We start from the raw sequence: 56,489 nt of genomic DNA on the forward strand, positions 1-56,489 counted from the left end.
ACGCTTTCATCAGAGCGCGGGCGCGCCGTGAAGTTCTGCTTTAAGGCTGTGGAATTGCAGCTTGAAACAAACAACCCGGACCACGGCCAGGCACAGGATAGCATCAACATTGCCGGCAGTGCGCCGGATGACTTCCAAATCGGGTTTAACGGCCGCTACTGCCTCGACATTCTCGAGGCGGTCGATTCCAAGGAACTGACCTTTGAACTCAGTGATCCTGGTTCCCCCTGCAAAATCACGCCAACTGAAACCCCAGGCAGCGGCGAAAAGCCTCTTTTCGTGCTGATGCCAATGCGGGTGTGAGGTGAATTATGAAAAGGCCTGTTCCGTTCAAGCAAGCCGATGTGACACGAGCCATTAAGGGTGCCATTGCAGCTGGAATGAAAGTAGCAAGAGCAGAGATAGATCAGACCGGCAAGATCATCGTATTTTCACCGAGTGAAGATGCGTTGAAGCCCACAAATGAACTAGACAAGTGGTTGGCAGAGAATGCGCGTGCGTCTTAAAGGCGCTAATCCATGCGAGAAGGGCGGTCGCGTTTATCGCGGCACTCGCGCTGATAAAGTTTGGACGTTTGATGATGAACAGCTATTTTTGGAGAAGGCCCCACCTCATTTACATCTGGCTTTGATTTTAGCTCTGTGGACAGGGCAACGGCAAGGCGACTTACTAAGCCTGACGTGGCAGGCTTATGACGGGCAGCGTATTCGTTTGAGACAATCCAAAACCGGTTCACGTGTAATAATTCCCGTTGGCGCGCCTCTGAAGGCTGCGCTCGATTCAATCGCTGATAAATCAGGTCTAATATTGAAAACAATTGAAGGAGCCGCATGGACTGCCGATGGCTTCAGGTCATCGTGGAGGAAAGCATGCATAAAGGCCGGCATCACCGGAGTGACCTTCAACGACTTGCGCGGAACAGCTGTGACGCGGCTTGCACTGGCAGAATGTACAGAGGCGGAGATCGCAACAATCAGCGGACATAGCCTGCGTGATGTGGGTTCAATTCTTGATGCGCACTATTTGAACCGCGATCCGAAACTGGCCGAATCTGCAATCAGAAAGCTCGAAAGTAGAACAAACTTTGCAAACTGATGTGCAAACCGCTCGAAACTGTTCTAGTTTTATACTGGAGATTATCTAATGAAATCAAATGGCTGGGGAACCTGGATTCGAACCAGGACTAACGGAGTCAGAGTCCGTGGGTCTACCGTTAACCTATTCCCCAGCAGGGTTTGCTTGTCAGTCTTAATGATCTGAACAGCACTTTCGACAGAAGCGTGAAGCTTTGTTTGTCGACGGCCTTCATCTAGCGAACTCAAACGATGAGTGCAAGCCCTTCTTTTAAAAAAATGTGGTAAATTCAGTTATTTCTTTGTTGCTCCGGGGAGGCCTTGGTATTGCATCGGTAGCTGAAACGGATGGTAATAAAAAAAGCCCGGCAGCAAAGATGCAAGCCGGGCAAAGGGGCAGGCTGGCCGAGAGGGGACCCGGCTGTGAAGGTGGCGCCTGCCAGATGTTCATTCAGCAGATATTGCGGGTTGCCTCCACGCGTAAGCGCGCATCTGCAAGCTTGGACAGAACGCGCGTCGGATCTTCTGCGCTGCGCGTATGAATCACTGTATAAATGTCTCCGCTCTGAAGCCCGATATCCTTGAGCAGATAATTATCGAGTTCGTTGAGGCGCATGACATGGCGCCGATTTCGGAAAAGCGTCCAGCGACGCAGAACCGACACAAACACGGACTTTACCATTTGCTTGAGCGCGGAGGCGTTTGCACTCGTTGCCGGTAACTGTGTCATCGTGGTCTTGCTGATCGCTGTCATTGCCGCTCTCCTTTAAGCGCGCGTCTTTAAAATGTTGGTATCGTCAGGTCATTCGCTTTCGCGTCTCCATTCTCTGCGACGTCGGCTTTATCCAACAAGCCAATTGATTATTCCAACGAATGTTTTTAATGTAACAGTTCAATAATTATGATGGATGGTTCTGATGAGTGCGCCTTTGGATCTGGACCAGTTGCAGACCTTCATTGCCATTGCCGACACAGGCAGTTTTACCAAGGCAGCAGATGCTGTCTTCAAAACGCAATCGGCTGTTTCCATGCAGATGCGCCGTCTTGAGGAGCGCATTGGAAAACCGCTTTTTGAGCGGGATGGCCGCATTAACAGGCTGACTGAAGATGGCGAGCGATTGCTGATCTATGCGCGCCGGATGTTGTTGCTCAATGGCGAAACCATTGCAGCTTTTGACGATACGCAACTCGAAGGCCATGTGCGTATCGGGACGCCGGATGATTATGCTGATCGGTTTTTGCCCGAAATCATGGCGCGCTTTGCGCGTTCAAATCCACGTGTCGAGCTTTCGGTGGTTTGTGAGCCGACCGTTAATCTCGATGAGATGATCCGCCGGGGAACGCTGGATATTGCGCTTGTGACGCAGTGTGATGACAAGCGCCGCTCTGAAGTTGTGCGAACAGAACCGCTTTTATGGGTAGCGTCGGCCAATCATGCCGTTCACGAAGAAGCGATGCTTCCACTGGCTGTGGGGCGCCCAACATGTATCTGGCGTCATGCGGCAATCAGTCTTCTAGAGCAGGCAGAGCGCGATTATCGGATTATTATCACAAGCTGGTCTGCAACAGTTCTGGCTGCGGCGGTTTTATCAGGCCTGGCGGTTTCGGTTTTGCCGGAATGTGCACTGCGCCCGGGCATGCGTGTTCTGGGTGAAGCGGACGGTTTTGGCGCGCTGCCCGAATTTGGTATTGGCATTATGCGTGGTCATACCAAACAAAATGCGATTGTGGATGCGCTGGCGCAGCATATCATTGAAAGCCTTGATAATATTTCATCGCCTGCGCCGGTTGCGATGGCGTCTGCAGAAATAGCATCCTTTCCTTCTGTCCGGACACGCCGTGTGCGCAGCAATGAATTATTGCCGGGTTGGTGATGGTGCATAAGATGACGGGGTGGCGTCTTGCCCCGTTGACCAATGCACGTCCGCTGTTACCTATTGCAGAATGAGTATGGGTTCAGATTCGATACCGGGTGGCACCGCCTCCAATGTAGCGGAATATAGCGTTTCCGAGATTTCCGGCGCTTTGAAGCGCACGGTCGAGGATACGTTTTCGCATGTGCGTGTGCGCGGCGAAATTTCCGGCTATCGTGGACCGCATTCGTCAGGACACGCATATTTTGCACTTAAAGATGATCGCGCGCGGCTTGAGGCTGTGATCTGGCGCGGGTCCATGGGCCGTTTGCGCTTCCGCCCCGAAGAGGGGATGGAAGTCATTGCTACGGGTAAACTGACGACCTATCCTGGTTCTTCTAAATATCAGATCGTCATTGAACAGATGGAACCGGCGGGTGCAGGCGCGCTGATGGCGCTGCTTGAAGAACGCAAGCGCAGGCTGGCTGCGGAAGGCCTGTTTGATCCCGCAGCAAAGCAGCTTCTTCCATTCATGCCGCGGGTGATTGGTGTTGTCACATCGCCAACAGGTGCGGTTATCCGCGATATTATTCACCGCATTTCGGATCGTTATCCACTGCATGTGATTGTCTGGCCTGTGCGCGTGCAGGGTGAAACCAGTGGCGCGGAAGTGGCCGCAGCGGTGGAAGGTTTCAATGCACTGACCGAAGATGGCGCGATTGTGCGCCCTGATGTTCTGATTGTGGCGCGTGGCGGCGGCAGTCTTGAAGACCTCTGGGGCTTCAATGATGAAATCGTCGTTCGCGCAGTTGCCGCATCGCATATTCCTGTAATTTCGGCCGTTGGCCATGAAACGGACTGGACGCTGATCGATCTGTCTGCTGATGTGCGTGCGCCAACGCCGACAGGCGCTGCTGAAATGGCAGTGCCGGTCAAAGCCGATCTGGTTGCAACAGTTGCAACACAGTCTGCGCGGCTGGCGTCGGCCATGTCGCGTTTCATTGACCTGAAGCGTCAGGCCTATCGTGCGGCCGGTCGCGCGCTGCCATCTGCCGATCAGTTGCTGGCCTTGCCGCGGCGGCGGTTTGATGAGGCGGCGTCACGTCTGACACGCGGGCTTTTTGTGAACACGCAACAGAAACGCGTTCAGTTCGAGGGCCGTGCGCGTCAGTTGTCGCCACGTTTGCTGCAACGCGGGTTTGATGAGCAAAAGCGTCATTTGAAATTGCTTGCCCAGCGCTTGCCGCGTGCGTTGGAAGTCTTCCTGCGCGAAAGACGTGTTGCTTTTGCGCGGCGTGCCGAAAGACTGACGCCGGCGCCGCTGTTGCGCCGCGCAACGCTTGCAAAAAACACTGTCGAGCAGCTTGATCGCCGTCGAGATCAGGCGATCAGCCTGTTGATTGAGCGCACAAAACGCCGTGGGCAGGAACTGGAACGCCTGATGCGGACACTCTCTTATGAAAGCGTTCTGGATCGCGGTTTTGCGGTTGTTTTTAATGCGGATGGCAAGCCGGTCAAACAAGCGGCAAGTATTTCGGAAGGGGATGCTTTGTCGATCCGCTTCCGTGATGGCGATGTCTGTGCAACAGCGGGACATGGCCCTGAGATACCATCACCGAAAGGCGCGGCGCGAAAAACGTCTTCGTCTGGTTCTGGCGGGCAGGGCACGCTCTTTTAGCAACACATAGAGCGCAATTTCGCTGAGGTTGCAGATAAATGAGCACTCTTAAGGCTGACTTAAGTTTGGTTTTCTCTTTCGTTCGTTTAGCGAGCCAAATGGCTTAATTGGATGAAGCGAAAGAGTTTTTGAATGTCGCGTAACTTTCCCCATGGCCGTATAGTGACGAGCCGCCGCGCGTTTCTCATCGGTGCGAGTGCTGTTGCATTATCGGGCTGTGTTTCGACCGCGCAGCAGGCAAGCCAGGTCAAACCTGAACTTGCTCCGATACGCGCTGTGCCGCCCATGTATGAAGCGATGCCCTATGAGCAGTTTCCAATCCCTGCGGTGAATGTTGCCAAAGTCGATCCGAAATTCTGGCGGCAGGAAGTCGATTATCCGACCACTGAAAAGGTTGGCACCGTTATCGTCGATACGCCCAACAAATATCTTTATCATGTGCGCAGCAATGGCCGCGCCATGCGCTATGGCATAGGCGTTGGACGTGATGGGTTTTCATGGGCTGGCCGTGCGATTATCGCTTATAAGCGGCAGTGGCCGCGCTGGACACCACCAGATGAAATGGTAGCGCGCCAGCCTGCGCTGGAACCTTACAGCATCGCCAATGGTGGTATGCCGCCCGGTTTGAAAAATCCGCTCGGCGCACGCGCTCTCTATATTCATAAAGACGGACGTGACACGATCTATCGTATTCATGGATCGCCTGAAGAATGGAGCATTGGTAAGGCAGTGTCGTCTGGCTGTATCCGCTTGCTCAATCAGGATGTCATCGATCTCTATAACAATGTGCGCGATGGCAGTACGATTGTGGTCATTCCTGATCCGAGTAAGGGAACGCAGGTTTCGGCTTAACGAGCAAAAGGCGCGGACTTCCGCGCCTTTTGCTTATTTGAAGTGAGGCTAGCGCATTCCGAAAAGTGCGAAGCGGTTTTCGGAATGCGCTTTAAATACCTGTTTCCTTACAGACGACCACACGCCAGCCATCGGGATCTTCATAGGTGAAACTGCGGTTGAGCCAGTATGGATTTTCTGGCTCCACAGGCGCATAGCCTCCGCCCTGCATCCGTTTGTTCAAACGGTCATAAGCCGCCTCGTCGGTTATATAGATCACCAGCAGATTATCTTCCGACGGAGCCCGGCAAGGACTGCCTGCTTCATGTTCTGTGAATTCAAGATGTACACTCTTTCCGGGCAGGCCCAGCATGATACCGTTATATCCGTCGTGGGCTTCAAAGGCACCAAGTTGCGGCAGCCCAAGGCCATCACGATAGAAAGCGATGACTTCATTAAATTTATCCGTTGGCCGGGCAAAGCGAACTTGAACAGGGGTAGCCCCTTCGCCAAGAGTGAGTGATTGTTGGGTGGATTGAGTATTCATTTTGCGTTCCTTTGGTTTTAGTTCTGTCCGGATGCGGCCAGTGCCTGCATTCCGCGCCATAGGGATGGCGCCTGCATGACGATGACACCAATGGCGACGAGCAGGACGCCGATCAGACGGGATGGCGTGATTTCTTTTGATACAAATCCCATGATGCCGAAATAATCGATCAGCACAGAGGCGATGAGTTGTCCGGCGATAACTGCAGTCATGAAACCGGCTGCACCAAGTTTTGGGGCAAATAGAATGGCGGCGGTAATGTAGAGCACACCGGCAATGCCGCCGATCCATATCCACTTCGGTTGTCCTACAAGACCACTGAAAGTGGGGAGTGACACTTTCATCGCCAGTAAGACGGGCAACACACAGATGATGCTGACAATCAATGAAACAATCGTTGCCCAAAGCGGATGACCGAGCGCACGTCCCAAAGCTGCGTTGGCACCTGCCTGAAACGGTACAACCGCACCTGCGATAAGAGCGGCGATTAAAAATGTGAGTGATCCCTGAGCCTGCATGAAGATAGCCTTTTCTGTATTCATCTGGCTCAAATCTAGATATAAACGAACTGAATTTGAAATTCAGATTGCAGAGTTTATTATGCACAAGATGAATAATCTGCGCGGTGTCGATTTGAACCTGCTTGTGGTTCTGGATGCACTTCTGACAGAGCGCCATGTCTCGCGCGCAGCGGTACGGTTGAATATGAGTCAGCCAGCCGTCAGCCATGCGCTGGCCCGTTTGCGAGAGCTGTTCGATGATCCGCTTCTCATTCGCCAGGGGGCAGGTTTTTCTCCGACCATCAAGGCAATGGAGATAACGAAGCCGCTCGCGCAGGTTCTGTCAGGGATACGCAGTGTTCTTGGTCCGCAGGGTTTTGATCCTATAACCACGCAGCATCGTTTTCATCTAGCCATGTCCGATTATGGCGGTAGCATTTTGCTGCCTGAACTGGTGAGGGATTTACGCCGGACAGCATCGGGGGTTGATCTGGTGGTCAGCCAGTTTAGCCGTGAAAGCATGGTCGCGCGCATTCTGGATGGTGAGATTGATCTGGGGTTCGGTGTGTTCCCACATTTGCCGGCTCAGATTGCGGCAGATGTCATCATGCAGGACGAATATGTCTGTTTGCTTGACCGCCGAAGCATCGAGGGGCGGGTATTGGATGTTGAAACATATTTGGAGCGACCGCATGCGCTTGTTGCGGTGCGCGGTGATGCGTCGACGGAAATTGAGGAAAGCTTGAAAAGTGCCGGATATACGCGGCATGTCGCAGTGGTTGTTCCGCATTGGGGCGTTGCGCCACAGCTGATTTCCGGTACAGACCTCATTTTGACCATTGCGCGTGGCGGGTTGAAGAATCTTCCGAAGGATAGCAATCTGGCCGTCCTGCCTGTGCCCGTGGCGTTGCCACCGATACCGTTTGTGCAGATATGGCATAAGCGCCGGGAAAGTGACCCGGCGCACCGCTGGCTACGGTCGAAGATAAGCGCGAGCGTCTTTAGCGTTTAATAAGCGTATTCGAGGAAGATCGGCTCGACCGATCCTGCCCAGACACTGTTATAGGCTTTGAGCATCCGCTCCGCATCGGTGATGCCTGCGGCAACGATTTCTTCGAGTGGTGCGAGGAAATGCGTCTCATCAAAGCCGTCGCCATTAAGCTGCTTGCGGTTGAGCAGGCCGAGGCGCGAGATTTCCAGCGTCTTGCGTGCAATCTGCGCAACAGGCTTGCCGCGGAACGAAGCATTGAGTGCCCTTGCAGGTACATCATTGCGCAGCGCCAGCACCTCTTCATAGGTCCAGTCTTTGGTCAGATATTCTGCGGCACTGAGCGCTTCCTCATCATAAAGCAGACCAACCCAATAAGCGGGCAGGGCGCAGATGCGGCGCCATGGGCCACCATCGGCTCCGCGCATTTCGAGGAAGCGCTTCAGACGCACTTCCGGGAACAGGGTCGAGAGATGGTTGGTCCAGTCGCCCATATTCGGCACCGGATCGCTGACTTCACCCTTTAATGCACCATTCATGAACTGGCGGAAGGTGACGTGCGTGCAGTCGTGATAATGGCCATCACGCAGGATAAAATACATCGGGATATCGAGCGCCCATTCGACATAGTCGATGAAACCGAAGTTTTGGGAGAAGACAAACGGCAACACGCCCGAGCGCTGATTGTCGGTATCGCGCCAGATGTTGGAGCGCCACGACAGAAGGCCATTTGGCTTGCCTTCCGTGAAGGGCGAGCTTGCAAACAGGGCCGTTGCAATCGATTGGAGCTTCATCGAAACCTGCATCTTGCGACGCATGTCGGACTCGGAACTGAAATCGAGATTCACCTGAATGGTCGACGTGCGATACATCATGTCCAGCCCTTCATGGCCGACCTTCGGCATGTAGTTGGTCATGATGTTATAACGTGACTTTGGCATGACAGGCGTTTCGGCCAATGTCCATTTTGGGCTGCCGCCGAGGCCAAGGAATCGAATGCCAAGTGGTTCCGCAATCTCGCGCACCTGCGAAAGATGAGCGTTCACTTCACGGCACGTCTGGTGGATAGAGGAAAGCGGCGCGCCAGACAGTTCAAACTGGCCACCCGGTTCGAGCGAAATAGCACCCTGTCCGGTTGGCTCAACGAGACCGATAATATTGCCTTCGTCGATAATCGGCTCCCAGCCAAGCTTGGCTTTCATGCCTTCGAGAATGGCTTTAATGCCACTTGGCCCTTCATAAGGAACGGGGCTGTTGTTCGCGACGTAGAAAGGAAATTTCTCGTGCTCGGTGCCGATGCGCCATGCATCCTTGGGCTTGGCTCCCTCAGCAAGATAGGCTGCGAGTTCTTCAACACCGGTTAGTGCTGTTTCATCGGTCGTGTCGCGCGCCATTCATATTATCCCTAGACGAATTTTTCTTTGTCAGCGTGATTGGACAAATTTGTCAAATCGCGCAAGTCAATTTCATTGATGATTGGATTTTCTTGCATTCATATTCATGTTTTCCAGTCACCCAGCACTGCCTGCACAAGGGTAAGCGCTGCGACAGCCGCTGTATCGGCACGCAAAATGCGCGGTCCCAATGGTATCGCTGTCACAAAAGGCAGGCTGCGCAATTGCTGACGTTCAATTTCCGAAAATCCCCCTTCAGGCCCGATCAGTACCGCATAGGCGCCTGGCTCAAGACTGCTTAGAATGTTCAGAGGGTCGTCCGTTTCATAGCCTTCATCGCAAAAAATAAGCCGGCGCGATGCATCCCACTGCTCAAGAAAGCGGTCAAAGCGGATCGCATCGCGGCATTCGGGTATCGCGAGAACGCCGCACTGTTCGGCAGCCTCAATGGCATTGGCCCTGATGCGGTCCGTGCCCAGCTTAGGCACCTGCGTATGCTGTGTAATCACAGGCTGCAAAACGCCTGCTCCCATCTCCACGGCCTTCTGCACCATATAGTCGAGCCGCCCTTGTTTCAGCGGTGCGAAACAATAGACGAGGTCACAAGGCGCGGGCTGTGGGCGAGTCTGCTCGACCGCTTCAAGAAACAACCGCTTCTTGCCTTCTGGGCGCAGGCGCATTTTCCACTCGCCGTCCTGCCCGTTAAAGGCGAGAATTTCGTCGCCGTCCTTTAATCGCAAAACATGAGTCAGATAATGGGCGGCCTGCGTTGGAGCTTCCATGTGAGCACCATCGCCAAGGCTGGCTTCGAGATAAAGTCTTTGCATTTTATAATTCGCGCGCATGATCGCATCGATGACAGAGGGCAGGGGCAATGGTCAAGCGATTTGGTTGCCGCACAGCACGGCCAACAGTTGCGTACACAATGAGTTGATCCTAACAAAAAACCATTGGAATTGAATAAGATTGCATCCATATAGATATGAACCTATCGATTTGAATGGAATGTAAGTTATGAAACAGGCCTGGGTCGAATTCGCACCATTGCTGTCAGCAAATGCGCGCGCATGGCGAAAAGCTTTTGACGGGGCGATGTCAGAGCACGGTCTGTCGGATGCAAAAGCCATCCCGCTTATGACGCTCCTGCGCCATGGCGATTGCGTTCCGCAAGGCGTGCTTGCCGAGCGTGTCGGCATTGAAGGCGCCACAATCGTTCGTGTTGTCGATGAGTTGGAAAAAGAAAATCTGATCCGTCGTATTGCCGATGAGAATGACCGCCGCGTCAAGCTCATTGAGTTAACGGATGAAGGTCGAGCACTTGCTGCAAAGGTTGAAAAAGCGGCAACGAGATTGCGCACGGCATTTCTTGGTGATCTCGACCCCGATGCCGTGGATGTTGCGTTGAATGTGCTGCGCAAGCTTCACGATAAATTCCAGAGCCAGCCGTCCTGAGCAAACTTAATGAACAAGCATTTGTAAAACTGATGATCAAGCCCGCTGAAACATTGCCACGATTTTGGGACGTTGTCTTCTCGCTGAAGACCTTTGCTGCGGCCATGCTCGCGCTGTGGATTGCGCTGCTGGCCGATTTGCCAAATCCTTATTGGTCGGTGGCTGCCGTCTATATTGTTGCGCATCCGCTTTCAGGTGCAACGACATCCAAGGGCTTTTATCGCCTGATCGGCACGATCATCGGTGGTGCGGTTACCATCCTGTTTGTCCCGCATCTGGTCAACTCTCCAGAACTCCTCACTTTAGCCATCGGTCTTTGGATGGGGCTTTGTCTGGCAATCAGCCTGCTTGACGGCACGCCGCGCAGCTATCTGTTTATGCTGGCGGGGTATACCGTCGCCATTGCAAGCTTTGCCGTCGTATCGGCCCCTGAAACCACTTTCAATTATGCGGTGGGTCGTGTTGAAGAAATTGCCATCGGCATCATATGCGCTGCGGTGGTCAATCGTCTGGTGTTTCCACGTCATAGCGGCCCGGTTCTTGTTGCGCGTATTGATAACTGGCTGCGCGATGGTTCAAAGCTTGCCGTTGCAGCGTTGCGGGGCAATGGCGATAGTCCCGAATTTCTTCGTGACCGTCAGCGGTTAGCGGCAGATGCTTTGGAGCTGCGCAATCTGACCACGCATGTGGCTTATGACACATCGTCTATCCGCGATGTTGCAAGGCTTCTGCATGTGCTGCAGCAGCGTATGGTCGCCGTTCTGCCGATCATTTCGAGCTTGCACGATGTGCTGCTTTTCAAGCCTGGTGAAGGACAAAAGCCTTGGCATCCGGCAGTGCAGAAATTGCTCGATGAAACCTGCAGCTGGATTGAAAGCGGAGAGAATTTAACCGAGCAGCGCCGTGCGGTTTTGTTGGGCTATATCGATGAAATTGAACGCTTTGGTAAGGACGCCTGCACATGGAATGAGCTCTTGCCATTTAATGTTGCAGCACGCGTGAGAGATCTGGTTCAGATATGGAGCGACTGTATTACACTGCGTCAGGATATTTTTTCCGGTTCCCGACATGCGCTTCGGTGGCGTCGTTATGATGCACATCTGAAAACCCGCCCGCAGCACAGAGATTATGGGATAGCCTTTCTTTCGGGCTTTGGTGCTTTCGTCTCGACCTGTGTTGCAACCGCATTTTGGATTGCAACGGGTTGGTCGCAGGGCAGTGCGGCTGCGATGATGGCGGGTATCTTCTGCTGTATTTTTGCAGCGATGGATGATCCCGTCCCGGTTATGCGCAAGTTTGGCCAATTGTTGATGATCGTAATTGTTGCGGCCTTTGTTTTTGAGTTCGCGTTGCTGCCATTGGTCGATAGTTTCTTGCCGCTTATGCTCGTTCTGGGCCTATTTCTGATCCCTGCCGGATTGCTTCTGGCAATACCGTCGCAATTCATGCTCGGCATGGTGCTGTGCATAAATCTGCCGATGCTGCTGATGCTGCAAGGCCGTCTCACGCATGATTTCGTAAGCTTTGCCAACGCAAACCTGGCAACGGTCGTTGGTATTGTCATTGCAGCGGTCGTTACCTCAATTGTTCGTTCGGTGGGGGCTGAATGGACAGTGCAGCGCCTCGTCAAGGCAGGCTGGAATGATCTTGTTCTTGCAAGTGAACGTAAGCCGGGTCGCCATCGCCGTCAGCGCATGAACGGCTTGCTGCTCAGAATGATTGATCGCATCGGCATGATGACGCCAAGGCTCGCACTGATCCCGTCAGCCGACATCGCCAAGGTCGATCTGCTGCGCGATCTGCGTAACGGCATGAATACGATCGATCTTCAGCAATATCGGGCGAAGATGCCTGAAGCTTGCCGTGAAGCGGTCGACAGGGTGCTCGACGGCGTCGGTGCTCACTATCGCGCGCTTCTGCGCAACAGGAAAGCTGAAACGCGTCTCGATATTGACGAGCGGCTTCTTGCGGCTATCGACGACGCTATCGCCGTGATCATCGATCATGGATCGCCTGCAATCGCCAAACGGCCACGTCTGGCGCTGGTCGCCCTGCGCTTCAACCTCTTTCCCAAGGCACCGCCTTTCCAATTGCCACCACAGCCGCAACTGGAACTGCCGGATGCTGCATGAGACATGTTCAGAGAATGGAAATTTTAGAGTCATGAGACCGGAATTCGACATCTATGGCATCTATCTGCCGAGCCTCGCGGTTCTGGCACTGGGTGCCTATTTTGCCAATTCGCTGATGCAGCGCTTGCTGGCGCGCGTCCGCTTTTATCGTTTTGTGTGGCACAGGCCCCTGTTTGATGCCGCCATGTACTTCTGCATTCTCGGCGTGAGCGCCGTTGTTCTGAATGGAATACCGCTATGAAACAGCTTTTTGCACATTCCGGTCGGGTCTTTCTTACCCTCGTCATGGTCACAATAGCAGGGCTGCTTGGCTGGCATCTTTGGGATTATTACATGAATGCACCATGGACCCGCGACGGTAAAATTCGCGCTGATGTTGTGCGCATTGCGCCCGATGTTGCGGGTCTTGTGAGCGAAGTTCTGGTGCATGACAATCAGAACGTCAAAAAGGGTGATGTGATTTTCCGTATTGATCAGGCTCGCTACAAGCTGGCGCTGCAATTGGCAGACGCAAAGCTTGCCAGCAGCAAGGCAGCGCTTGATATGGCCAATCGGGATCTCTCCCGGTATAGCAAGCTTAACGACACCACCGTCACGCAGCAAAAGATGGAGCAGATCGAGACGGCGACACAGCAGGCCGAAGCCGCTTATCGTCAGGCCGAGCTTGATCGGGATCTTGCTTCTCTCAATCTGGAACGGTCGTCTGTCCGGGCACCGGTGAATGGCGTGATCACCAATTTTTCGCTCCAGCCGGGTGATTACGTCACCACCGGTTCCGCCGTCACAGCACTGGTCGACACGGACTCATATTATGTGTCGGGTTATTTTGAAGAAAACAAGCTTGAGCGTATCAAGGTTGGGGACCCGGTTGTGATCGATGTGATGGGTAGCCAAGTGCAGCTTAAGGGCAAGGTTGAAGGCATTGCTGGCGGTATCGAAGATCGTGAGCGTACCGATTCCACAAGTTTGCTTGCCAATGTTTCGCCGACATTCAACTGGGTTCGTCTGGCACAGCGCGTGCCCGTGCGGGTGAAGATTGAGGATGTGCCGCAGAACGTTCATCTGGTTGCGGGCCGCACGGTCAGCGTTTCGGTAATTAACTGAAAACGCCTATTGCGAGAAAGAAAGCCCGGCTGTTGTCCGGGCTTTTTTCATGTTAGCAACTGACTTGTGAGATTGGCAGCGGAGCTTGGCAATGAGCGTATTGGTCATTCAGAATTATCTTGATTCAGGTCTTGGCCAGATTGAGCCTCTATTGATCGAGGCGGGGTTCTCGATTGATCTGCGCCACGCCTATCAGGGGGAGGCCCTGCCACGCGATGACAGCGATTACCAGGCGATGATCGTGCTCGGCGGCGAGCAGAATGCACTTGCTGACGGCGCATGTCCGTATTTCCCTCATTTGCTCAATCTCATTCGTGCCTTTGGCGATAAAGATAAGGCTGTGCTTGGTATCTGCCTTGGCAGCCAGCTTGTCGCACGCGCCTATGGTGGCGAGAACATTCTGGATCGCCCTATGGAATTTGGTTGGCATGAGGTCCGGCTGACTGACGATGGCAAAAGCGATCCAGTGCTTGCGGAAGCTGGATTATCCTTTCCCATTTTTCACTGGCACCGCGATACATTCTCGCTGCCCGAAGGCGCCACTCATTTGGCGGTTAGCGATATGACAGTGCATCAGGCCTATCGGATTGGGCGTGCTGTCTATGGCACACAGTTCCATTTTGAAGCGAATAGTGAACTCGTCGTTGAATGGAGTGAATCGCTGGGCGATTCAATAACTGCCTTCGCGCCCGAGTGGCCGGCGCAATTGCCTGCAAATTTACAGCGCTCCGGCATTGCTGCGGATAAAGCCGGCGCTGCTCTGGCAAAGGCTTGGATCGATTTGATCTAAACCGCGACCGCTTTAGCTTTAGCTTTTACGTCTGTTTTAACGACGGGTTTCCGCTTTTGTGAGACATACGTGATCAATGCGTTGCGACTTTGCCACAGCGGCCATTCATTTGGACTTTTCCATTGGAAAGAGACAATTGTAGTTCCGGTGTTCAGTTGCGGGTAACTTTTTTCAGGTGTAACTGGTGCCTCGTTCCGGGTGGCAAATGGTCGGTCAAGGTGCAAGCTTTGGCCCTGTCGAAACTCGGTTTCCAGATCCCCCGGTAACCCTCGAAAGAGTTTTCGATCATGACCGCTAAGCATGCCGCCCTTCTGACCGTCCTGATGGTTTCTGCGATCGTGTTCATGGCAGTTGGCATTTTTACCGTCGATGCCGGTAATAGCATGACCTCCACGGACGGTTACGGCATTTCCAGCGCGCGTTAGAGCGCGTTTCGATCTGATTGGATTAGCGCGGCGCTCTAATCATTACCCGTTGTTTCCAGAAAACGCTTTTCCACGCCGTCAATGACGATGGCCGAAAGCTTTCCATTTTTCCAGGCATAGGTATCGAGATTGACCCGGTTGGGCTGAACGTCGATAGCGTTCTGCGGCGTGTGCCCGTGGATGATGACTTTTTCCAGTGGATCGGTCCACTTCAGAAACACCGTTCTGATCCACATCAGATCATCTCGGTCCTGAGCATCGAGCGAAACCACCGGGTTCACACCCGCATGACAGAAAAAGAAATCACCGAAACTCACCGATGATGGCATTGAGCGGATATAGTCGATATGGGCTTGGGGAACTTTGTCCCTAAGCTGCTTATAGCCTGCCGCAGCCGACGCAGAGTTCGTGTAGTCGACGTCCACGCCGTAGGATCGAGCGGTGTCGCTGCCGCCATGAAGCGCAAAAATCCCGTTCGTGTCGCCAGTTGCAAGATAATGCAGGAAACCATCATCATGATTTCCGATCAGAGAGAGAATGCGCGGATCATGCGTTGAAGCATGGATGAGAAAATCCAGCACGCCTTTGGAGTCTGGCCCCCTGTCAATGTAGTCGCCCAGATGAACGATGCGCCAGTCATGGGTTGGACGATGGTCGAGATCGGCGCGGATAAGGCCATGCATGTCCTGCAAAAGATCAAGCCGACCATGTATGTCGCCGATTGCATAAAGCCGGACACCCTCCGGCCCTTTTGCATCTTGGAGTTTCACGCCGCTCATAAATCGCTGCTTTCTTTCGCGTCTTTTCCAGCCCGCTGACGATAGCGCAATCGCGACACGCGCTCACGCTCGTCATTGAGTTCGCGATCATTGGTTGCCTGTTCGACGAAGCGGATATGTTTTTGAACCGCATCGCGCGCGGCTTTCGGGTTGCTTGCGATCACGGCATCGTAAATGGCGCGATGCTGTGACAGCAGCATGTCGGCCACGCCAGGATAGCTGTAAATCAGACCGCGATTGTAAAAAACGCCATCTTTCAGAAGCTGATAGCAAGAGCGCAATGTGTGAAGAAGCACGATATTGTGCGCCGCTTCGCCGATTGCATTATGAAACTCGACATCAAGCTGCGCGCTCTGTTCGAGATCTTTTGCAGTGTTTGCGGCTTCCATTGCGCTCAAAATTTCGGTGAGAAGGGCCTTGTCCGCCGATGTTGCGCGCAGGGCTGCATATTCGGCGGCAATGCTTTCGATCTCGCGGCGATATTCGAGATAGTCGGTTGTCGCTTTACGGTGCTCAGCGAAAAGTTTAGCAACGGGGGCGCTGAACACCACCCCGATAACGTCGGCCACAAATGTGCCGCCACCGTGCCGTGATGTCAGAAGCCCCGCATTTTCAAGGCGCTTGAGCGCATCGCGCAGAATAGGGCGCGAAATGTCGAGCTGGCGCGCAAGCTCACGCTCGCCCGGAAGCCGGTCGCCACCGCGAAGTACGCCTTCAAGAATCAGGCTCTCGATTTGATGCACAACATCATCTGCCGTGCGGCTTGCCTGAATGCGGGAAAAAACTGTCTCGGCCATGCCGTTTTCTGCTTCTGTCATGGCTACAAATTATCCTTAAGCCATCGAGCGGGCAACGGGTTATAGAATTTATAAAAAAAGCCCCGGAAATGATGTGTTCTGTTGCAAAAAAAACGAATGGTGAACGATTGTCGTTTGTAAATTGTTTTTTGCGGATCATATGCACGACTTAAATGCCACAATCGGCGCTCTCAACCCTTTTACCTGATGCATAATCTTATCGGTCCTTATTTCGATCCGACAGGCATCATGCTTTAAAATATGACTTTATCTATCTTGTTTTTAAGCAGGCATAGGGATTATAGGGAGAATTATATAACAGGCCTTTCTAATCGCCTCCATCGATCAACCCAGAGGTTTCTCTCCGTGCTCTCATTGAAGTCCTTCTTTTCCGCTTCTGGCCTAGTTGCCATTTTGGCGCTGCAAATCAGCCCGGCTGGTGCTGCAACGACACAATATCCGCTGACCATTGATAATTGCGGCGCAAAGATTACCATCAAAAAAGCGCCGGAACGTGCAATTGGTCTTGGACAGAACAGTGCTGAAATCATGCTGCTTCTGGGCCTTGAAGATAAGATGGCCGGAACAGCATTTTGGCCGAGTAAAGTTCTTCCGCAGCTTGAGGAAGCAAATGCCAAGGTCAAGCTTCTGACCGTCGAGTTTCCAACCTTCGAATCGATTCTTGCAGAAAATCCGGATTTCGTGGCCGCTGCATTGCCGACCTTGATCGGGCCGAGCAGCAAGGTCGCCAAGCGCGAAGATTTTGATAAGCTTGATATTCCAGCCTATCTGTCACCCAGCACCTGCCTGAGCACAACGCGGGTCAAGGACCAATATGGCAGCCGCGACGAGCTCTGGAACATGGATCTGCTTTATAAGGAAATTGACGAGCTTTCTCAGATTTTCGATGTGGCCGATCGTGGTCAGGCGCTGATTGCTGATTTCAAGGCGCGTGAAGCGGCATTGCGTGCGAGCGTACCCGCTGGCGATAAAAAGCTTTCCTATGTGTTCTGGTTCTCCAGCCAGTCACCGTCTGCTGATGCCTATCTGGGCGGTGGAAATGGTGCTTCGACCTTTATCGCGGATGTTCTGGGTGGCGAAAACGCCATCAAAGCAGAAGCTGAATGGCCAACACTTGGCTGGGAAAGCATCATTGCAGCCAACCCGGATGTTATCGTTGTTGCCAATCTTGACCGCAACCGGTGGGAACTCGACAAGCCGGAAGCAAAGATTAAGTTCCTCAACACCGATCCGGCTGTCAGCCAGATGCCCGCAGTGAAGAACAAAGCCATTGTTGTCATGGACGGCCAGGCGATGAACCCGACCATTCGCACGATTTATGGTGCTGAACAGGTTGCAAGCCAGTTGAAAGAACTTGGTATTCTAAAGTGAATGTCGCAAGCCATTCTCTGAGGCACTGGGGGGCTTTCGGCCTTTTGCTGTTGGCGTCCCTTGCCTGTATTGGAACAGTTGTCGGTATCAGCGTCGGGATTGGAGATCTTCCAATCCCGTTGTCAACCACATTGGCGGCTATAACCAATCGTCTGGGATGGACGAACATCGAGCTTAGCCGCATTCATGAGACGGTGATCTGGGACTATCGTCTCAGCCGCGCTTTGGTTGCAGCTTTCTGCGGTGCGGGCCTCGCCCTCTCGGGTGCGATCATGCAATCACTTTTGCGCAATCCACTGGCCGAGCCTTATGTGCTTGGTATTTCGGCTGGCGCCTCCACCGGTGCCGTGGTTGTGGTGATTTTAGGTGTTGGCGCGGGCGCGGTCTCGCTCTCAGCGGGTGCTTTTGTTGGCGCCTTCGCAGCATTTTTCTTTGTCGCCCTTTTGTCCAACGGCACAAGGGGTGGTGCGGATAGAACCATTCTTGCGGGTGTCGCCGCGTCGCAGCTTTTCAACGCCATAACCTCTTATATTGTCACGACCTCGGGAAATGCGCAGCAGGCGCGCGATGTGATGTTCTGGTTGCTTGGTAGCTTTGGTGGTGTGCGCTGGCCTGAATTTGTGCTGGTGTCGATCATTATTACGCTTGGTCTGTTGGCCTGTCTGCTCTATGCCCATGTTCTCGATGCCTTTGCCTTTGGTGATGAAGCCGCGTCCTCACTTGGGGTCAATGTCGGCCGCGCGCGCATTGTTCTTTTTGCACTGACGGCAATGATGACTGCCACAATCGTCAGTATGGTGGGTTCAATCGGATTTGTCGGACTGGTTGTCCCGCATGCAGCACGTTTTATCGTCGGGCCGCTGCATATACGATTGCTGCCAGCCTGTGCGGTGATAGGCGCGATTTTCATGATTCTGGCTGATATTGCTTCGCGTGCCCTCATACCGCAGCAGGTTTTGCCCATTGGCGTTGTGACGGCACTCGTCGGTGTGCCGGTCTTTTCCATCATTCTTTATCGGTTTCAGCGCGCGTCATGACGATTAAGGTAGAAAACCTAACCTGGAAAATTGGTAAGAAGACCATTCTGGATGATGTTTCCTTTGAAGCGAAATCCGGCAAAATGCTTGGTCTTCTCGGACCAAACGGTTCTGGAAAAACATCGCTTCTGCGGCTGATCGCTGGATTGAAGCGACCAAATTCGGGCAGCGTTTTGCTGGATAATACGAATATTACAACAATAGCGCGCCGTGCTGTTGCTCAACGCGTTGCTTTTGTCCAACAGCATGCGACCACCAATGCCAATTTGAAGGTCATAGACGTTATCAAGCTTGGGCGCTTTCCTCACAGGTCCATGTTTTCGGGCTGGGCGAGTAGCGATGATGCGGCCGTTGAGTATGCGATTGAGCGCACCGGCATGAAAGCCAAACGTAACGAAAGCTGGCAAAGCCTGTCGGGTGGTGAAAAGCAGCGCGCGCATATTGCAAGGGCGCTTGCACAGACACCCAAAGAGCTGATCCTTGATGAACCGACCAACCATCTTGATATTCAACATCAAATGGCCTTGCTGCGGCTTGTCTCAGAACTGCCGATTACCAGCATCATTGCACTACATGATCTCAATCATGCGGCTATGTTCTGTGATGAGCTGATGATCATGCAGGCAGGCAAGATCGTGGCTTTCGGCTCACCGGAAGACGTTATAAATCAGCATCTTCTCAAGCAAGTTTTTTCCGTTGATGCCCGTGTCGAAATATCTCCACACAGTGCGCGGCCTCATATTCATTATTTGAAATAACGTCAGGTGAGGGGAGGAGAGAATTCCGAAAAGCGGCTCCCGCTTTTGCTGGAAATGCTTTAACCTCAAAGGCCTTCTTCCGAAGAGGTTTCACTCTCTTCAGCATAATGAAATTTGTGCAGATTTTTGAAATAGGTTATGATTTTGCCATCATAGCCTATTTCTTGATAAACACTTTGCTGTATCTTACTGCGAATATCGGTCGGCTTTTCACCATATTTTTCATGAAATAGCTTCGAGAACGAGCTATAGTCACTAAAGCCTGACTGATAGGCGAGTTCAGCAAGGTGAATACGTCTGCCATTCGAGGCTCTTAGGCGCCTGAAAGCGAGAGCCAGTCGTTTATTTCTGATAATGGCCGCAATGCCTCCCTCTTCGGCGAAAATGCGATACAGATGAGAGCGCGATATGTTGAAGCGTTTCAGGATGCTTCCTGTGGAGAGCGAAAGATTTTCGATATTTCTATCGATGTAATCCAAAATTCTCTGCTTCGTTATAATGCTCAATGTTGTTGATTCAGCAGCGTTAAACTCTTTGCCGTTCAGGCTCATTGCAAACATATCTATAATAGAATTCTGAATGCCCTCAATTTGTACAGTGTTGAGGTGTGGTGAGACCTTCATAAAACCTTGGGTGCAGTTGACCAGAAACGCTGTCAGTGGGTCTTCTGATCCCAGAACGCGCCCGTGAATATTGCCGTTTAAACCGCTGCGTTGAACCAGAGCGCGCGGTAGCACCATTGTCATTCTGCTGCCCGGCGTTACTTCGGTTGTCAGCTTATAGGCCATGTCCATAATGAGAATATCGCCTACAAAAGCCTGTGAGCATATTCCGTTAAAGTCGCCGCGTTGCGTTCCTTGTGTGACAACCTGAATCATATAATGGTCGAGACCAAAGCGTGAGATGGAGTGCTCGTCACGTATATATTTTTGGGCGTTGAATTTCGTTTCGCCCATAACTAATTCGCCAATCTGGTTGGCCGTAATTTCTCCGTAAAGAGTCTGTGGTGACTCTCGTGGATCTATAACGGTTTCAAAGGCAGGCAGCGTTACTTCGCGCCAATAGTCATTTCTATCGCGTTCTTCAATTAAATCTGTCGAAAGTCTGATAGAGCTTATCAATACTATTCCCCCGATTTCCAAGAACTTACAATATGTAATAAAAAGGGTTCTTTAATATGAGATAGGTGATGAAATGATTATTAAATGTAAATATTTTATTAACGCACAATTTTTGATTAATACTATTTAATGCAGATTTTAGCAATTGTAATTTGTGCATCGTGTGGCGCGCTCCATGGAAGTTTTGCGGAAGCGCGGTTATGGTGCGCGCAAGAGCAGTTATGGAGAACTTGCGTTGAAAATTTTTGTTTTTGGCAGTGTGAATGTCGATGTTAGCGCCCGAATGGCCGCATTGCCGCGTCCGGGACAAACTATCAATGCGTCGGGATATGGCATTGGTCTTGGTGGCAAGGGGGCCAATCAGGCGGTTGCTATCGCCAAGCTTGGTGGCGAACTTTGTTTTGTCGGCGCGGTCGGCAGAGATTCTTTTGGCGATTTGGCTGTCGGGCAAATGCAGGAGTTTGGTGTGAATACCAAGAGTATTCGCGCCGTTGATGGTGCTGATACTGGTATTGCGATTATTCAGGTTGAAGAAGCGGGGCAGAACACGATTGTCGTTTGTGCTGGCGCCAATGCGCTTTGGTCTGCATCGGATGTAGACGCTTATCGGTCTGATATTGCCAAGGCTAAGATCACGCTTTTGCAGCGTGAAGTGCCGCATGAGGTTAATCTTGCGGTGGCAAGGGCTGTGAAAGAGGCGGGCGGAACAGTGCTGCTTGACCCTGCGCCTGTGGGCGATGCAAGCCGCATGGCTGATCTGATTGCATTGAGTGAGATCATTTCGCCCAATGAAACGGAAGCGGCTGAAATAACGGGGATCGAACCCACGGATCTGCCATCTGCTGAAGCGGCTGCGCGCAAGTTGCTTGAGCGTGGCCCGAAGATTGTGATCGTCAAGCTCGGCGGCCGCGGTGCATTGCTGGTAACCGCGGATGAGGTCAAGCATTTTGAGCCATTCAAAGTGAAGGTGGTCGATACGGTTGCGGCAGGTGATAGCTTTAATGGCGGTTTCGCTGTTGCCTATTCGCAAGGCCAGTCGTTGCATGATTGCGTGCGTTTTGCTTCTGCCGCTGGCGCGATTGCGGTGACGCGTGCGGGTGCAGGATCGGCTGCGCCAACAGCCCGCGAAGTTGCTGATTTGCTCGGCAAAAACTAAGCGTTTTTAATCTTGAAAAGCCGTGCTGGTTCAACTGGCGCGGCTTTGTTGCACTGGCGACCGGAATAAAGCTCTGGTTTGAGCCAATATGCGAGGGCCTAAGGTCAGCAAAAGCGCGAGGGCATCGTCTTCACAGGGATGGGTTATTTCACAAGTGCCTGGTTGGGATGGCGCAATGTCAGATCAAAAGGGTTGAGTTTTTCGGTGATAATGGCTGCCTCTCTGCGCAACAGGTCAGTGATGGTGTGCTGACGTTGTTCTGTTAATCGCGACGCCAGTGTGCCTATGCTGAGGGCTGCGACCGCTTCACCGCTCCGGTTGAGGACGGGAACACCAAGGCCGGACATGCCGTCGATCATGTTGAAATTATAGGTGGCGGCACCTGTGCGCCGGACATCTTCAATCATGATACGCAGATCCACCTCATCGACAGTGGCCTTGTCGAGAATGCGCGGCATGTTGAAGCGAATGATCGCCTCGCGCTCTTCTTCCGGCAGGAACGCCAGAATGGCAAGACTGCCCTGTCCGATGCCAAGCGGAACCTTGCCGCCAATATCACCGGTAAAGGAGCGGATCGGAAACGGTCCTTCCACGCGATCAAGACAGACGGCATCGAAATTGCTGCGTACCAGCAGAAAGACGGTATCGTTGAAGGTGGTTGAGAGACGCAGCAGTGAGGGGCGCGCAACGGTGAGGATTCCATCGCGCTGACGCGCCTGTGCCGCCATGGCGAAAAAGTCCAGCGACAGACGATAGGCTTTTTTGTCGGGAAGCTGCTCGACAAGATTTTCCGCAATCAGTGTTTTGAGCAAACGATGGGCGGATGGCTGGCTGAGTTCCAGATCGCGCGCCAGATCGATCAACCGCACGCCGTCTTCCGTGCTGGCTGCCAGACCTTTCAGAATATGAATTGCCTTCACCAGACTTGAGTTAAGCGCGGCACCAGATTTCATATTCTCTGATATATCATCCATGAAATTGCTTCCAAATTTTGCATAATGAAAGAAATATATAATTTATTCCGAAATTGAAAATTATAATTTGTAATCGTACAAAATTTTCTGCCATTTAAAATCCGTCGCCAATGGGAAGGTCCGGCAAGGTATCAAACAAGATGCTGTAAGCGGGTCGGCGGTTTTAACTTGCAGTCAAGGGAACGCTGCGGTCGCATCCGAGACCGGATAAACACGTGTTCTAACGATCCAAGTGTGATCAGCGCTTGATGCGCGGTCGAGCCGCTTCCGTCAGCCAGCCCTATTGAAGAGGCGACGTGAGACAACATCACGGCGCTTCCGCTCCCCCCAGCCTATGGCGGAAGTCTTGCCGAGAGGGAGACGCAATGAGCTTTTTGACCCTTTCCAATATTTCCCGTTATTACGGCAAATTCGCAGCCGTCGATAACTTCAATCTGGAGATTGAAAAGGGAGAGTTCATCTCGCTTCTCGGCCCTTCGGGCTGCGGCAAGACAACAACATTGCAGATGATCGCTGGTCTTGTGCCGCCATCATCCGGCACGATCACCCTAGATGGGCGTGATATCACAAGCCTTGCTCCAGCAAAGCGCGAGCTTGGTGTTGTCTTCCAGAGTTACGCACTCTTCCCACATATGACGGTTGCGCAGAATGTGAGCTTCGGCCTTGAAATGCGCAAAGTACCAAAGGCCGAGCGAGAAAAACGCGTTCGCGATGTGCTGGAGCTGGTGCGTCTGAGCGCTCTTGCCGACCGCTACCCGCGAGAAATGTCCGGCGGTCAGCGCCAGCGTGTTGCCATTGCCCGTGCGCTGGTCATCAATCCGCCGGTGCTGCTGCTCGATGAACCACTGTCCAATCTTGATGCGCAGCTGCGTGAAGAAATGCAGTTCGAACTGCGCCGCATTCAGCGCACAGTTGGCATTACTACCATCATGGTAACCCATGATCAGGCGGAAGCGCTGTCGATCAGCGACCGTGTTGTGGTTATGGAAAAGGGCCTGATTACGCAGGTCGATGCGCCATATAAGCTCTATGAGCATCCGCGTAACCACTTCATTTCCAACTTTGTTGGCAAGTCGAACTTCCTCAAAGCCCATGTCGGTGACGGCCACATCAAGCTGACTGACACGGCAGTGCGTTTCCCTGCAAAAGACGCTTCTGCTTTCGGCGAGGTCTCGGTGTTTATTCGCCCGGAAAAAGTGCATCTGGTCGATGCGGATCAGGGCCATGTCAGCGGTGAAGTCACCACGCGTTATTTCATGGGCGCGCAGTGGCTGCTCGGTGTTCTGACGCCAGCTGGTATGCTGTCGGTCGCGCTGCCAAACCTTGGCAATCCGCCGCCAATCGAAGGCAGCAAAGTCGGGCTATCATGGGATCATGAGGATTGCCGGGTTCTCAACAAGGGAGCGCACTGATCATGGGTGCGGTTTCGCAAACAGCTTCGGGCGATACGAAAGAACGGCGTAATTATCTGCCATTATTTCTGAGTGCCCCTTCGACACTGATGTTCTTCGCCCTTGTGCTTTTGCCGCTGGGGCTGACGGTGCTGCTCTCGTTTAATAGCTACAGCTATGACAAGGGCATCGAAGATATTTACACGCTTTCCAATTACACGCAGGTGCTTCAGGATCCCTATTACCTGAACATCTTCTGGCGCACGCTCAAGCTTGCTCTGATTACCACTGTGATCACCGTGCTGATCGGGGTGCCGGAAGCCTATATTCTGTCCAATATGCGCTCACCTTGGCGCTCGATCTTCCTGCTGGTGATTATTGGCCCGCTGCTAGTTTCGGTCGTTGTGCGTACATTTGGCTGGAGCATGCTGCTGGGGCGTAATGGCCTTGTGAACAGCGTGCTGGAATTTGTCGGCCTGCCAGCCCAGCAGATCCTCTACACCGAAACAGCCATCGTGATCGGTCTTGTGCATATCATGCTGCCTTTCATGGTGATCCCTGTCTGGACGGTGCTGCAAAAGCTTGATCCGACGGTTGAGGACGCTGCGCTCACGCTTGGTGCGTCGCGTTTCACCGCCCTGCGCCGTGTGGTGTTTCCGCAGGCCGTGCTTGGCATTCTGTCGGGCAGCCTGATCGTCTTTGCGCTCTCGGCAAGTTCCTTTGCTATTCCGGGTCTGCTTGGCGGACGTCGTCTCAAAATGGCGGCAACGGTCGTCTATGACGAGTTCCTGATCGAGCTGAACTGGCCGCTGGGCGCTGCTATCGCCATTATCGTTCTGGTCGCCAATCTTGTGATCATGATCGCCTATAATCGCATGCTTGAAGGGCAGGCGAGAAAGAAGCTGGGGTAACGGCCATGGTCAAGAACGGTCCTTTCGCTCTTCTCTTCCACACGCTGATTGTCATCTTCATGCTGGCACCGATGGTTGTCGTGTGTCTGGTGGCTTTCACGCCGGAAAACACGCTGACCATGCCATGGAATGGATTCTCGCTGCGCTGGTTTGAGGCGGTCTTCGCGCATAACGACTTCATGACGTCGTTCTCCAACTCGCTGAAGCTTGCAATCTTTTCGGCAACAATTTCGACCTTGCTTGCCGTGCCTTCGGGGCTTGCAATCGCGCAGTATAATTTCCGTGGCCGCGATGCGCTGAACGCACTGTTTCTGTCGCCGCTGATTATTCCGCATCTTGTACTGGGCGTCGCATTTTTGCGTCTGTTCTCGCTGATGGGCCTCACAGGTTCGTTTGGCTGGCTGGTTGCAACGCATGTGATTGTCGTAACCCCTTATGCGTTGCGGCTTATTCTCGCGTCACTCAGCAGCATGGACCGCAATGCGGAAAATGCAGCCCGCACGCTGGGTGCCGGTGAATGGACGGTGTTCCGCCGCATCACGCTGCCATTGCTTCTTCCGGGTCTGTCGGGTGGCTGGTTGCTTGCCTTCATCAATTCGTTTGACGAGTTGACTATGTCGATCTTCGTTACTTCGCCATCCACGGTCACGCTGCCAGTGCGCATGTATATGTATGCCAGCGAATCCATCGATCCGATGATGGCGGCGGTGTCTGCGCTGATGATCCTCGTTGCAACCGTGACCATGGTTATCATCGACCGCTTGTTTGGTCTTGATCGCGTCCTCGTGGGTAAAGGCTAAGCAGATACTCATGACGATCCCGGTTTCGCCTGCCGCGGCGCAATTCCGCAGACGGTATCGGCTGAATGAGCAGCCGATCAGCTTCTCGCTTGACGGCGTGCTCTTTGAGGGACGCCGTGGCGATACCGTGCTGACGGCCATTCTCTCGGTGCAGGGGAAGGTGCGTCATACCGAATTTACCGGAGAACCGCGTGCAGGCTTCTGCCTGATTGGCGCGTGTCAGGATTGTCATGTCATGACCGTTGAGGGTCGCAAGCTTCGTGCCTGCACAACGCTTTTGGAAAATGGCATGTCCTTTGTGACGGAGGCTCAACGATGAGCGCGGCGCTTAATCCGGTTATCGTGGGCGCTGGTCCTGCGGGCATTCGTGCCGCCGAAACGCTGGTCAAAGCGGGCCTTGATCCGATTGTTCTTGATGAGGGCTTTCGTTCGGGCGGTCAGATTTATCGTCGTCCACCGTTTGATGATGGCCGCAGCTATCGTGCCCGCTATGGCTCCGAAGCCCATAAGGCTGAGGCGCTGCACAAAACGTTCGATACGCTTCGCGGCGCAATTGATTATCGCCCGGAAACGCTGGTGTGGAATATCACGCGTGAGCCCGAGGATCGTCTCGATCTGCTGACCAGCGGTGCACATAGCCAATTGCCTTACAGCCATCTTATTCTGGCGACGGGCGCAACCGACCGGGTTCTGCCGTTCAAAGGCTGGACCAAACCTGGTGTTTATACGCTTGGCGCATCGCAGACGGCACTGAAAGCACAGGGCTGCACTGTTGGCGAGCGCGTGGTTTTCATGGGTTCGGGACCGCTGCTTTATCTCGTCGCATGGCAATATCACCATGCTGGCGCAAAGGTTGCTGCCGTGCTGGATACGGCGCCCGTCACGTCAAAATTCCATCTGGCGCATTTGGCATTGTATGCCCCGCGCATCGTGGCGCTTGGCGCTTATTATGGACTGCGTCTCAAGCTTGGTGGTGTGCCGATCCATTATAATGTGCGGCCCGATGAAGTGCTTGGTGATGACCATGTGACAGGCATTCGCTATCGCACGGGTAAGCATGTTCGTGACGTCGCGTGCGATGCGCTGGCTTATGGTTTTGCGCTGCGTCCGGAAACACAGCTTGCGGATCTCGCGGGTTGCGAATTTTGCTTTGAAGAACGCGACCGCGCATGGCTTCCTGCGGCAGACTTGCTTGGCCGTTCAAGCCGCGAAGGTGTTTATGTGGCAGGTGACGGTGCAGGCATTGCTGGTGCCGATGCTGCTGAAATTCGTGGGGCATTGGCCGCGATTGCTCTGCTTCGCGATATGGGAATGCCATTTGATGAAGGCAACGAGCGCGCGCTTCTTAAAAAGCTCAACCATATTTATCGCGAGCGGCTGATCGTGGAAAAAGCTTTCCCGTTTCCACACAACTGGTTCGATACGGTTGCGGGCGACGTAACGCTGTGTCGTTGCGAAGAAATCGCGGTCCGTGACGCAAAAGATGTCATCAGCCAAGGCGATACGCGCGAGATCAACCGGCTGAAAGCACTGACCCGTGTTGGCATGGGTCGTTGTCAGGGGCGCATGTGCAGTGCCGCCGCCGCAGAACTTCTGGCCTCGATGCAGGACAAAACCCCTGCGGAGGCAGGGCGGATCCGTGCGCAGGCACCCGTCAAGCCGATCCCGCTTGGCTTTGGCGCACCGGACAGAGAAAGCACTTCGTCATGATGAGACATCTTCAGGCCGACGCGGTGATTATTGGTGGCGGGATTGTGGGCGGGGCGGCAGCACTTTTCATGCGTCAGGCCGGACTGTCGGTTATCCTGCTCGATAAGGGCTTTTGCGGCGCGCAGGCAAGTGGTGTCAATTATGGTGGCGTGCGCAGACAGGGCCGTGCGCCGGAGCAATTGCCGCTTGCACAGCGCTCGCACGCATTATGGGCGCGCCTGCCGGAACTTATCGGCATTGACGGCGAATATATGCGTTGCGGCCATCTGAAACTTGCACGCACGGAAGCCCAGTTTGAAGCGCTGGAAGCCTATGCCGCCAAAGTCAGGCCGCTTGGGCTTGATGTCGAAATGATTGGCGGTAATGCCGTGCGCGAACGCTTCCCATGGATGCCCGGCGATGTGGCGGGGGCTTCGCTTTGTGCGGAAGATGGCAATGCCAATCCGCGTCTGGTTTCACCGGCCTTTGCGCGTGCGGCACGGGCTGCTGGCGCAACCATCCTGGAAAATACCCCGGTTATTGAAACGCGTGAAACCGGCGATGGCTTTGCCATTCTCGCCGGCGACGGTATCGAAATCCGTTCACGCCTTTTGTTCAATTGCGCTGGCGCATGGGCGGATCAGTTTGCTGCCTCGTTTGGCGAGCCTGTGCCTTTGATGCGCATTTATCCGTCGATGGTTGTGACCGAGCCAATGCCCTATCGCCTGCCAATGAGCCTTGGCGAAGAAGGCGGCGGTTTCTATGGTCGTCAGGTCACGCGCGGCAATTATGTGATGGGTGGCGGGCGCGGTACGCCGCTTGCAAACCCGGATTTTTCGCGGCCTTCGGTCAATGCGGCATCGTCAGTGATGCTGCGCGCGATTGAGCTTTTCCCGCATCTTGAACATGCGCAGGTGATCCGCTTCTGGTCAGGAACCGAGGCAGAAATGCCAGATGATAATCCGGTCATCGGGCCAAGCAGCTGTGTCAAAAATCTCTATCACGCCTTTGGTTTTAACGGTGCAGGGTTCCAGACCGGGCCCGCAGTCGGCGCGGTTCTCGCTGACCTTGCAATCAGGGGCGAGACAGAAACACCGATCGATGCCTTTTCGATCAACCGCTTCACTTCAACCAATACCAATCTTAACATGGAAGGGAACTAGCATGAAAAATCAACATATTACCGCAATGACGGCAATGGCGCTCGGCCTGTCAGTCGCGTTTGTATCAGCTGCATCCGCTGAAACCAAGACGCTCTATATCGGCATGAATGGCGGCAACATGGAGAAGGCTTACACCGAGCACGTTCTGCCGGAGTTCGAAAAGGCCAACAACGTGAAGGTCGTTGTCGTTCCGGGCACTTCGGCTGATATTCTGGCCAAAGCAACCGCGCAGAAAGACAATCCACAGATGCATGTCATGCTGCTCGATGATGGTGTGATGGTGCGCGCGATCAATGGCGGTCTTTGCCAGAAGATTACCGACGATGCAGTTCTTGCCGACATTCAGCCAGCCGCGCGTCTGAAAGACGATATGGCCATCGGCGTTGATATGGGCATGACCGGTATTGCCTACAACAAGAAGCTTTTCGACGAAAAGGGTTGGGCAGCTCCTACCTCGTGGATGGATTTCGCGGATGAAAAGTACAAGAACGCAGTCGTGTTCCAGTCAGCTTCCGCTTCGACTTTCGGCCTGCATGCATTTTTGATGTTCAACCGCATTCAGGGTGGTGATGAAAAGAACCTGGAGCCAGGTTTTGAAAAATTCCCGGACACCATCGGCAAGAATGTTCTGGAATTCATCCCGTCATCGGCCAAAATTTCGGAAATGGTTCAGACTGGCGAAGCCGCAATTTTCCCGCTGACCCCAACCGGCGTCAACAACCTGAAAGACAAGGGCATTCCGGTTGAATATGCACAGCCAAAGGAAGGTTCTGTCATTCTCGCTGTGACTGAATGTGTTCTCGCTGGTAATAATGAACCGGAGCTGAGCCAGAAGCTTGCACATTACCTGCTTTCCGCAGATGCGCAGAGCAAGGCACTAGACCATGGCAACGTCATTCCATCGAACCTGAAAGCAAAGGCCGGTACGCCAGAAGCACAGGCCAAGCTTGATGCTTTCAACGGCTACATGAAAACCGCCAATACGCTTGACTGGGATGCCGTCAACGAAGGCCGTCAGCAGCTTAACAGCCGCTGGAACCGCACGATCGAACAGTAAGATCATGTTCTGATGAAGAAAAGGCCGCAGATTGATCTGCGGCCTTTTTTCTATGCCGGGATATTGGCTTTCTGCTTTCGTGCCGATTGCCATAAGAGCGGCACAAGAATGAGAGCGACCGCCGGGAATATCATCCAGTTGATGGTTTGCCAGCCTGATGAATGCAAGAGCGATCCGGCAAAGAAGGACGCACAGGCAACCGTGCCGAAGACGAAGAAGTCGTTTGCGCCTTGCGCTTTGCCGCGTTCTTCCGGCGTGTGGCAATCGGCGACCATCGCGGTTGCGCCGATGAAACCGAAATTCCAGCCAATGCCCAGCAGGATCAGCGAAATCCAGAAATGGCTGAGATCAAGGCCCGAGAGAGCAACGATTGCCGATAAGCCAATAATCAGCAGGCCCAAAGCGGTAACGCGCTCCTTGCCGAACCGCGTGATCAGCAGGCCTGTAAAGAAACTTGGCCCAAACATTGCCAGCACATGCCACTGAATACCCAGCGCCGCGTGATCAACCGAATGGCCGTGGCCAACCATGGCGATGGGGGCGGCAGTCATAACGAACGTCATCAATCCGTAGGAGACGACGCCAGCGGCCAAAGCCAGCATGTAACGCGGGTTCAAAAGAATTTCTATGAGCGGTCGTCCGCTATCAGCGGCCTTGTTGGATTTGGCAGTTGTCGGCGAACGAAACAGCATGAGCACCGGAATTGCGAGAAGCGCAAGAACGGCCTGGCTCAGGAAGCTTCCCACATATGGCGTTGACGGCAATGCGTCACGTGTCCAGATGACAAGCTGTGGGCCAATAATCGCGGCGATCAGGCCGCCGATCATCACATAGGAAATGGCGCGCGCTTTGAGCGTGCCTGTTGCTGCATCGGTAGCCGCAAAGCGATAGCTTTGAACATATGCAGCATAAAAGCCAGCAGTGAACGTGCCAAGACAGAAGATCAGGAAGGACGTTGAAAAAATGCCAAGGGCTGCAATCAGGCCTGCTGCCATGCCGAAGCACGCCCCCAACAGATAGCCGTTGCGGCGTCCAACGGTCCGCATCACGAAAGCCGCCGGCAATGTGCCCAATGCGAGACCAAGATTAAACAGGCTCACCGGCAGCGTGACGAGTGCCGGATCGGAAGAAAGCTGCTGGCCAACCAGACCGCCCAGCGAAATGATGATGGGTGGACTTGAAGCACCCAGTGCCTGTGCTGCGGTCAGCACGAAAATATTGCGTTTGGCGATGGTCTGGTCGGTCATGTTTCACCCTTTCGGGATGCGCGTTTCGTGGTGCCTGGTCAGGTCGTGGCTATTCAGCCGGGACCTGAAAATTTGTGCAAAGCACTGCCATCACCTGCCGCGCTATATCGCTTTCAACGCGATACCATATCGTCTGCCCGTCACGTCGCCCGGCGATAATGCCCTCACGTCGCAACAAAGCCAGATGCTGTGAAACGGTCGAGTCGCGTAGGCCGATCAGCTCTGCAAGCTGTCCCACCGACTTTTCTCCTCCGTACAGCCGACACAGAATCATAAGCCGGTGATTGTTGGCAATTGCTTTGAGAAATTCACTTGCCTTGTCGGCCGCGAGATGGGTTTTGACACCGGGGTCGATTGGGTGAGTTCTATTCATATCTTCATAACTACGAAACCATGAAGATATAGTCAATCCGTAAAGCTGAGCAAAAGGGCTTCTGCTTACACTCATGATATTGTAGTTTTCACGCAGTGATTTCGCTGATTGGCCCTGGAGTTGTTGTGCGCATAGCTGTGTTGGGAATTGTTGCCGGTGTTGTGTTGTCGGGTCAGGCTTATGCAGACGATGACTGGAAAGCCGTTGAAATTATAAAAGCTTATGCGATTTCCGGCCACACTGGCCCGCAGCTTTATGAATCCATTGGCGAGCGTGGCCCACAGGCCGGAAAATCCCGCGTGATTGCGCACACAACTTTTGTCTTGACCTGGGATCGCAAGTTCGACAATTCCAACAATGGCTGTCGGATTGTATCAGCAAAGCCAAAACTCAAGATCACCTATACGCTGCCCAAGCCATCACTGAAGCTTTCCTCGCCAGTGAAAGAAAACTGGGAACGCTTTTATGACGGCATTTACAAGCACGAGCTTGTCCATGGCGAGACCGCCAAGGATATGACGCGCGAGATCGTCCGCACAACGGTGGGACTGTCCATCCCGAACGATCCGAAATGCCAGAAAATGCGCCGCGAACTGATTAACCGTATCAATGCGCTGGTCGCCGTTCAGCGTCAGCAGGGCCGTGATTTCGACCGCATTGAAATGGGATCCGGCGGCAATGTTGAACAGCTTATTCTGGCACTCGTGAACGGAGGGTAACCTACGCCGGACTTCCGGCGCAGGCTTGCATCACTAAGCTCGTTTAGCACGAAGCGCTTTCGCTGCCGCCACCATATTGACGAGGGCAGGGCGCACCTCATCCCATTTGCGGGTTTTCAGGCCGCAATCGGGATTGACCCATAGCTGGCCATCGGAAAGCTGCTTGCGGGCGAGTTGCAACAGATCAGCCATCTCACCGACATTCGGAACGCGCGGCGAATGAATATCATAGACGCCCGGCCCGATTTCGTTTGGATATTTGAAGGTCTTGAAGGCTTCGAGCAATTCCATGCGTGAGCGCGACGTTTCAATAGAAATCACATCGGCATCCATATTGGCAATTGCCGCGATGATATCGTTGAATTCCGAATAGCACATGTGGGTGTGGATCTGCGTTTCATCGGCAACGCCGGTCGAGCAAAGGCGAAAACATTCGACGGCCCAGTCAAGATAATGTGCCCAATCGGCGCGGCGCAGCGGCAGACCTTCACGCAATGCGGCCTCATCAATCTGGATCATAGTGGCGCCTGCAACTTCCAGATCATGTACCTCGTCACGAATGGCGAGCGCAATCTGGCGGCAGCTTGCCGAGCGTGGAATGTCGTCGCGGACAAATGACCAGTTGAGGATCGTGACCGGGCCCGTCAACATACCCTTGATCGGCTTGTCGGTCAGCGATTGTGCATATTTCCACCATGCCACCGTCATCGGTTCAGGACGCGAAACATCGCCGAAAATGATGGGCGGGCGGACATAGCGCGAGCCGTAGCTTTGCACCCATGCGTGCTTGGTGAAAGCAAAGCCCGAAAGCTGCTCACCGAAATATTGCACCATGTCGTTGCGTTCAAACTCGCCATGCACCAGCACATCAAGGCCGATTTCTTCCTGCCAGCGGATTGCGGCTTCCGTCTCACGCTGAATAAAACCTTCATATTGGGCGCTGCTGATCTCGCCTTTGTTGTGTGCTGCGCGCGCTTTGCGCACTTCCGGGGTCTGCGGAAAAGAACCGATGGTTGTGGTCGGAAAAGCGGGCAGACCAAGCTTTGCATTTTGCAATTTCTGACGTTTTGCAAAAGCACTCTGACGGCTTTTCTGTGCCTCTGTGATGTTTCCAATCCGCTGTTTAACGGCTGCATTATGCACGCGGGGTGATCGGGCTCTGCTGCCGAGCGCGTCGCTTGCAGCCTTGAGTTCGGATAGAACAGTGCTTTTGCCGGATGCCAGGGCGCGTCCGATGATGGAAAGCTCGTCGATCTTCTGCGCTGCGAATGCAAGCCAGCTTTTGAGTTCTTCATCGAGAGTGGTTTCAAGCTCCAGATCAATCGGCACATGCAAGAGCGAGCAGGACGGTGCGATTTCGATTGTTTCCAGCCCGCGCTTGTCGATCACAGGCTGAATACGATCGATGATCGTGCTGAGATCGGCGCGCCAGATATTGCGACCGTCGATGACGCCGAGCGAAAGCACCTGATCTTTGCGTGCTTTGTTCACAACGTCCGCAAGCTGGTCTGCCCCACGCAAAAGATCGACGTGCAGGCCCGCAACCGGCAGGGCAAGCGCTGTTTCGAGATTGCTGCCAAGGTCTCCGAAATAGCTGGCAAGCAGGATTTTGACCGGGCTTGCGGTGCTCAAACGCTGATAGGCCAGTTCAAAGGCAGCACGTTCATTGGGGATGAGGTCGAGAACCAGCGCTGGTTCGTCAATCTGCACCCAGTCGGCTCCGGCCTTTGCCAGTTCCTGCAACAGCGCTTCATAAACAGGCAGCAGTTTCGGCAGCAGCGCTATCGGGTTGAAACCCGCTGCGGTCGATTTTGCCAGTTTCAGAAAGGTCACCGGCCCGAGAATGACCGGGCGCGTGTGAATACCCAGCGCTTTTGCCTCAAGAAAATGCTCAACCGGTTTGCGTGAGGAAAGCGCGAAGTTCTGATCGTCGGCAAGTTCTGGCACCATGTAATGATAATTGGTGTCGAACCATTTGGTCATTTCCAGCGCGGTTACGCCGTTACCCTGATGGTTGCAGCTGCAATCACTGTGCGTTTTGCCTTCGCTCCCACGCGCCATGGCGAAATAGGTTTGAAGTGATATATCGCCGCCCGACCAGCCATAGCGCGCGGGGATCGCCCCCACCATCACGGCAGTATCGAGCACATGATCGTAAAGCGAAAAATCATTGGATGGGATTTTCGTGATGCCGCGGTCGCGTTGTTCTGTCCAGTTGGCGGCGCGCAGGGCGCTTGCGATTGCGAGCAGTTCCACCTCGGACGTCTTACCGGACCAGAAGGCTTCGAGTGCGAATTTCAGCTCACGATGACGGCCAATGCGCGGCACGCCCAGCGTGGCGGTAGCAAGTGTTGCTGTGGCGATTGTTGTTTGTGACATAGCTATATACCCCGACATAGAAAGGGGCGTGGGCTTGCAGATGTGCATAGAAGGCCGCCAAAAAGCGACCAGATATGCGACACTCCGGGAGACCCCGCCCGTGGACGTTATTTGTCATGGCAGGTCTCCTTGCTCGCGGGTCAGCACCTTAGCGCGCATCTTCACCCGAAAACTGTTTCACGTTTTCGGGATGCACTCTGATCCGCCTTCCCGGAATTTTCATTCCAGTGGCATGATGGATCAAGGCTCACCGCTTACAGTTGCGGGGGCAGCACCGGTATTGTTTGTAACGCACCGGTTTCCCTCTTAGCTTCCGTCTGAAATCTGACGAAAGAACCATAACAATGGCCAGTCTGGCGGAAGCGTTGCCGCTTGTCAACATCACATAAAGAAATGTTTATATCTTTAAATCATGATCATTGGTAATTCGTTTCGCGCTTTTCTGGCCTGTGTTGAACCACCTGTGCTCACAAAGCTGGGATAGGTGATTGCCAAAAAGCCGTAATTATTTCAAATAGTCCATCGGCCATATGCTCACCAATCGAAAGCGGGATAGACGTGCTCCGTATCAAATTTGCTTTTCTTTGCCTCATCCTCGCAATTGCTTCTCCTGCCAACGCTCTAGAAGCTGGTGCGCTGCCTGTTCTAAAGCCGCTGCCACAGCAGGCACAGGCTGCTCAACTGACATCTGAATTTCTTCAGCGTTTTCATTATAAGCCCGTGCCATTAGACGATGCATTGTCAGCCAAAATCATGGATCGCTTTATCGAGATGCTCGACCCTGAAAAGCTGATCTTTTTGCAATCTGACATTGATAGTTTCAAAACGCGCAGCACGCAGATTGATGATGCAATCGAGGGGCAGGATCTGAGTATTCCGTTTGCTATTTTTAACATCTATAGCCAGCGCATTGCTGATCGCATGTCTTATGCGGAGCAGTTGCTCAATGAGAAGTTCGATTTCAGTGCAGAAGAGAGCTATCTGGTCGATCGCAAGAAAGAATCTTGGCCCAAAACGGAAGCGGAACGCAATGATCTTTGGAGAAAGCGCGTCAAGAATGACTGGCTGCGTCTGAAACTTGCCGGCAAAGATGATAGTGCTATTCGCGATACGCTGACCAAACGCTATGAAAATTTACTTTCACGGGCGTCACAATCCAAAGCTGACGACGTATTCCAACTCTTTATGGCTGCTTATACAACCTCTGTCGATCCGCACACAGACTACTTTGGTGCCAATGCTGCCGCCGAATTCGATATTTCGATGAAGCTTTCCCTCGTGGGTATCGGCGCGGTGTTGCAGGATCGGGACGACTTTACAACCATTCGCGAGTTGACTGCGGGTGGTCCGGCGCAATTGTCGGGTAAGCTTGCGGTTGGTGATCGGATTGTTGGTGTCGGCCAGGGCGAGGATGGGCCTATCAAGGAAGTTGTCGGGATGCGACTTGATGAGGTCGTCAAACTGATACGCGGCGACAAAGGCTCTATCGTGCGTCTTGAGATATTGCCTGCAGAAGCCGGGGCCGACGGTAAACATAGGATTATCAGTCTTGTTCGCGATAAGATCAGCCTTGAAAAGCAGGCTGCTCAGAAGAAAGTCTTGTCTGTAGAAGATGGCACCGCAACACGTAAAATTGGTGTCATTACACTTCCCGCCTTCTATGAAGATATTGAAGCGCGGCGAAAAGGTGAAAAGGACTACAGAAGTGCCAGCCGCGATGTTGCAAAGCTTCTTGGCGAGCTTAAGCAGGAAAAAGTGGATGGCATTCTGATTGATCTGCGTAACAATGGCGGCGGATCATTGAGTGAAGCGATTGATCTCACTGGTTTGTTCGTTGGAAAAGGCCCTGTTGTTCAGCAGCGCAACGCAAAGGGTGAAATCAAGGTCGAACGCGATGATCTCTCTAAGCCTGCGTGGGAAGGTCCGCTTGGTGTGCTGATTAATCGTGGTTCTGCCTCCGCATCCGAAATTTTTGCGGCTGCGATACAGGACTATGATCGGGGTGTGATTATCGGTGAGCCGAGCTTCGGGAAGGGCACTGTGCAGACGGTGGTCAATCTGGACGAGGTGGCACAAAATCCGCAGCCAAAATTTGGTGAGTTGAAATTTACGGTTGCCCAGTTTTTCAGAGTGAACGGTGGCACGACCCAATTGCGCGGCGTATCGCCCGATATAAGTTTGCCGGGTCTTTACGATCTCAAAACTGTTGGTGAAGCAAGCTTTGACAATGCCTTGCCGTGGACCCAGATAAAGGCTGCGAAACACAAGTCTTTTGGCGAGGCCAAGGCTTTCCTTCCCTTGCTGCAGGAAAAGCACGATGCACGCGTTAAAGAGGATGTCGAGTTCCAGCGCTTTGCAGATGATGTTTCTGCGTTGAAGCTCAATCGCGAAAAAACGACGATTTCTCTCAATGAAGATGAACGTCGGGCCGAAATGAAGGCGCAGGCAGCGCGCGCGCGTACACCGGGTCAAAATGATGATGGCTTACAGTCAAACGAACGAAGCCTGAGCGATGACATCGCTTTGGAAAAGGCGCGCAAGGACATTAAGGATGTGCTGCAGAATGAAGCTGCTGCGATTGTTGTTGATCTTGCAGACTTACAGAGGAAAGGTGCAAAAACATCGTCCAATTAAACAATCGCGTTGTTGGTCTTCCACGGCACCGGCTGGTCAAATTTGCGCGCAAATTTGACCAGCCGGATAGTCTGGATCAGAGCGGAGCGAGCCTATAGCATTTCCTGTTTTGGGTGGATCGCTGGAAATGCTCTCGCTGTTTGTTGCACGCATTATCCCGCGAAAAACCGCTTCGCACTTTTGCTGGAAATACTTTAAAACTTGCGGCTGAATGAGACTTTCAAGTTACGTCCCGGCATGGCAGAAATGCCATCGCTGAGATAAGGTTCATAGTTCTTGTCGAACACGTTTTCCAGCGCAAGACGCAATTCAGAGTCCTTCATCAGCCCCTGCGTCGGGGTCCAGTTGAAAAACAGGTCATGCACGGAATAGCCCGGTGCTTTGGGGCGATTATAGCTTAAATCACCTTTGACATGCGAGGTTCTGTCCTGCTTGTCGACGAAGGTCCCAGTCCAGCCGAAGTTGATGTCGTTATCGGGAAGTTTGTAGCCCAGCGTCGCCACCGCAGTCGTTGGCATGATGTCGTTGATATAGCTGTCCGGTCCGCGCACATTGTTGAGTGTGCCCTCACGTCTGCCGATCATGTAAGTGAGGCTGGCGTCGGCGAACATGAAGTTGTTTTCGTAATGGGCTTCGAGCTCGATGCCGCGCGTATAGTAGGACGGCATATTCCAGTAAAATGGCGCTTCACCGTAGCTGAGATTGGCATTGTTCGCGCTGCCGACGCGTCGTCCGACCGGGTTGGAAACATGATTGTTAAAGAACGAACCGCGCACCATCAGCATATCGCCATCGGTAAACAGGTTGTTGAGCGCAGTGGCCGCACCGATATTGATGGTATTGTTGCGCTCTACCTTGAGGTTGCGGCTGGTTCCTGACGCTTTCGTCTGTATGCTCTGGGTCGAGTAGATTTCATCGATGTTTGGTGCACGCATTGCATAGGCCCAGTCGGCAAAAAGCCGCGTTGCGGGGGTGAGCTGATAGGAGGCGCTCAGAGCGGGCGTGAAACCGTGATGTGATGTTGCCGAATAATCGTGACCAGCGGCGGGATTGTTATAACGAGGGGCGGCGTTCGGAACGCCCTCGGAGCGTACATAATCGTAGCGAATACCGGGCGTGATGATGAGCTTATCGGTGACTGCCATGCGGTCGCGGATGAAGAAGGATATCATGTCCTGCTTGCCAGCGGGCATGATCCATGGCGCATAATAGCCGTAATTATACTGCGCTTGCTTCGCATTGGCTTTATCGAACATCGTCACATCGCGGACGTGATGATTATATTGCACACCGTAATTCAGACTGTGTTCAATGCTGGCCAGTTCAAAATTGGAGGTGTTTTCTGCTTCGAGGTGAAAATCCGAATATTTTGCATCGTTTTCGGTGCCTCCCAGTGATCCAGTGCCATTCACGCCTGGAAAGCGTTCGGCATGCATATCGGTTGAGGAATAGCTTGCCATCATGCGCGTGTTCACCAAATCGCTGTCGCCGTCATAGGTGTGTTCGACAACCGATGTGAAATCCTTCAGTTCGCGCCAGGCGAGAAGCCTTTGAATGGCGGCTTTATATGCGGGCGTACCCGGCACCAGCGCATTGTTGCTTGGCTCAAACTGCCCGCGAATGGCGGCAAGCGGTCCCCAGTTGGCACTTTCACCATAAAGGACGGAAGCTTTAACTGCGTGACCACCATATTCGCCACTCAGCTTGCCGGAGAAAGACGTCAGCTCAGAATTGGAGTAATTGTAGATGTCTCCGCCGCCGATCCGCATATTGTCACCCTTGCGCCAGGTCAGGCTGGCTATGCCGTCGAAATCAATTGCAGTGCCGAGATTGGAGCGGCCATAGATGGCTCCGGTTTCCAGAAATTGCTTGTTCGCCGTCTGATAGGCAGTCTTGCCCCAAATGCCCCAGCTTTCGCCATCGCGCAGCATGTCGGCTGCATCCTTGCTTTCCAGCTTTATGGTGCCGCCAAAGCCACCATTGCCGTAACGAACGGTCGTTGCCCCTTTTTCTATTTCGATGCGTTTGAGAAGTTCGGGTTCGACAAAAATTGTACCCTGATCGTATTTCTCGAAGTTCTTAGGGGCGCCATCGAGCAAAATGCGAACATCTGTCTGGCGTGAAAAGCCGCGGATGGCAATCGACTGGCCTTCGGTGCGCACGCCGCCCAGCATGGAGACGCCGGGTGTTCTTTTGACGAGTTCCGGAATTGTCGAGGCTTGAGCCTGTTCGAGCTGTTCCGATGTGATTTGCGATACTCGCGGATCAAGTTCGGCAAAATTCACGCCGGTGATATGCGAAATGCTGATTGTATCAAGTTGCAGCGAGCCGTCATCGGTGAGCACTGGCGCATTGTTTGCTTCCGCCGGGCGCTCCAGCCGAACGGTTTTTTCGCTGGTAAACCGGTATTGAATGCCGGTATTGCGGAGTATCGTTGAAAGCGCTTCAGCGAGCGTCATCGTTCCGTGCACACCCGGTGTATTCAGTCCCTTTGTCACAGATGCATCAAATGCAATTTGCAAGCCTGTCTGAACAGCAAGGCGGTTGAGGCCTGTTGCAAGCGACCCTGCCGCAACATTCACGGTGACGGGTTGGGTTGCCGCTTGGGCCATAGCTGGTGCTGCAAAAAATGGGCTTAAAACAGTGCCGCTTAAAAGCAGCGAAGCAAAAAGAGGCCGCATATAGGCGGTAAGAATGCGTGAGGAGGGGCTTTTCATGTCGTGTCCAGTCTCAACGTTCAAGGCGTTGAAAATTTCGGTGTTGAAGCATCCGCGCATGTTGCGCGCATTGCCTTTCATGGACTGGACGAATGAAAACCGGCTTATGGGACATTCAATTGAAAATTAATTATGCAGGACTGTCAGCAGCGCCCCGATATGCGTGGCTTTCAGATCAAACACCTTGATAAAATCATCAAGCGCGGTGGACGGTGAAGACAGATCGAAAGTGCCAGTAATGCGGCGTTGCGCAAGATCATTGCTTGCAATCATGATCCGGCCGGGAAGATGTCGTGCAATATCTTCGACCACGTGCGAAAGCGGCTGGTCTTCAAAAATGAGCCGCCCATTGCGCCATGAGGCTGCGAATTCAGGATCAATCGCCGTGACCTGTCCGATGCCTGTTGCACTGTCGTAAAAAACGCTGTGGCCCTGTTCGAGACGCAAGGTGTCACGCGGGGTGGGTGCTGTGCCTGAAGCGCTGCTCTTGACCTCAACGGCGTGCTCCGTGACGACCACGTCTGCACCGCGCTCTTTCAGCTTCACATCGAATTCAGTGCCAAGAGCTGTAATATTGCCCTTGGCAGCGCTCACCGTGAAAGGGCGCTGCGTGTCCTTGGCAACGATGAAATAGGCTTCCCCGCGCAGGAGATGAACGTGACGGCCTTGGTTTGTGATGTCAAAAGAGATGGCCGAACTTGAATTGAGCTGAACGGTCGATCCATCGGCGAGTTTTATCACGGGCATTTCGCTGCTTGCAGACATCGCGTCTGCGCGCAGGCGCATGGGGCCATCAAAAGCGATGAAAGCTGCTGCGAAAGCAACAAAAACCAGCATTGACGCCACTGTCGCGCGCACCGGAAAACGCGGTCTTCTGGCAGCTGTTTTGGCGAAATCGATATCCTGCAACAGCAGTAAACGCGTATCGCTGAAAACACGTGAGGCTTTTTTGAAGGCCAGCTCATGCAGGCTATCGCTTGCGCGCCAGCGTGCGCATGCCTCCGCCAGCGCCATATCCTTCGGCGATGCCTGAAGCTGCATCAGCCAATCGACGGCTTGCTCTTGAATCAGGCGTTGTGCCTTGTCTGGTTTTGACGTGGATGAGCGCATCATCCCTGATCCAGTTCATCAAGCCGACAGAGGCAGTGAATCAGCGCCTTGCGAAGGTGGCGGTCCACCATATTGCGCGTGATTCCAAAGCGGCTGGCAATTTCATCTGACGGCAGATTGCCAATGCGATGGGCAATGAAAACGCGGCGCTGGCGAAGAGGAAGTTCCATAATCGCATGACGCAGGCAGTTGAGCCGTCGCGGCATGTCAAGGGCGATGTCAGGATTGGCGTCTTTGCTGGCGATATACGCGGCTTCTTCTTGCGTGCCGGAAAAGAGCTTGGCTTCAAAACGCTCGCGGCGAAACCGGTCAAGGCCCAGATTAATAGCCGCACGCGTTAAAAATGCGTGGAGAGATGACTTGCCTTCAAGGTCGGTCCGGCGATCTTTCAGCCTCACATAAAGATCATGGACAATGTCGTTGGCATTTGAGGATACGTGCCCGCGTCGACGGACTGCGCGACACAGCTCGTCATAATAATCAGTAATGGCAACATCAATCTCTGCCATATCGCGCAGTGGAAAAGCCGCGGGCAGATTAGATTTCTCTGATTGGTTCAAGGCGGGCACCGGATTTGTATGGCCGCATTATAAGGATGTGCTCAATTAAATGCAATTATATATGAACAATTTACTCATCTTATGAGTGCGCCGTCATATCACGTGGTTTTCGGCGGCGGGTAATTTTACTCTTGTATTTTCAATTATACATCTGTATTCAGGAGTCGAGTTCGCTACAGGGATGAAGGCAGAGGAGCCTTCCCGAGTGATCTTTCAAGCAGTCAGGCGGGAGGAAGTTTCGTCTGATTTCCAAGGGAGGACTTTATGAAAAAGCTTGCTTTGCTGGCAGCCGTTGCTGCCTTTTCGCTGCCCGTCTCGGTCATGGCGCAGGACGCGCCCGGCACTGTCAAAAAGGACAGTTATCGTTTTGTCATCGTTCCAAAGGTCGTTCATCCTTGGTTTGACAAGGTGAATGAAGGTGCACAGCAGGCCGCTGCTGCACTCAAGGCGCAGACCGGCGCCAATGTTGAAATCGTCTACTCCGCACCACAGAGCGCAGACGTTGTTCAGCAGAACCAGATTATCGACAGCGCGCTGGCCACCCGTCCTGACGGTCTCGCACTCGATTTGCTTGATCCATCGGGCAACCGTGCATCGCTTGAGGAAGCGCAGAGCCAGAAAGTGCCGCTGGTGCTGTTCGACTCCGTGCCGCCGGAAGGCATGAGCATCACCCATATCGGTTCAGATTTCTGCGAGCAGGCCAAGATTGCTGCGCGTCGTCTGGTTGAAGTGCTGGGTGGTGAAGGCGAAGTTGCAATCATGATGGGCGTGCCAACTGCACCGAACCATTCGATTCGTGCGGAATGCCACCGTGAAGTGTTCAAGGAACATCCGGGTATCAAGGTCGTTGCTGAAGGCATCGACAATGACAGCATCGAAATTGCACAGCAGCAGGCAGCCGCCATTATGCAGGCCAATCCAAACCTGAAGGGCTGGGTTGCTTCGGATGCCGCTGGCCCGATCGGCATCGGTCAGGCCATCGTTGAAGCTGGCAAGCAGGGCAAGGTCACGCTGGTCGGCCTCGACAACCTGCCGGAAATGCTCGACATGATCCGCAACGGTGTCGCTGACAGCTCGTCCGCATCACAGCCGGAACTTCAGGGTTACTGGTCGGTGATGACGCTATGGGCACAGGCAACCGGCGCGCCGGTTCCAGGTTATATCGACACTGGCAATGCTTTCCTCACCAAGGAAAACGTAGGCAACTGATCCGTTCCGATCTTGTTGCAGGAGCACGGGTTCTCCCGTGCTCCATTCTTTCCTGTCCTATCGGCTTTCACCGGCTGCTTGCCGGAAACGCAGCGATAGTTTTCCAAGGTGTCCATCATGGCTTATCTTGAAACAAGCGGATTAGGCCGGGACTTTCCGGGCGTAACCGCGCTGGATGGCGTTGACCTGAAAATCGAGCTGGGTCGCACGCATATTCTTGCCGGCGAAAATGGTGCTGGCAAATCCACACTCGTAAAAATTCTGACCGGAACCGACAGCGCTTCGCGCGGTCAGGTGCTGATCGATGGTCGCGATCCGGTTGCCGACCCTTCGCTCTATAAAAACGTTGCCTATGTTCCGCAGGAGCTGACGCTGTTCCCGCAGATGAGCGTCGCGGAAAACCTGTTCATGCCATTCAATCGAACGGGGCATGGCGGTTTTGTTGTCAACCGCAAAGCGCTGATGATCGAGGCAAAATCCTATCTCGATCGCTTTGGTATTGAAGCGCGGCCTGACGATCTGGTTGCCAATATTTCCGTGTCTGATCAGCAGCTTTTGCAGATCGCGCGTGCCTGCACCAATGAGCAGATGAAGGTGCTGATTCTCGATGAGCCGACCTCCTCGCTGACACGTGTTGAAGTCGAGCGTGTTTTCAAGGTTATTCGCGGTCTTCTTGATCGCGATCATGCCATCGTCTTCATCAGTCATAAGATGGAAGAAGTCTTCCAGATTGGCGATGATTATACCGTTCTGCGCAATGGCACCAAGATCGAGAGCGGTCACATCAAGGACATCACCGAAGCCGATCTGATCCGCGCCATGTCTGGCCGCGACCTGTCCTTTGATGAGCATTTCCGTCCGTCAAAGCCGACCACTGAAACCATTATGGAAGTTCGTGGCCTTTCGGGATCGCGTTTTGAAGACATCAGTTTTGATCTGCGCAAAGGCGAAATTCTTGGCTTCGCCGGTCTGGTGGGCGCTGGACGCTCCGAAGTGATGCAGACGATCTTCGGCTTTCTAAAAGCTAAATCCGGCGAGGTAAAGGTCGAAGGCGAAAACTGGACACTCAATGATACCTCGCGCTCGGTTTCGGGCGGCATGCTCTATCTTTCGGAAGAGCGCAAACACCACGGCATTCTGCCTCTGCTTTCACTGCGCGAGAATATCGGCATTTCGATACTGGAGCTGACCAGCGGCAAGCTCGGCATTTCCGACCGTCGTGAACGCAATATCGTGCAGAAAATCATCGATGACTACGGCATCCGCACATCAGGAATGGGCAAGCGTATCTCGCAGCTTTCGGGTGGCAATCAGCAGAAAGCCATTATCGGTCGCGCCATGGCGACGCGTCCGTGTGTGCTGATCTTTGATGAGCCGACGAAGGGTATCGATATACGCACCAAGTCCGAGATTTATCGCATCATGAAAAATCTCGCTGAAGAAGGCGTCGGTGTCATCCTTGTCTCTTCGGAACTTAATGAATTACAGAAATGCGCAAGCCGTATCATCACCATGCATAACGGCTATATCACCGGTGAGTTCTCCACCTCCGATACCAACAATGAAACACTCGTGGGCGCGATCTTTGGAACAGAGGTAAAAGCCGATGCAAACTAATCCCTTTTCCAATCTCATTCGTACGCCGCTGGCCGGTGTCTTTGTGGCGCTTCTGGTGATCTTTGCCCTGTCGGCAACCCTATCGCCTTACTTTCTCACGCCTTACAATCTGTCGGTTGTTGCACGTGGCCTGGCCTTTGTCGGTCTCATCACCATTGCTCAGTCGATGTTGATGGTGCTGGGCGAGCTTGATCTGTCACTTGGCGTGATCGGCGGACTCTGTGGCGTGGTGTCCGGCATTCTGATGGTACGGATGGGTTTTGAGCCTTATTCGGCCATGTTGCTGGCGATCCTGCTTGGCCTTTGCCTCGGCCTGTTCAACGGCTTCCTCGTCACCTTCCTCCGCTTGCATTCGCTGGTGCTGACTATTGGTACGGCAGGCATTTTCGGCGGTGCCAATCTGGTGCTGACCCGTGGCGTTGCCATCACCGGTATTCCGCGTGATGTGCAATATCTCGGCCGTGGCGATCTGTTCGGCATTCCGGTGCCATTCATCATCATGTTTGTTGCCCTGCTGATCGCGACTTTCGTGATGCTGAAAACCCCGTTTGGTCGTTACATGTATGCCATTGGCAACAATCGCGATGGTGCCCGTATGTTGGGCATTCGTGTGGATCGCGTGCGTCTGATGGTATTTGGTGCTGCTGGTGCGATTGCTGGTCTTGCCGGTGTGCTGATGGTTGCGCGTCTTGGAACTGCCCAACCGTCGATTGGCGACAGCTGGGTGCTGGCTCCGATTGCTGCATCGGTTATCGGTGGTGTTGCCACAACGGGTGGCATCGGCAGTCCAATTGGTGCGATCTTCGGTGCAGGCATTATCGCAATTATTGAAAACATTATCGTTCTGTTCGGTGTCTCTCCTTATTGGCAGGGCATTGTTTCGGGTGCAATCGTCGTGCTGGCTATCTCATTCGATGCCATATCGCGCCGTTATCTGCGCCGGGATGCCCACTGATCTGAACACGCGACGAGTTTTAGAAAGCTAAAGACATGAATGAACAAGTCAAAACCAAGAAGCTGATCAACGCACCGGAAAACATCATTGCAGAAATGATCGAAGGCATGGTCGGCGCGCATCCCCATATGCTGCGTGTTGAAGGTGAAACGGGGCGTGCGGTTGTGGCAGTCGATGGCCCGCGCGAAGGCAAGGTCGGCATTGTTGTCGGCGGTGGCTCAGGTCACGAACCCGCTTTTGCTGGCTATGTCGGGCGCGGCCTTGCAGATGCAGCAGCTGTTGGCAACGTGTTTGCCTCCCCATCGCCTGCACATATTGCAGAAGCGGCACGCGCTGCGGATGGCGGCGCTGGCGTGCTGTTGCTTTATGGCAATTACACCGGCGACGTTCTCAATTTTACGATGGCGGCGGAAGAACTCGCGCAGGACGGCATGGATGTGCGCCATGTCGCGGTTGCGGATGACGTAGCCTCGGCGCCGCTTGATCGCAAGTCGGAGCGTCGCGGTATTGCCGGTGACTTCTTCGTATTCAAGGTTGCAGGTGCTGCCGCTGATCTGGGTGAATCCCTGCCACGCGTCGAAGCGCTTGCGCAGGCCGCCAATGAGGCGACCCGTTCGATGGGCGTGGCTTTAAGCCCTTGCTCCCTGCCCCAGACAGGTAAGCCGAACTTTGCCATCGGTGACGATGAAATGGAAATCGGCATGGGCCTGCATGGTGAGCCGGGCATTCGTCGTCAGAAGCTTGCGCCTGCTGATGAAGTGACCGACGAGCTGATGGCCTCGGTTGTCGAAGAACTGGAACTCAAGGCTGGTGATCGTGTTGCGGTTCTTGTCAACGGACTTGGTGCAACCACGCATATCGAGCTTTATCTCATTTTCCGCCGCGTCAAACAGATTCTGGATAGCAAGGAAATACAGATCCACGCCTCATGGGTTGGCGAATATGCAACGTCGCTCGAAATGGCCGGTGCATCTGTCACGCTGATGAAGCTTGATGACACCTTGCAGACGCTGCTTGATCATCCATGTCATACGCCGGCCTTGAGCGTTGGCGCTGTGCAGGCAGGTGATCGTGAACCGGCCTCGCACCGCAAGGCTCAACGCAGTGCAGACCACAAGGAAGTGGCTTCTGAAGCGCCGCGCAAGCTCATCACCGAGGGTGATGTGACACCTGCACTTTTCAAGGCGATGATGATGAATGTCGGCAATCAGATCATTGCCGAGAAGAACTGGCTTTCGGAACTCGACGGCGTGATTGGCGATGGCGATCACGGCATTACCATGGAAATCGGCTGGAAGGCTGTGCAACATGCGCTTGAAGACGAACAGGACGATGAGACGATTGAAGCCATCTGCAAGCGCATGGCCAAGGCGTTTCTGGATGCGGTTGGCGCATCCTCAGGTCCGCTTTATGCAACGGCATTCCTGCGTGCAGGTACGGCTGTCAGCAATCGTCTCAACCTTGATGGAACCGGCATTGCTGAATGGCTTGCAGCCGCGTCGCAAGGCATCCAGGATCGGGGGCGCGCGGCACCAGGTGACAAGACGATGATCGATGCCTGGGTTCCAGCGGTTGAGGCGGCAAGCGAGGCTGCGAAGGCTGGCAAATCCACGCTCGACGTGCTGATTGCGGCACGCGATGGTGCGGAAGTGGGCATGAAGGCAACAGCTGCAATGGAATCGCGTCGTGGTCGTTCAGCCAAGCTTGGCGAACGCTCCATCGGTCATATCGATCCGGGTGCAGCATCTACATTCGTAACTCTGCGCGCTATGGCAGAAGCGTTGCAAGATGCTAAGTAATTGTTAGTTATGAATTTTTGTGACGATTGAAAGGTTTTAGCTTCTAAATCAAGCAACAGGTGATGCGTTTGGGTCTGGATTGAAATCGATAGGTAGGCGTTTAAAAAGCGGAATCTGAATCTAACAACGCGATATGATAGAGCTTCTCGGAAGCGAGTGTTTTCGAGTTAGTATTTTCAGCTTGCGTTGGTGTCGGTGGTTGCGTGGTAATGCCACTTTAACCGACGCGGGAACGCAGCTCTATCTATGGTGCTGACTTTATGCGGATTTCAGACATGAGATCTCACACAACATATTGGCAGTGCTCTGAAGTGCTAAATTGATTGTTGGAAAGTCGTGAAAATTGTTGATCGGGTCGTGAATTAAGGTGAAGCGCTGCACATGTCGTGCTGACTTGAAACGCTTCATGACCCGCTCGCATCTGTGTTACTGAGCAAGGACTTTGAGCGTAAACCCATCCTTAGCAGCAGCTCGCCACATAATCAGCTGGGATCAAGCGTAGCCTGATAAGACTGTTAGCACTGACACCGCTTAGCAATTTAGGCATGCGCCAATTCAAGGGTGAACAATGCTCTTTGAAGCTAAACCCCTCGCATCGCAGATCTGCCCAGATGGTATTGTGCACGACTTTTATGCCGCGCGTGGGAAGTTCGTCCTTTGGAGCATTTCCAATGTTTCAATCAAAACAGGAAATGCTCTAAGGATTAAGCGCCGATGATCCGGCGAATATCGTTAACCGACAAGCTCAGGAATGACTGCATGCCGATGGCAACCTGATGTGGTTCCATCTCAGCGATAAAGGTGCGGAATTCTTCTTCCGTCGGTGGCGGTGCAAACCATTGCATGCGACACAGATCGTGCGTGTCGTGGAAATGGCCTGCCCCATCCAGAATATCATCAACATAATGGCCGTAGATAAAGCATTCGGAGAAGCGTCGGACATTGCCGATGGCAGCAACCCAATGCTGACCGGTGTGCTTTTCGATACGCTCGCACATGCCGATGACCGAATCTCTGCGCCAGGAAACAAGCTGGCCGATATAGTCATTCAGCGCACTCTTGCCATTCTTGACGCCAAGAAGCTTTCCTGCGTTCTCTGCCCAAACGGGATGTTCCGGCCATTCAGGATTGGCAAGCGCATTGGGCCGGTAGAACAGGCGCAGCTTATCCTCGTGCCAGAGTGTGTTGCAATCAAAGGGCCGGACAAAAGCAGTGTCGGAATCGGTATAAAGCAGTCCGTCTTCTTCCACCTTGTCTGCCAGTGCAATGCGGCGCAACTGCTGCACATGCCAACCGCGCAACGGTTTGGTTTTAAACGACAACCAGACGCGACGGCGCCCGAGATAGGTCGGATCGGGGAAGGCTCGCAACCAGGACGGCAGCAAATCTCGCTCGTCAATCACGATGCGATTGGCGTTCTCTATCTGCCGAAAAAGCGCAACATCTTTGCTGTCGACAAGAATATAATGCTTGGTGAAACCAGTGACATGTTTGTCCATGGTTTCGCATAAGAGCTTGCAACGCTCAAAGTCCTGATCCCAGCTTGCGGTGACAATAGCTGTCTTCAAGGGTTGCCCCCTGACAGCTTTGCTTTTGCAACACGCCAGAGAAACACTGGATTGCCAACCAGATAGCGCTTTGCCAGACGGCGCGGCTCCTGCATCAGGCGATGCGCCCATTCCATTTTGAGCGTGCGGACCCAATGGGGTGCGCGCTGCACGCGGCCGGTATGCAGATCGAATAAGGCGCCAACCGCGCTCGCAATCGTGCAATGTTCGGCTGTGATGTATTTGTCGATGAACAGCTCCTGCCGCGGAACACCCATGGCCACCAGCAGCATATCGGGATGATATTCCTTAAGCTGATCCAGAATGCCGTCTATATCCGCAGGCTTGAAATAGCCATCCGAGATCACACGATAATCGTGCTGCGGGATTTGCTTCTCAAAAAGCTGCACTGTGTGTGCAGCAACGCCGGGACCGCCACCAAGCAACGCCACTTTCATCGGGCGTTTGATATGCTGCATCAAGCCGGGGATGAAGTCTGTGCCGTTGAGATTGGCCGGAAATTTTTCACCATAAGCGACCTTGCTGGCAATATCGACACCAACACCATCAGGCAGGATCAGAAAATTTTTGAGCGCTGCCATATAGGCCGGGTCTTCATGCGCAATATTGGCATTGTTGGCATTCAGCCAACCCTGCTTCAAAAAGGCCCGGTTTTCGATTCGCTTTTCAAAATAAGCGAATGAACTGCCCCAGTCGAAACAGACAACCTTGATGCCGAGAATATTTCGGTATTCGAGTTTTTCGGATGCACTATGCGTCATATTCAGTCTGCTTTTCCTGTGACGTCCTGAAGTTTCTTTAAACCTCGGGCGATTGCGCTGTCCATGCCTGCGATTTGTGCCTGTTTAAAGGCTTTGCCGTCCAGTCTTTGATCGTCACCTTCATTGATTGCTTTAAGGCGCTCTACGATGGCTGCGGCAAATTCAACAGGCTTGTCGGCCATTGTGCAGTTGGCCGGGATATTGCCAATACCACGAACCGAATGAGCGGTGGCAACACTTGGTTTTCCCAGCTCAAACGTTTCTATCGTTTTCAACTGAACGCCTGTGCCCGCGCGGCTGATCAGAGGTATCAGTTTGCCACTTTCAACGAATTTGGTGGCATCAGGCACTTTGCCGACGAAATTCACACCCGGCCAGGCCGCAATAAGATCGGCGGGTGTGTTGCCTGCGATGGCGATTGTGATGTCTTTTGGCAAAAGCGGTTTGACTTCGCGCAGAAACCATTCAAGGCCAATGCGGTTGGGGTGCCATGTCCATGTACCGATGAGCGCGAGATCATATTTGGCTGCCTCCGGTTTCACGGTTTCACTGTTGCCCGGCATGACAAGCGGGAGTGTTGCAAATTTATTTTTGTCGAGGCCCAGTGCCGGGCCGTCTTCTTCTGCAAAGGTGAAGACAAAGCTTGCCTGTTTGCAAAGCCTGCTCTCCAGCTTTTTGAGAATCCTAGCCTCGCGGCCAAACAGAAATTTCTGAACCTTGCCTTTGGCATCTGCCGCATTTTCTTCTGCCGAACGGTATTCGACATTATGCGCAACGAAAATCGATGGCTTGTCCTTGAAAATATCTTCAAAGGCGCCCGGCAGCGTCACACCGTTGAGCACATAGGCATCGAATTCACCGAGTTCGGTGATCGCATTATGCAGTTCAATTGCTGGGATAACCCGCAGCTTTGCCGACGAAACCGTCAGCCCTGTGAGAAAAGATTTCAGCACCCAGCCGATCTTGCGCTTGATGCCGGCGCCTTCTGTGCGTACTTCCACTTCGCCAAGAACGATCGTGTCTTTGTTTTCAGCCGCCGGATGTCCCGGCCAGGTGAAACCGAGAACATTGACATGAGCACCGGCGCGACGCAGACCATCGATAACGGCGGCATTCGCAACTTCATAACCCGTCGAAGCGACCGCATGTGGAACAAGTGATGTTACGAAGACAAGACGACACGGTTGCAATTCAGCTCCTAACCGATCTTAATGAGTATTTGCTAAAGCCACTCTCTACAGCCATGCAGTGAACTTTTCTTTAAACGTTTATCAATAGTGGAAAGATAAACATAAAAATGTAAATCTCTGAAATAAATCGGAAGCCGAGATGATAGAATTACCGGATCATATTGAAGTAATCGCTAAAACGCCTGGGCTTGCCTATGATGAGATCGATATTGTCGTTTCTCTTCCTACATTTAAGCGGCCTGAGCATCTGATCAGAACCCTCGATACGTTGAATGCGCAAACGACAAAGCGTCGTTGGGCAGTGGTGGTTATCGAGAATGAGACTGAAAAGAAAGAAGGCGCAACCGTTGCAGCTCCGCTTTTCGAGGCTGGCAAATATAACGGCATGCTTATTGGCGAGTCGCATCGCGGCAATTGCAATGCTTATAATGCCGGTTGGCTGACGGCGACCAAGTTTTTTCCAAATTTCAAATATGTCATTGTCATTGATGATGATGAACTGGCCGATCCTGACTGGATCGAGAATATGGTTTCGACGGCTGAGCGTTATGATGTCAGTCTGGTTGGCGGCCCGCAGTATCCGATTTTTGAAAAGCCGAATTCTGAAAAGTGGGCGAAGCATCCGGTTTTCCTGCCTCATTACACGAAGACCGGCCCGGTGCCGATCATCTATTCATCGGGCAACCTGCTGATTGCGCGTGCTGTTTTGGAAGCGCATAGCTATCCGTTTATGGATCTGAAGTTCAACTTTACTGGTGGCGGCGATTCTGACTTCCTGTCCCGCTCTATTGCCAAGGGCTTTAAAGTTGCGTGGTGTGCGGAAGGCATCGTGCGCGAAACCATTCCTGCGCGCCGTCTGGAACGCGACTGGATCACCTCGCGTGGTTTGCGCAATGGCGTTCTTTCAACACTGATTGAGCAGCGTAAACGCAAGGATGAGCCGTTTGGTCAGGTGCGCGTGTTCCTGAAGAGTTTGGCTCTTCTGGCCTATTCGCCGATCAAAGCACTCAGAAGAGGTTTTGCGGCCGGCTTTGCGCCTGTCGGCACTTACTTTATTCATATCGGTCTGGGTCGGGTGATGGCGCATTTTGGATATTTGAATGAGCAGTATCGCAACCCGGACAAGAACTGATACGGCCTCGTTCGATCCGTTGAAGGCGACGATGCGCCAGATCGCGCTCGTCGCAGCAACAATTATATTCTGCATTCTGCTGATTTCTTTTCGCCCGTTTTCGCAGGCCGTTGTCGTTGATGGCCAGCAGGCGGGCGATAGTGTCAATCAGCTTGGCTTCGGTCTCGTCGGAGTTATTTCGCTGGCTGCGCTTGCGATGTTTGCTGATCCGCGCAAGGTCTTGCGGCTTGCAAGCCTTGGCTGGGGCCTGATGTTTGCCATTCTCATCGCTTCGGCCTTCACCAGTCCTGATCTGGGAACGGCCATTCGCGGGATCATGCTGACACTGATCGGTGTTCTTGCCATAGTCGCTGTGCTGGCTTTGCCGCAGGACGCTGACGGCTATTCCACTATGCTGCTTATAGTGGCATCAATTGTGATTGTGATTTCATATGCTGGTGTGGTGCTGTTGCCTAATCTTGGCACCCATGGCGCTGACGCTGCCGAGCCACAAAACTCATATCTGTGGCGCGGGGTGTTCACGCATAAGAATATTGCCGGGCCTGTTATGGCGGTTTTTGCTTTTGGTGGCATCTATCTGTGGCGACGCGGCTGGCGGGTCAGTGGGGCACTGATTGCATTATTTGCCCTGTTCTTCGTGGCGCATACCGGCTCAAAAACCACGGTTGCACTGGTACCCTTTGCCATGATTCTGGTCATTGCCCCGGGTATGTTTGGTGTACGTGGGCTGGCGCCACTTATGATCGTGGTCATTCAGCTTGTTTTTGCGCTTTTCACAATCGGCACGGTGCTGTTTGAGCCTCTCCACCAGATTGTTCTGAATTTCTCGGTGGACCCGACTTTCACCGGGCGCACATCAATCTGGGCTTTTGCTATTGAAGCGCTGCATAACCGCCCATGGACCGGCTTTGGCTATGAAAGCTTCTGGAGTACTGGGGCAGCAAAAGAAGCGGCCAATCCATATTACCTTGATTGGGATGTGCGCGGCATCGTGCATGGCCATAACGGCTATCTCGACATCACGCTGTCCACGGGGCTCATCGGTCTTATCTGCGCAATTTTTGTGATCATTGTCATGCCGCTGGTCAACTATATGCGGTGCAGGCCAACGCGAGAAAACCTGCTTCTCGCAGACTTTTTTCTCATGTTTGTGTTTTTCGGCACGCTGAACGCGATGCTGGAAAGCTTTTTCTTCCGCCGCATGGACCCGGTTTGGCTCATGCTCATCTTTGCGATCTTTGGCTTGCGCATGACAGCGAAAGTCACCATTCCCAAGCGGTCTGTATAATCCCGGAGTTAATCATGAATATCGCGATCATTGGCACGGGCTTCGTCGCCGATTACTACATGACCACGCTGCGCAATTACCCGCAGCTTAAGCTGCTCGGTGCCTTTGATCGCTCGGCAGAGCGCCTGAAAGTCTTCGCTTCGCATTATAATGTTCGTGCCTATGAAAGCTTTGAAGCAATCCTTGCTGATAAAGATGTGCAGATTGTGCTTAACCTGACAACGCCGGAGAACCATTACGCCATTTCGCGCGCAGCGCTTGAAGCGGGCAAGCACGTCTATTCGGAAAAGCCGCTGGCCATGGATTTCAACGATGCCAAGGAACTGGTTGAGTTTGCGGCTGCAAACGGACTGACACTGGCCGCTGCCCCCGCCAACGCTTTGAGCGATGCACAGAAGCTTGTTGCAACTTCCATAAGCGAGATCGGTACGCCGCGGCTGGTCTATGCCGAAATGGAAGACGGCCCGGTTTTCCGCGACAAATGGGCGACATGGCGCTCGCAATCGGGTGCACCTTGGCCGGGTCTGCATGAGTTTGAGATTGGTTGTACGCTGGAACATGCAGGCTATGCACTTTCATGGCTCGTATCGCTGTTTGGTCCTGTGGAAAGCGTGACGGCTTTTTCCTCAATCACCTTCCAGAACAAAGGACCGGGAACGGAGCATCTGCGCATGGCACCAGATTTTTCCGTGGGTTGCCTGCGTTTTAAATCCGGTCTTGTTGCACGTCTGACGTCCGGCCTTGCCATGCCGAAAGATCGCAGCCTGACAATCGTGGCCGACAAAGGCTCCATTACTGTCGATGATCTCTGGGATAATCGCTCTGCGGTTCGTCTTGAATCGACAAAGAGAAAGCGTTCCATCCTGTCGCGCGTTTTTGGGCGTCTGGAAGCAAAGCTTGGTAAGACGCTGGCGTGGAAACCCGCTGTCGGCAGCAAGCTCGCTTATCCAAAGGGGAACACGGTCAGCCTGCCGTCATTCCCGTCACAGATTGATTTCATGCGTGGCGTGGCGGATCAGGCGCGCGCCATTGAAACAGGTGAGGCTGCGTTTTTCTCTGGTAATGTGGCTTTGCACATCACCGAAGTGGCCCTTGCACTCAACAATGCTGGCGAAAATGCAGCACCCTATAAGGTGCAGAGCAGCTTCTAATTCGGCTTTTGCGCAAGCACAGTGCTGATGATGTTTGCCACCGCAGCACTGTGTTCAAGCGGCATGATCGGGCTTAAAGTCTCGCCGCGTGTCACGGCATCGCGCACGGCTTGCGCCTGAAATTGAAGTCCGTTGCCTGAGAATGGATGATGCTCAACGGTTCTGCCCGGAAGCGGCAGGCGGTTGAGAATTTTTCCAACCAGGCCGCCCGGTCCTTTTGGCCCGATGGCTGAATTCAGCACGCTTTCCGAAAAGATCGTGAGCCGTTGTGCCTTGAGAAACGGTGCATGCAGCATAATCGCACCCTTGGTACCTTCAATCAGCATTCGGTTTTCGCCGTCATGATCAAAGCCACAGGAAAGATGGGCTTTGGCATGGGGATAGGTCAGCTCAATTACTGTACGCATATCGACGCCGCTCTTTGCGCGTATCCAGCGGCCGCTCACCGCATCGGGCAATCCGAGAAAACTGAGCGCTAGCGAAACCGGATAAACGCCCAGATCAAAGGCCGCACCACCACCAAGCGCGGGATCAAAAAAGCGGCTTTTTGGGTCTTCTTCGCGCAAATAGGACAGATCGGCCTCAAAGCGCTTAACCATTCCGATTCGCCCCGCTTTGATATACTCGCGGGTGGCATGAATTGCCGGAAGAAAGCGGCTCCACATGGCTTCCATGGCAAAGACATGATGCGCTTTGCTTGCTGCTTCGATCTGGTTGGCGCCGTCGGCATCAAGCGTCAGCGGTTTTTCCGTGAGGCACGCTATGCCAGCGGCAATGGCCTGCAAGGTTTGCGGCACATGCATGGCATTGGGCGTGGCAATATAAACCGCATCAATTTCCGCGCTGTTGAGAAAGGCAGCGGCATCATTGAAGGCTTGATCCGCACCGATGCGGCTTTTGAAATCCTCTGCACTCTGCATGGAACGCGAACAGACAGCACTCACGCGCATATCGCTGCTTGCCTGAATATCGGCAGCAAAAGCTTTGGCAATCGTGCCTGTGCCCCAGATGCCCCAGCGAAAATCCTTGCCGTCGCGCTGCTTGTTCGTCATGGTTTTACCGCCTACCCCTGCGCAATACCCTTGTCTTTCATCGACTGTATATCGCATGATATGCGGGATTACGACTGGCTTTGCCGCCGACGTCTCTCTTCATGTGATCAAGGTAAAAATATGAGTGGAATTGTTGTAGCCGTTGCACGCGATGCGAAGCATCACTTCTCGAAACAGCTGGTTTCAGAGATAAGCATTGTCGCTGGCGAGGGTGTTGAAGGCGATGCGCACAAGGGAGTGACCGTCAAACATCGGTCGCGTGTGAGGGCAGATCCCACGCAACCCAATCTGCGTCAGGTCCATCTCATTCAAGCCGAACTGTTCGATGAGCTGACAGAGAAGGGGTTTGACATTGCGCCTGCACAGTTGGGTGAAAACATCACCACGCGCGGGATCGATCTGCTCGCACTGCCCAAATCGACCCTTCTCAAAATTGGGTCCGATGTTGTCCTTGAACTCACGGGCTTGCGTAATCCATGTTCGCAGATTGAGAAATTTGAGAAGGGGCTTTTGGGCGCTGTCCTCGATAAAACGGAAAATGGCGAACTGGTGCGTAAAGCTGGCGTCATGTCGATCGTTCTTGCGGGTGGAAATGTGCAGGCTGGTGATCATATCAAGATTGAACTGCCACCGCTGCCACATGAGAAACTCGAGCGTGTTTGAGCATTTAAATCGGTTAGTTTCTTAGAAAAGGCTCTATCAAATTTGTGTCATATGCCCTAGATCATCCAAGAATAGGATACAGACTGGTATGAGCTGGCGCTAAATAATGCGACAGCAACAGCTATGACAGCCCAGTCTGTCGGCTCTCTATTTCTCTACGGCAAGCCAGTTGGCTGTGTTTCAAAAGGGCAAAAAATGGAAAAAGCAGATATCGGTATGGTCGGTCTCGGCGTCATGGGTTCGAACCTTGCGCTGAATATCGCCGAGAAGGGCTACAAGGTAGCCGTTTATGACCGCGACGAGCCCGTGCTGAAAGCATTCATCGAAAAAGCTGGTGCTCTGCGTGACAAGATCATCCCTTGCGCGACCTTTGAAGAACTGGCTGACAATATCCGCAAGCCACGTCCGATCATCTTTCTGATCAAGGCTGGCGCGCCCGTTGACGCCGAAACCACCCGTCTTAAGGCTTATCTTGAGAAGGGCGACATCATGATTGATGCGGGTAACTCCGATTATCGTGACACGATGCGCCGTCTGAAAGCGCTTGGTCCTAACGATCCGACCTTTGTCGGC

At 53.3% G+C, this 56,489-nt stretch carries 53 protein-coding genes, 1 tRNA gene, 2 pseudogenes and 1 riboswitch (1 of these 57 running past the window's edge); of the genes and pseudogenes, 35 read left to right on the forward strand and 21 right to left on the reverse strand.

The window, feature by feature from the left end:
- The 3 genes and pseudogenes from ABE527_RS16735 to ABE527_RS16745 form a co-directional block, all read left to right on the forward strand.
- A pseudogene (locus tag ABE527_RS16735) lies at positions 1-303 on the forward strand (DNA polymerase III subunit beta); the annotation flags it as partial.
- Positions 304-311: 8 nt separating this feature from the next.
- Positions 312-506 (forward strand): hypothetical protein, encoded by a 195-nt coding sequence (locus ABE527_RS16740; protein WP_265986082.1) that lies wholly within the window; start codon positions 312-314, stop codon positions 504-506.
- The gene (locus tag ABE527_RS16745) at positions 490-1,095 is read left to right on the forward strand and encodes a tyrosine-type recombinase/integrase (protein ID WP_499697615.1); all 606 of its coding nucleotides are present in this window, start codon (positions 490-492) and stop codon (positions 1,093-1,095) included. Before ABE527_RS16740 ends, ABE527_RS16745 begins: the two co-directional genes overlap by 17 nt.
- A gap of 59 nt (positions 1,096-1,154) precedes the next feature.
- On the opposite strand, the gene ABE527_RS16750 is transcribed toward ABE527_RS16745, so the two are convergent.
- Both ABE527_RS16750 and ABE527_RS16755 read right to left on the reverse strand, forming a co-directional pair.
- Positions 1,155-1,228: transfer RNA gene (locus ABE527_RS16750), tRNA-Gln, on the reverse strand.
- Positions 1,229-1,524: 296 nt separating this feature from the next.
- Positions 1,525-1,827 (reverse strand): YjiS-like domain-containing protein, encoded by a 303-nt coding sequence (locus tag ABE527_RS16755; RefSeq protein WP_499697616.1) that lies wholly within the window; start codon positions 1,825-1,827, stop codon positions 1,525-1,527.
- A gap of 163 nt (positions 1,828-1,990) precedes the next feature.
- Between ABE527_RS16755 and ABE527_RS16760 the strand changes: the two genes are divergently transcribed.
- The 3 genes from ABE527_RS16760 (at position 1,991) to ABE527_RS16770 (ending at position 5,456) form a co-directional block, all read left to right on the forward strand.
- On the forward strand, positions 1,991-2,947 hold the full coding sequence (locus ABE527_RS16760; RefSeq protein WP_265986086.1) for a LysR substrate-binding domain-containing protein: 957 nt from the start codon (positions 1,991-1,993) through the stop codon (positions 2,945-2,947).
- 76 nt (positions 2,948-3,023) lie between these two features.
- Positions 3,024-4,604: an exodeoxyribonuclease VII large subunit gene (gene xseA / locus ABE527_RS16765; protein ID WP_499697617.1), complete on the forward strand. Its 1,581-nt coding sequence runs from the start codon at positions 3,024-3,026 to the stop codon at positions 4,602-4,604.
- Positions 4,605-4,736: 132 nt separating this feature from the next.
- Positions 4,737-5,456: a L,D-transpeptidase gene (locus ABE527_RS16770; protein ID WP_499697618.1), complete on the forward strand. Its 720-nt coding sequence runs from the start codon at positions 4,737-4,739 to the stop codon at positions 5,454-5,456.
- Positions 5,457-5,547: 91 nt separating this feature from the next.
- On the opposite strand, the gene ABE527_RS16775 is transcribed toward ABE527_RS16770, so the two are convergent.
- On the reverse strand, positions 5,548-5,982 hold the full coding sequence (locus ABE527_RS16775; RefSeq protein WP_265986089.1) for a VOC family protein: 435 nt from the start codon (positions 5,980-5,982) through the stop codon (positions 5,548-5,550).
- 17 nt (positions 5,983-5,999) lie between these two features.
- The gene (locus tag ABE527_RS16780) at positions 6,000-6,524 is read right to left on the reverse strand and encodes a DMT family transporter (protein ID WP_499697619.1); all 525 of its coding nucleotides are present in this window, start codon (positions 6,522-6,524) and stop codon (positions 6,000-6,002) included.
- A 58-nt stretch (positions 6,525-6,582) separates the two neighbouring features.
- Here ABE527_RS16780 and ABE527_RS16785 point away from each other — a divergent pair, with 58 nt between their 5' ends.
- Entirely contained in the window at positions 6,583-7,494 is a 912-nt protein-coding gene (locus ABE527_RS16785) for a LysR family transcriptional regulator (RefSeq protein ID WP_499697620.1), read from the forward strand.
- On the opposite strand, the gene ABE527_RS16790 is transcribed toward ABE527_RS16785, so the two are convergent.
- Both ABE527_RS16790 and ABE527_RS16795 read right to left on the reverse strand, forming a co-directional pair.
- On the reverse strand, positions 7,491-8,864 hold the full coding sequence (locus tag ABE527_RS16790) for a glutamate--cysteine ligase (RefSeq protein ID WP_499697621.1): 1,374 nt from the start codon (positions 8,862-8,864) through the stop codon (positions 7,491-7,493). The two genes, ABE527_RS16785 and ABE527_RS16790, sit on opposite strands and share 4 nt — an antisense overlap.
- Before the next feature lie 104 nt (positions 8,865-8,968).
- The gene (locus tag ABE527_RS16795) at positions 8,969-9,709 is read right to left on the reverse strand and encodes a 16S rRNA (uracil(1498)-N(3))-methyltransferase (RefSeq protein ID WP_499697622.1); all 741 of its coding nucleotides are present in this window, start codon (positions 9,707-9,709) and stop codon (positions 8,969-8,971) included.
- Between the two features lie 169 nt (positions 9,710-9,878).
- Here ABE527_RS16795 and ABE527_RS16800 point away from each other — a divergent pair, with 169 nt between their 5' ends.
- The 6 genes from ABE527_RS16800 to ABE527_RS16825 all read left to right on the forward strand — a co-directional run bounded on the left by ABE527_RS16800 (position 9,879) and on the right by ABE527_RS16825 (position 14,767).
- On the forward strand, positions 9,879-10,316 hold the full coding sequence (locus ABE527_RS16800; RefSeq protein ID WP_499697623.1) for a MarR family winged helix-turn-helix transcriptional regulator: 438 nt from the start codon (positions 9,879-9,881) through the stop codon (positions 10,314-10,316).
- Between the two features lie 32 nt (positions 10,317-10,348).
- Positions 10,349-12,448 carry an FUSC family protein gene (locus ABE527_RS16805; protein WP_499697624.1) on the forward strand — a complete coding sequence of 700 codons (2,100 nt, stop codon included), beginning with the start codon at positions 10,349-10,351 and terminating at the stop codon, positions 12,446-12,448.
- A 31-nt stretch (positions 12,449-12,479) separates the two neighbouring features.
- On the forward strand, positions 12,480-12,689 hold the full coding sequence (locus ABE527_RS16810) for a DUF1656 domain-containing protein (protein ID WP_265986096.1): 210 nt from the start codon (positions 12,480-12,482) through the stop codon (positions 12,687-12,689).
- A complete protein-coding gene (locus tag ABE527_RS16815) occupies positions 12,686-13,552 on the forward strand; it encodes an efflux RND transporter periplasmic adaptor subunit (protein WP_499697625.1) in 867 nt (288 codons plus the stop codon). The genes ABE527_RS16810 and ABE527_RS16815 overlap by 4 nt, the downstream gene beginning before the upstream one ends.
- Positions 13,553-13,643: 91 nt before the next feature.
- The gene (locus ABE527_RS16820; RefSeq protein WP_499697626.1) at positions 13,644-14,342 is read left to right on the forward strand and encodes a type 1 glutamine amidotransferase; all 699 of its coding nucleotides are present in this window, start codon (positions 13,644-13,646) and stop codon (positions 14,340-14,342) included.
- Positions 14,343-14,629: 287 nt separating this feature from the next.
- Entirely contained in the window at positions 14,630-14,767 is a 138-nt protein-coding gene (locus ABE527_RS16825) for a hypothetical protein (RefSeq protein WP_250043203.1), read from the forward strand.
- A gap of 35 nt (positions 14,768-14,802) precedes the next feature.
- On the opposite strand, the gene ABE527_RS16830 is transcribed toward ABE527_RS16825, so the two are convergent.
- Together ABE527_RS16830 and ABE527_RS16835 are read right to left on the reverse strand one after the other, a co-directional pair.
- Positions 14,803-15,546, reverse strand: a complete 744-nt coding sequence (locus ABE527_RS16830) for a metallophosphoesterase (protein WP_499697627.1) — start codon at positions 15,544-15,546, stop codon at positions 14,803-14,805.
- Entirely contained in the window at positions 15,543-16,343 is an 801-nt protein-coding gene (locus tag ABE527_RS16835; protein WP_265986146.1) for an FCD domain-containing protein, read from the reverse strand. The genes ABE527_RS16830 and ABE527_RS16835 overlap by 4 nt, the downstream gene beginning before the upstream one ends.
- A 366-nt stretch (positions 16,344-16,709) precedes the next feature.
- Here ABE527_RS16835 and ABE527_RS16840 point away from each other — a divergent pair, with 366 nt between their 5' ends.
- Genes ABE527_RS16840 through ABE527_RS16850 form a run of 3 tightly spaced genes read left to right on the forward strand, consistent with a single transcriptional unit; the run spans position 16,710 to position 19,530 of the window.
- Positions 16,710-17,735 carry an ABC transporter substrate-binding protein gene (locus ABE527_RS16840; RefSeq protein WP_265984994.1) on the forward strand — a complete coding sequence of 342 codons (1,026 nt, stop codon included), beginning with the start codon at positions 16,710-16,712 and terminating at the stop codon, positions 17,733-17,735.
- Positions 17,732-18,772 (forward strand): FecCD family ABC transporter permease, encoded by a 1,041-nt coding sequence (locus tag ABE527_RS16845; protein WP_396996730.1) that lies wholly within the window; start codon positions 17,732-17,734, stop codon positions 18,770-18,772. The genes ABE527_RS16840 and ABE527_RS16845 overlap by 4 nt, the downstream gene beginning before the upstream one ends.
- Positions 18,769-19,530: an ABC transporter ATP-binding protein gene (locus ABE527_RS16850; RefSeq protein ID WP_499697628.1), complete on the forward strand. Its 762-nt coding sequence runs from the start codon at positions 18,769-18,771 to the stop codon at positions 19,528-19,530. Before ABE527_RS16845 ends, ABE527_RS16850 begins: the two co-directional genes overlap by 4 nt.
- A gap of 65 nt (positions 19,531-19,595) precedes the next feature.
- Here ABE527_RS16850 and ABE527_RS16855 read toward each other — a convergent pair whose 3' ends face one another.
- A complete protein-coding gene (locus tag ABE527_RS16855) occupies positions 19,596-20,651 on the reverse strand; it encodes a helix-turn-helix domain-containing protein (protein WP_499697629.1) in 1,056 nt (351 codons plus the stop codon).
- A 175-nt stretch (positions 20,652-20,826) separates the two neighbouring features.
- Between ABE527_RS16855 and rbsK the strand changes: the two genes are divergently transcribed.
- On the forward strand, positions 20,827-21,807 hold the full coding sequence (gene rbsK / locus ABE527_RS16860; RefSeq protein WP_499697630.1) for a ribokinase: 981 nt from the start codon (positions 20,827-20,829) through the stop codon (positions 21,805-21,807).
- A 143-nt stretch (positions 21,808-21,950) separates the two neighbouring features.
- On the opposite strand, the gene ABE527_RS16865 is transcribed toward rbsK, so the two are convergent.
- Positions 21,951-22,781, reverse strand: coding sequence for an IclR family transcriptional regulator (locus ABE527_RS16865; protein WP_499695201.1), 831 nt, complete (start codon positions 22,779-22,781; stop codon positions 21,951-21,953).
- A 365-nt stretch (positions 22,782-23,146) separates the two neighbouring features.
- On the opposite strand from ABE527_RS16865, the gene ABE527_RS16870 reads away from it, so the two are divergent.
- From ABE527_RS16870 to ABE527_RS16900, 7 genes are read left to right on the forward strand one after another with little or no spacing between them, the layout of a single operon-like run.
- Entirely contained in the window at positions 23,147-24,193 is a 1,047-nt protein-coding gene (locus ABE527_RS16870) for an ABC transporter ATP-binding protein (RefSeq protein ID WP_499697631.1), read from the forward strand.
- A 2-nt stretch (positions 24,194-24,195) separates the two neighbouring features.
- Positions 24,196-25,083: an ABC transporter permease gene (locus tag ABE527_RS16875; RefSeq protein WP_499697632.1), complete on the forward strand. Its 888-nt coding sequence runs from the start codon at positions 24,196-24,198 to the stop codon at positions 25,081-25,083.
- A 5-nt stretch (positions 25,084-25,088) separates the two neighbouring features.
- Positions 25,089-25,883: an ABC transporter permease gene (locus ABE527_RS16880; RefSeq protein ID WP_499695198.1), complete on the forward strand. Its 795-nt coding sequence runs from the start codon at positions 25,089-25,091 to the stop codon at positions 25,881-25,883.
- Between the two features lie 10 nt (positions 25,884-25,893).
- Positions 25,894-26,202: a (2Fe-2S)-binding protein gene (locus tag ABE527_RS16885; RefSeq protein ID WP_499697633.1), complete on the forward strand. Its 309-nt coding sequence runs from the start codon at positions 25,894-25,896 to the stop codon at positions 26,200-26,202.
- Entirely contained in the window at positions 26,199-27,593 is a 1,395-nt protein-coding gene (locus ABE527_RS16890; protein ID WP_499697634.1) for an FAD/NAD(P)-dependent oxidoreductase, read from the forward strand. The genes ABE527_RS16885 and ABE527_RS16890 overlap by 4 nt, the downstream gene beginning before the upstream one ends.
- The gene (locus ABE527_RS16895) at positions 27,590-28,735 is read left to right on the forward strand and encodes an NAD(P)/FAD-dependent oxidoreductase (RefSeq protein WP_499697635.1); all 1,146 of its coding nucleotides are present in this window, start codon (positions 27,590-27,592) and stop codon (positions 28,733-28,735) included. Before ABE527_RS16890 ends, ABE527_RS16895 begins: the two co-directional genes overlap by 4 nt.
- A gap of 1 nt (position 28,736) precedes the next feature.
- A complete protein-coding gene (locus tag ABE527_RS16900; protein ID WP_499697636.1) occupies positions 28,737-29,792 on the forward strand; it encodes an ABC transporter substrate-binding protein in 1,056 nt (351 codons plus the stop codon).
- Positions 29,793-29,842: 50 nt separating this feature from the next.
- On the opposite strand, the gene ABE527_RS16905 is transcribed toward ABE527_RS16900, so the two are convergent.
- Both ABE527_RS16905 and ABE527_RS16910 read right to left on the reverse strand, forming a co-directional pair.
- Entirely contained in the window at positions 29,843-31,039 is a 1,197-nt protein-coding gene (locus tag ABE527_RS16905) for an MFS transporter (RefSeq protein WP_499697637.1), read from the reverse strand.
- Between the two features lie 49 nt (positions 31,040-31,088).
- Positions 31,089-31,412, reverse strand: coding sequence for an ArsR/SmtB family transcription factor (locus tag ABE527_RS16910; protein WP_265985012.1), 324 nt, complete (start codon positions 31,410-31,412; stop codon positions 31,089-31,091).
- Positions 31,413-31,543: 131 nt separating this feature from the next.
- Between ABE527_RS16910 and ABE527_RS16915 the strand changes: the two genes are divergently transcribed.
- Complete coding sequence (locus ABE527_RS16915; RefSeq protein WP_499697653.1) at positions 31,544-32,131, forward strand: DUF922 domain-containing Zn-dependent protease; 588 nt, start codon at positions 31,544-31,546, stop codon at positions 32,129-32,131.
- A 33-nt stretch (positions 32,132-32,164) separates the two neighbouring features.
- On the opposite strand, the gene metE is transcribed toward ABE527_RS16915, so the two are convergent.
- A complete protein-coding gene (metE, locus tag ABE527_RS16920) occupies positions 32,165-34,510 on the reverse strand; it encodes a 5-methyltetrahydropteroyltriglutamate--homocysteine S-methyltransferase (RefSeq protein ID WP_499697638.1) in 2,346 nt (781 codons plus the stop codon).
- A 101-nt stretch (positions 34,511-34,611) separates the two neighbouring features.
- Positions 34,612-34,866: riboswitch (cobalamin riboswitch) on the reverse strand.
- Between the two features lie 202 nt (positions 34,867-35,068).
- Here metE and ABE527_RS16925 point away from each other — a divergent pair.
- On the forward strand, positions 35,069-37,144 hold the full coding sequence (locus tag ABE527_RS16925; RefSeq protein WP_396996748.1) for a carboxy terminal-processing peptidase: 2,076 nt from the start codon (positions 35,069-35,071) through the stop codon (positions 37,142-37,144).
- Between the two features lie 194 nt (positions 37,145-37,338).
- Here the strand turns inward: ABE527_RS16925 and ABE527_RS16930 are convergent, their stop codons facing one another.
- The 3 genes from ABE527_RS16930 to ABE527_RS16940 form a co-directional block, all read right to left on the reverse strand.
- Positions 37,339-39,861 carry a TonB-dependent receptor gene (locus ABE527_RS16930; protein ID WP_499697639.1) on the reverse strand — a complete coding sequence of 841 codons (2,523 nt, stop codon included), beginning with the start codon at positions 39,859-39,861 and terminating at the stop codon, positions 37,339-37,341.
- 126 nt (positions 39,862-39,987) lie between these two features.
- Positions 39,988-40,974 (reverse strand): FecR family protein, encoded by a 987-nt coding sequence (locus ABE527_RS16935; protein WP_499697640.1) that lies wholly within the window; start codon positions 40,972-40,974, stop codon positions 39,988-39,990.
- The gene (locus ABE527_RS16940) at positions 40,971-41,540 is read right to left on the reverse strand and encodes an RNA polymerase sigma factor (protein WP_265985022.1); all 570 of its coding nucleotides are present in this window, start codon (positions 41,538-41,540) and stop codon (positions 40,971-40,973) included. Before ABE527_RS16940 ends, ABE527_RS16935 begins: the two co-directional genes overlap by 4 nt.
- A gap of 255 nt (positions 41,541-41,795) precedes the next feature.
- Here ABE527_RS16940 and ABE527_RS16945 point away from each other — a divergent pair, with 255 nt between their 5' ends.
- The 4 genes from ABE527_RS16945 (at position 41,796) to dhaL (ending at position 47,111) form a co-directional block, all read left to right on the forward strand.
- A complete protein-coding gene (locus ABE527_RS16945; protein WP_265985023.1) occupies positions 41,796-42,740 on the forward strand; it encodes a substrate-binding domain-containing protein in 945 nt (314 codons plus the stop codon).
- Positions 42,741-42,857: 117 nt separating this feature from the next.
- Entirely contained in the window at positions 42,858-44,357 is a 1,500-nt protein-coding gene (locus tag ABE527_RS16950; protein WP_499697641.1) for a sugar ABC transporter ATP-binding protein, read from the forward strand.
- Positions 44,347-45,312, forward strand: coding sequence for an ABC transporter permease (locus ABE527_RS16955; protein ID WP_265985025.1), 966 nt, complete (start codon positions 44,347-44,349; stop codon positions 45,310-45,312). The genes ABE527_RS16950 and ABE527_RS16955 overlap by 11 nt, the downstream gene beginning before the upstream one ends.
- Before the next feature lie 35 nt (positions 45,313-45,347).
- Positions 45,348-47,111 (forward strand): dihydroxyacetone kinase subunit DhaL, encoded by a 1,764-nt coding sequence (gene dhaL / locus ABE527_RS16960; protein ID WP_499697642.1) that lies wholly within the window; start codon positions 45,348-45,350, stop codon positions 47,109-47,111.
- A gap of 258 nt (positions 47,112-47,369) precedes the next feature.
- On the opposite strand, the pseudogene ABE527_RS16965 reads toward dhaL, so the two are convergent.
- The 4 genes and pseudogenes from ABE527_RS16965 to ABE527_RS16980 all read right to left on the reverse strand — a co-directional run.
- Positions 47,370-47,534, reverse strand: a pseudogene (locus tag ABE527_RS16965) (IS6 family transposase); the annotation flags it as partial.
- A gap of 281 nt (positions 47,535-47,815) precedes the next feature.
- Positions 47,816-48,679 carry a DUF6492 family protein gene (locus tag ABE527_RS16970; RefSeq protein ID WP_265986418.1) on the reverse strand — a complete coding sequence of 288 codons (864 nt, stop codon included), beginning with the start codon at positions 48,677-48,679 and terminating at the stop codon, positions 47,816-47,818.
- Positions 48,676-49,440, reverse strand: a complete 765-nt coding sequence (locus tag ABE527_RS16975) for a WecB/TagA/CpsF family glycosyltransferase (RefSeq protein WP_499695186.1) — start codon at positions 49,438-49,440, stop codon at positions 48,676-48,678. The genes ABE527_RS16970 and ABE527_RS16975 overlap by 4 nt, the downstream gene beginning before the upstream one ends.
- A 2-nt stretch (positions 49,441-49,442) precedes the next feature.
- Positions 49,443-50,630, reverse strand: a complete 1,188-nt coding sequence (locus ABE527_RS16980) for a glycosyltransferase family 4 protein (protein WP_499697643.1) — start codon at positions 50,628-50,630, stop codon at positions 49,443-49,445.
- Positions 50,631-50,769: 139 nt separating this feature from the next.
- Here ABE527_RS16980 and ABE527_RS16985 point away from each other — a divergent pair, with 139 nt between their 5' ends.
- The 3 genes from ABE527_RS16985 to ABE527_RS16995 are packed head-to-tail and all read left to right on the forward strand — an operon-like array spanning position 50,770 to position 54,201.
- Positions 50,770-51,762: a glycosyltransferase family 2 protein gene (locus tag ABE527_RS16985; protein WP_265986415.1), complete on the forward strand. Its 993-nt coding sequence runs from the start codon at positions 50,770-50,772 to the stop codon at positions 51,760-51,762.
- Positions 51,731-53,050 (forward strand): O-antigen ligase family protein, encoded by a 1,320-nt coding sequence (locus tag ABE527_RS16990; RefSeq protein ID WP_499697644.1) that lies wholly within the window; start codon positions 51,731-51,733, stop codon positions 53,048-53,050. The genes ABE527_RS16985 and ABE527_RS16990 overlap by 32 nt, the downstream gene beginning before the upstream one ends.
- Before the next feature lie 14 nt (positions 53,051-53,064).
- Positions 53,065-54,201: a Gfo/Idh/MocA family protein gene (locus ABE527_RS16995; RefSeq protein WP_499697645.1), complete on the forward strand. Its 1,137-nt coding sequence runs from the start codon at positions 53,065-53,067 to the stop codon at positions 54,199-54,201.
- Here the strand turns inward: ABE527_RS16995 and ABE527_RS17000 are convergent.
- Positions 54,198-55,253 (reverse strand): Gfo/Idh/MocA family protein, encoded by a 1,056-nt coding sequence (locus ABE527_RS17000; RefSeq protein ID WP_499697646.1) that lies wholly within the window; start codon positions 55,251-55,253, stop codon positions 54,198-54,200. The two genes, ABE527_RS16995 and ABE527_RS17000, sit on opposite strands and share 4 nt — an antisense overlap.
- A gap of 120 nt (positions 55,254-55,373) precedes the next feature.
- Between ABE527_RS17000 and ABE527_RS17005 the strand changes: the two genes are divergently transcribed.
- Together ABE527_RS17005 and gnd are read left to right on the forward strand one after the other, a co-directional pair.
- On the forward strand, positions 55,374-55,916 hold the full coding sequence (locus ABE527_RS17005) for an MOSC domain-containing protein (protein WP_265986411.1): 543 nt from the start codon (positions 55,374-55,376) through the stop codon (positions 55,914-55,916).
- 195 nt (positions 55,917-56,111) lie between these two features.
- Positions 56,112-56,489, forward strand: partial view of an NADP-dependent phosphogluconate dehydrogenase gene (gnd, locus tag ABE527_RS17010; protein WP_499695180.1) — the beginning only. 1,032 nt of this gene lie beyond the right edge of the window; the window shows 378 of its 1,410 coding nt (coding positions 1-378); it begins with the start codon at positions 56,112-56,114; the stop codon falls past the right edge of the window.

Source organism: Brucella sp. TWI432, from assembly GCF_039674445.1.
GTDB classification, from domain to species: Bacteria; Pseudomonadota; Alphaproteobacteria; order Rhizobiales; family Rhizobiaceae; genus Brucella; species Brucella chromiisoli.

What these genes read in the sequence shown, in the direction of transcription:
- ABE527_RS16740 (WP_265986082.1), top strand. Translation starts at nt 312, where the DNA reads ATGAAAAGGCCTGTTCCGTTCAAGCAAGCCGATGTGACACGAGCCATT.
- ABE527_RS16745 (WP_499697615.1), top strand. Translation starts at nt 490, where the DNA reads ATGCGCGTGCGTCTTAAAGGCGCTAATCCATGCGAGAAGGGCGGTCGC.
- ABE527_RS16755 (WP_499697616.1), bottom strand. Translation starts at nt 1,827, where the DNA reads ATGACAGCGATCAGCAAGACCACGATGACACAGTTACCGGCAACGAGT.
- ABE527_RS16760 (WP_265986086.1), top strand. Translation starts at nt 1,991, where the DNA reads ATGAGTGCGCCTTTGGATCTGGACCAGTTGCAGACCTTCATTGCCATT.
- xseA (WP_499697617.1), top strand. Translation starts at nt 3,024, where the DNA reads ATGGGTTCAGATTCGATACCGGGTGGCACCGCCTCCAATGTAGCGGAA.
- ABE527_RS16770 (WP_499697618.1), top strand. Translation starts at nt 4,737, where the DNA reads ATGTCGCGTAACTTTCCCCATGGCCGTATAGTGACGAGCCGCCGCGCG.
- ABE527_RS16775 (WP_265986089.1), bottom strand. Translation starts at nt 5,982, where the DNA reads ATGAATACTCAATCCACCCAACAATCACTCACTCTTGGCGAAGGGGCT.
- ABE527_RS16780 (WP_499697619.1), bottom strand. Translation starts at nt 6,524, where the DNA reads ATGAATACAGAAAAGGCTATCTTCATGCAGGCTCAGGGATCACTCACA.
- ABE527_RS16785 (WP_499697620.1), top strand. Translation starts at nt 6,583, where the DNA reads ATGCACAAGATGAATAATCTGCGCGGTGTCGATTTGAACCTGCTTGTG.
- ABE527_RS16790 (WP_499697621.1), bottom strand. Translation starts at nt 8,864, where the DNA reads ATGGCGCGCGACACGACCGATGAAACAGCACTAACCGGTGTTGAAGAA.
- ABE527_RS16795 (WP_499697622.1), bottom strand. Translation starts at nt 9,709, where the DNA reads ATGCGCGCGAATTATAAAATGCAAAGACTTTATCTCGAAGCCAGCCTT.
- ABE527_RS16800 (WP_499697623.1), top strand. Translation starts at nt 9,879, where the DNA reads ATGAAACAGGCCTGGGTCGAATTCGCACCATTGCTGTCAGCAAATGCG.
- ABE527_RS16805 (WP_499697624.1), top strand. Translation starts at nt 10,349, where the DNA reads ATGATCAAGCCCGCTGAAACATTGCCACGATTTTGGGACGTTGTCTTC.
- ABE527_RS16810 (WP_265986096.1), top strand. Translation starts at nt 12,480, where the DNA reads ATGAGACCGGAATTCGACATCTATGGCATCTATCTGCCGAGCCTCGCG.
- ABE527_RS16815 (WP_499697625.1), top strand. Translation starts at nt 12,686, where the DNA reads ATGAAACAGCTTTTTGCACATTCCGGTCGGGTCTTTCTTACCCTCGTC.
- ABE527_RS16820 (WP_499697626.1), top strand. Translation starts at nt 13,644, where the DNA reads ATGAGCGTATTGGTCATTCAGAATTATCTTGATTCAGGTCTTGGCCAG.
- ABE527_RS16825 (WP_250043203.1), top strand. Translation starts at nt 14,630, where the DNA reads ATGACCGCTAAGCATGCCGCCCTTCTGACCGTCCTGATGGTTTCTGCG.
- ABE527_RS16830 (WP_499697627.1), bottom strand. Translation starts at nt 15,546, where the DNA reads ATGAGCGGCGTGAAACTCCAAGATGCAAAAGGGCCGGAGGGTGTCCGG.
- ABE527_RS16835 (WP_265986146.1), bottom strand. Translation starts at nt 16,343, where the DNA reads ATGGCCGAGACAGTTTTTTCCCGCATTCAGGCAAGCCGCACGGCAGAT.
- ABE527_RS16850 (WP_499697628.1), top strand. Translation starts at nt 18,769, where the DNA reads ATGACGATTAAGGTAGAAAACCTAACCTGGAAAATTGGTAAGAAGACC.
- rbsK (WP_499697630.1), top strand. Translation starts at nt 20,827, where the DNA reads ATGGAAGTTTTGCGGAAGCGCGGTTATGGTGCGCGCAAGAGCAGTTAT.
- ABE527_RS16865 (WP_499695201.1), bottom strand. Translation starts at nt 22,781, where the DNA reads ATGGATGATATATCAGAGAATATGAAATCTGGTGCCGCGCTTAACTCA.
- ABE527_RS16870 (WP_499697631.1), top strand. Translation starts at nt 23,147, where the DNA reads ATGAGCTTTTTGACCCTTTCCAATATTTCCCGTTATTACGGCAAATTC.
- ABE527_RS16875 (WP_499697632.1), top strand. Translation starts at nt 24,196, where the DNA reads ATGGGTGCGGTTTCGCAAACAGCTTCGGGCGATACGAAAGAACGGCGT.
- ABE527_RS16880 (WP_499695198.1), top strand. Translation starts at nt 25,089, where the DNA reads ATGGTCAAGAACGGTCCTTTCGCTCTTCTCTTCCACACGCTGATTGTC.
- ABE527_RS16885 (WP_499697633.1), top strand. Translation starts at nt 25,894, where the DNA reads ATGACGATCCCGGTTTCGCCTGCCGCGGCGCAATTCCGCAGACGGTAT.
- ABE527_RS16890 (WP_499697634.1), top strand. Translation starts at nt 26,199, where the DNA reads ATGAGCGCGGCGCTTAATCCGGTTATCGTGGGCGCTGGTCCTGCGGGC.
- ABE527_RS16895 (WP_499697635.1), top strand. Translation starts at nt 27,590, where the DNA reads ATGATGAGACATCTTCAGGCCGACGCGGTGATTATTGGTGGCGGGATT.
- ABE527_RS16900 (WP_499697636.1), top strand. Translation starts at nt 28,737, where the DNA reads ATGAAAAATCAACATATTACCGCAATGACGGCAATGGCGCTCGGCCTG.
- ABE527_RS16905 (WP_499697637.1), bottom strand. Translation starts at nt 31,039, where the DNA reads ATGACCGACCAGACCATCGCCAAACGCAATATTTTCGTGCTGACCGCA.
- ABE527_RS16910 (WP_265985012.1), bottom strand. Translation starts at nt 31,412, where the DNA reads ATGAATAGAACTCACCCAATCGACCCCGGTGTCAAAACCCATCTCGCG.
- metE (WP_499697638.1), bottom strand. Translation starts at nt 34,510, where the DNA reads ATGTCACAAACAACAATCGCCACAGCAACACTTGCTACCGCCACGCTG.
- ABE527_RS16930 (WP_499697639.1), bottom strand. Translation starts at nt 39,861, where the DNA reads ATGAAAAGCCCCTCCTCACGCATTCTTACCGCCTATATGCGGCCTCTT.
- ABE527_RS16935 (WP_499697640.1), bottom strand. Translation starts at nt 40,974, where the DNA reads ATGATGCGCTCATCCACGTCAAAACCAGACAAGGCACAACGCCTGATT.
- ABE527_RS16945 (WP_265985023.1), top strand. Translation starts at nt 41,796, where the DNA reads ATGAAAAAGCTTGCTTTGCTGGCAGCCGTTGCTGCCTTTTCGCTGCCC.
- ABE527_RS16950 (WP_499697641.1), top strand. Translation starts at nt 42,858, where the DNA reads ATGGCTTATCTTGAAACAAGCGGATTAGGCCGGGACTTTCCGGGCGTA.
- ABE527_RS16955 (WP_265985025.1), top strand. Translation starts at nt 44,347, where the DNA reads ATGCAAACTAATCCCTTTTCCAATCTCATTCGTACGCCGCTGGCCGGT.
- dhaL (WP_499697642.1), top strand. Translation starts at nt 45,348, where the DNA reads ATGAATGAACAAGTCAAAACCAAGAAGCTGATCAACGCACCGGAAAAC.
- ABE527_RS16975 (WP_499695186.1), bottom strand. Translation starts at nt 49,440, where the DNA reads ATGACGCATAGTGCATCCGAAAAACTCGAATACCGAAATATTCTCGGC.
- ABE527_RS16985 (WP_265986415.1), top strand. Translation starts at nt 50,770, where the DNA reads ATGATAGAATTACCGGATCATATTGAAGTAATCGCTAAAACGCCTGGG.
- ABE527_RS16990 (WP_499697644.1), top strand. Translation starts at nt 51,731, where the DNA reads ATGAGCAGTATCGCAACCCGGACAAGAACTGATACGGCCTCGTTCGAT.
- ABE527_RS16995 (WP_499697645.1), top strand. Translation starts at nt 53,065, where the DNA reads ATGAATATCGCGATCATTGGCACGGGCTTCGTCGCCGATTACTACATG.
- ABE527_RS17000 (WP_499697646.1), bottom strand. Translation starts at nt 55,253, where the DNA reads ATGACGAACAAGCAGCGCGACGGCAAGGATTTTCGCTGGGGCATCTGG.
- ABE527_RS17005 (WP_265986411.1), top strand. Translation starts at nt 55,374, where the DNA reads ATGAGTGGAATTGTTGTAGCCGTTGCACGCGATGCGAAGCATCACTTC.